General features: G+C 55.5%; 57 protein-coding genes and 4 pseudogenes (2 of these 61 only partly in view). 43 read left to right on the forward strand and 18 right to left on the reverse strand.

Annotated elements, in window-relative coordinates:
- The 4 genes from RMR21_RS23215 to RMR21_RS23230 all read left to right on the forward strand — a co-directional run.
- On the forward strand, window positions 1-876 hold the 3' portion of the coding sequence (locus RMR21_RS23215) for an ATP-binding protein (protein ID WP_498672256.1). 489 nt of this gene lie to the left of the window's left edge; only the last 876 of its 1,365 coding nucleotides appear in the window; its start codon lies off the left edge, out of view; the stop codon is at window positions 874-876.
- 119 nt (window positions 877-995) lie between these two features.
- On the forward strand, window positions 996-1,658 hold the full coding sequence (locus tag RMR21_RS23220; protein ID WP_498671930.1) for a DUF3313 domain-containing protein: 663 nt from the start codon (window positions 996-998) through the stop codon (window positions 1,656-1,658).
- Window positions 1,659-1,818: 160 nt separating this feature from the next.
- Window positions 1,819-2,187: a hypothetical protein gene (locus tag RMR21_RS23225; protein WP_498671932.1), complete on the forward strand. Its 369-nt coding sequence runs from the start codon at window positions 1,819-1,821 to the stop codon at window positions 2,185-2,187.
- A gap of 112 nt (window positions 2,188-2,299) precedes the next feature.
- Complete coding sequence (locus RMR21_RS23230; RefSeq protein ID WP_498671934.1) at window positions 2,300-3,019, forward strand: hypothetical protein; 720 nt, start codon at window positions 2,300-2,302, stop codon at window positions 3,017-3,019.
- A 136-nt stretch (window positions 3,020-3,155) separates the two neighbouring features.
- On the opposite strand, the gene RMR21_RS23235 is transcribed toward RMR21_RS23230, so the two are convergent.
- Window positions 3,156-3,344, reverse strand: coding sequence for a hypothetical protein (locus tag RMR21_RS23235; RefSeq protein ID WP_498671936.1), 189 nt, complete (start codon window positions 3,342-3,344; stop codon window positions 3,156-3,158).
- A gap of 417 nt (window positions 3,345-3,761) precedes the next feature.
- Between RMR21_RS23235 and RMR21_RS23240 the strand changes: the two are divergent.
- Window positions 3,762-4,601 (forward strand): annotated as a pseudogene (locus RMR21_RS23240) (iron chelate uptake ABC transporter family permease subunit); the annotation flags it as partial.
- A gap of 129 nt (window positions 4,602-4,730) precedes the next feature.
- Here the strand turns inward: RMR21_RS23240 and RMR21_RS23245 are convergent.
- From RMR21_RS23245 to RMR21_RS23275, 7 genes are all read right to left on the reverse strand, one after another.
- Window positions 4,731-5,102, reverse strand: coding sequence for a PAS domain-containing protein (locus RMR21_RS23245; protein ID WP_498671937.1), 372 nt, complete (start codon window positions 5,100-5,102; stop codon window positions 4,731-4,733).
- A 366-nt stretch (window positions 5,103-5,468) separates the two neighbouring features.
- On the reverse strand, window positions 5,469-6,086 hold the full coding sequence (locus RMR21_RS23250) for an outer membrane protein (RefSeq protein ID WP_498671939.1): 618 nt from the start codon (window positions 6,084-6,086) through the stop codon (window positions 5,469-5,471).
- A 99-nt stretch (window positions 6,087-6,185) separates the two neighbouring features.
- A complete protein-coding gene (locus RMR21_RS23255) occupies window positions 6,186-6,416 on the reverse strand; it encodes a hypothetical protein (protein WP_498671941.1) in 231 nt (76 codons plus the stop codon).
- A 433-nt stretch (window positions 6,417-6,849) separates the two neighbouring features.
- Window positions 6,850-7,089 (reverse strand): flagellar hook protein, encoded by a 240-nt coding sequence (locus RMR21_RS23260; RefSeq protein WP_416409714.1) that lies wholly within the window; start codon window positions 7,087-7,089, stop codon window positions 6,850-6,852.
- 65 nt (window positions 7,090-7,154) lie between these two features.
- On the reverse strand, window positions 7,155-8,393 hold the full coding sequence (locus RMR21_RS23265; RefSeq protein ID WP_498671944.1) for an HlyD family secretion protein: 1,239 nt from the start codon (window positions 8,391-8,393) through the stop codon (window positions 7,155-7,157).
- Window positions 8,390-10,522, reverse strand: a complete 2,133-nt coding sequence (locus RMR21_RS23270) for a peptidase domain-containing ABC transporter (protein ID WP_498671947.1) — start codon at window positions 10,520-10,522, stop codon at window positions 8,390-8,392. Before RMR21_RS23270 ends, RMR21_RS23265 begins: the two co-directional genes overlap by 4 nt.
- Before the next feature lie 1,144 nt (window positions 10,523-11,666).
- The gene (locus RMR21_RS23275; RefSeq protein WP_498672266.1) at window positions 11,667-12,422 is read right to left on the reverse strand and encodes a FadR/GntR family transcriptional regulator; all 756 of its coding nucleotides are present in this window, start codon (window positions 12,420-12,422) and stop codon (window positions 11,667-11,669) included.
- A gap of 415 nt (window positions 12,423-12,837) precedes the next feature.
- On the opposite strand from RMR21_RS23275, the gene RMR21_RS23280 reads away from it, so the two are divergent.
- The 7 genes from RMR21_RS23280 to RMR21_RS23310 all read left to right on the forward strand — a co-directional run bounded on the left by RMR21_RS23280 (window position 12,838) and on the right by RMR21_RS23310 (window position 21,062).
- Window positions 12,838-13,821 (forward strand): substrate-binding domain-containing protein, encoded by a 984-nt coding sequence (locus tag RMR21_RS23280; RefSeq protein WP_498671949.1) that lies wholly within the window; start codon window positions 12,838-12,840, stop codon window positions 13,819-13,821.
- A 126-nt stretch (window positions 13,822-13,947) separates the two neighbouring features.
- Window positions 13,948-15,474: a sugar ABC transporter ATP-binding protein gene (locus RMR21_RS23285; RefSeq protein ID WP_498671951.1), complete on the forward strand. Its 1,527-nt coding sequence runs from the start codon at window positions 13,948-13,950 to the stop codon at window positions 15,472-15,474.
- Between the two features lie 14 nt (window positions 15,475-15,488).
- Window positions 15,489-16,487 carry an ABC transporter permease gene (locus tag RMR21_RS23290; RefSeq protein ID WP_498671953.1) on the forward strand — a complete coding sequence of 333 codons (999 nt, stop codon included), beginning with the start codon at window positions 15,489-15,491 and terminating at the stop codon, window positions 16,485-16,487.
- A 3-nt stretch (window positions 16,488-16,490) separates the two neighbouring features.
- Complete coding sequence (locus RMR21_RS23295) at window positions 16,491-17,393, forward strand: aldose 1-epimerase (protein WP_498671955.1); 903 nt, start codon at window positions 16,491-16,493, stop codon at window positions 17,391-17,393.
- 33 nt (window positions 17,394-17,426) lie between these two features.
- Window positions 17,427-19,055, forward strand: coding sequence for a GMC family oxidoreductase (locus RMR21_RS23300; protein ID WP_498671957.1), 1,629 nt, complete (start codon window positions 17,427-17,429; stop codon window positions 19,053-19,055).
- Window positions 19,056-19,123: 68 nt separating this feature from the next.
- Complete coding sequence (gene dgoD, locus RMR21_RS23305; protein ID WP_498671959.1) at window positions 19,124-20,272, forward strand: galactonate dehydratase; 1,149 nt, start codon at window positions 19,124-19,126, stop codon at window positions 20,270-20,272.
- Window positions 20,273-20,288: 16 nt separating this feature from the next.
- Complete coding sequence (locus RMR21_RS23310; protein ID WP_498671961.1) at window positions 20,289-21,062, forward strand: SDR family oxidoreductase; 774 nt, start codon at window positions 20,289-20,291, stop codon at window positions 21,060-21,062.
- 97 nt (window positions 21,063-21,159) lie between these two features.
- Here the strand turns inward: RMR21_RS23310 and RMR21_RS23315 are convergent, their stop codons facing one another.
- From RMR21_RS23315 to RMR21_RS23330, 4 genes are read right to left on the reverse strand one after another with little or no spacing between them, the layout of a single operon-like run.
- Window positions 21,160-21,630: a heme-degrading domain-containing protein gene (locus RMR21_RS23315; protein WP_498671963.1), complete on the reverse strand. Its 471-nt coding sequence runs from the start codon at window positions 21,628-21,630 to the stop codon at window positions 21,160-21,162.
- An 11-nt stretch (window positions 21,631-21,641) separates the two neighbouring features.
- Entirely contained in the window at window positions 21,642-22,637 is a 996-nt protein-coding gene (locus tag RMR21_RS23320; RefSeq protein ID WP_498671966.1) for a Gfo/Idh/MocA family protein, read from the reverse strand.
- Window positions 22,638-22,654: 17 nt separating this feature from the next.
- Window positions 22,655-23,851 (reverse strand): mandelate racemase/muconate lactonizing enzyme family protein, encoded by a 1,197-nt coding sequence (locus RMR21_RS23325; RefSeq protein ID WP_498671968.1) that lies wholly within the window; start codon window positions 23,849-23,851, stop codon window positions 22,655-22,657.
- A gap of 25 nt (window positions 23,852-23,876) precedes the next feature.
- A complete protein-coding gene (locus RMR21_RS23330) occupies window positions 23,877-24,671 on the reverse strand; it encodes an IclR family transcriptional regulator (RefSeq protein ID WP_498671970.1) in 795 nt (264 codons plus the stop codon).
- A 329-nt stretch (window positions 24,672-25,000) separates the two neighbouring features.
- On the opposite strand from RMR21_RS23330, the gene RMR21_RS23335 reads away from it, so the two are divergent.
- From RMR21_RS23335 to RMR21_RS23380, 10 genes are all read left to right on the forward strand, one after another.
- Complete coding sequence (locus RMR21_RS23335; RefSeq protein WP_498671972.1) at window positions 25,001-26,104, forward strand: mannonate dehydratase; 1,104 nt, start codon at window positions 25,001-25,003, stop codon at window positions 26,102-26,104.
- Window positions 26,105-26,194: 90 nt separating this feature from the next.
- Complete coding sequence (locus RMR21_RS23340; protein WP_498671974.1) at window positions 26,195-27,412, forward strand: ABC transporter substrate-binding protein; 1,218 nt, start codon at window positions 26,195-26,197, stop codon at window positions 27,410-27,412.
- Between the two features lie 65 nt (window positions 27,413-27,477).
- The gene (locus RMR21_RS23345) at window positions 27,478-28,338 is read left to right on the forward strand and encodes a carbohydrate ABC transporter permease (protein WP_498671976.1); all 861 of its coding nucleotides are present in this window, start codon (window positions 27,478-27,480) and stop codon (window positions 28,336-28,338) included.
- Window positions 28,335-29,186 (forward strand): carbohydrate ABC transporter permease, encoded by an 852-nt coding sequence (locus RMR21_RS23350; protein ID WP_498671978.1) that lies wholly within the window; start codon window positions 28,335-28,337, stop codon window positions 29,184-29,186. The genes RMR21_RS23345 and RMR21_RS23350 overlap by 4 nt, the downstream gene beginning before the upstream one ends.
- Before the next feature lie 3 nt (window positions 29,187-29,189).
- The gene (locus tag RMR21_RS23355) at window positions 29,190-30,002 is read left to right on the forward strand and encodes an aldo/keto reductase (RefSeq protein ID WP_498671980.1); all 813 of its coding nucleotides are present in this window, start codon (window positions 29,190-29,192) and stop codon (window positions 30,000-30,002) included.
- Window positions 30,003-30,077: 75 nt separating this feature from the next.
- Window positions 30,078-31,136, forward strand: a complete 1,059-nt coding sequence (locus RMR21_RS23360) for an ABC transporter ATP-binding protein (RefSeq protein ID WP_498671981.1) — start codon at window positions 30,078-30,080, stop codon at window positions 31,134-31,136.
- Window positions 31,129-31,623, forward strand: a complete 495-nt coding sequence (locus tag RMR21_RS23365) for a VOC family protein (RefSeq protein ID WP_498671983.1) — start codon at window positions 31,129-31,131, stop codon at window positions 31,621-31,623. The genes RMR21_RS23360 and RMR21_RS23365 overlap by 8 nt, the downstream gene beginning before the upstream one ends.
- A complete protein-coding gene (locus tag RMR21_RS23370; protein WP_498671985.1) occupies window positions 31,620-32,375 on the forward strand; it encodes a sugar phosphate isomerase/epimerase family protein in 756 nt (251 codons plus the stop codon). The genes RMR21_RS23365 and RMR21_RS23370 overlap by 4 nt, the downstream gene beginning before the upstream one ends.
- A 35-nt stretch (window positions 32,376-32,410) precedes the next feature.
- Entirely contained in the window at window positions 32,411-32,836 is a 426-nt protein-coding gene (locus RMR21_RS23375) for a VOC family protein (RefSeq protein ID WP_498671987.1), read from the forward strand.
- A 177-nt stretch (window positions 32,837-33,013) separates the two neighbouring features.
- The gene (locus tag RMR21_RS23380) at window positions 33,014-34,000 is read left to right on the forward strand and encodes a Gfo/Idh/MocA family protein (RefSeq protein ID WP_498671991.1); all 987 of its coding nucleotides are present in this window, start codon (window positions 33,014-33,016) and stop codon (window positions 33,998-34,000) included.
- Between the two features lie 176 nt (window positions 34,001-34,176).
- Here the strand turns inward: RMR21_RS23380 and RMR21_RS23385 are convergent, their stop codons facing one another.
- Window positions 34,177-34,944 (reverse strand): LacI family DNA-binding transcriptional regulator, encoded by a 768-nt coding sequence (locus RMR21_RS23385; RefSeq protein WP_498671992.1) that lies wholly within the window; start codon window positions 34,942-34,944, stop codon window positions 34,177-34,179.
- A 143-nt stretch (window positions 34,945-35,087) separates the two neighbouring features.
- Entirely contained in the window at window positions 35,088-36,122 is a 1,035-nt protein-coding gene (locus RMR21_RS23390) for a LacI family DNA-binding transcriptional regulator (RefSeq protein WP_498671994.1), read from the reverse strand.
- A gap of 180 nt (window positions 36,123-36,302) precedes the next feature.
- Here RMR21_RS23390 and RMR21_RS23395 point away from each other — a divergent pair, with 180 nt between their 5' ends.
- From RMR21_RS23395 to RMR21_RS23430, 8 genes are all read left to right on the forward strand, one after another.
- Window positions 36,303-37,523 carry an ABC transporter substrate-binding protein gene (locus RMR21_RS23395; RefSeq protein ID WP_498671996.1) on the forward strand — a complete coding sequence of 407 codons (1,221 nt, stop codon included), beginning with the start codon at window positions 36,303-36,305 and terminating at the stop codon, window positions 37,521-37,523.
- A 54-nt stretch (window positions 37,524-37,577) separates the two neighbouring features.
- On the forward strand, window positions 37,578-38,456 hold the full coding sequence (locus RMR21_RS23400) for a carbohydrate ABC transporter permease (RefSeq protein ID WP_498671998.1): 879 nt from the start codon (window positions 37,578-37,580) through the stop codon (window positions 38,454-38,456).
- Window positions 38,453-39,328, forward strand: a complete 876-nt coding sequence (locus tag RMR21_RS23405) for a carbohydrate ABC transporter permease (RefSeq protein WP_498672000.1) — start codon at window positions 38,453-38,455, stop codon at window positions 39,326-39,328. Before RMR21_RS23400 ends, RMR21_RS23405 begins: the two co-directional genes overlap by 4 nt.
- Window positions 39,329-39,331: 3 nt before the next feature.
- Window positions 39,332-40,417 carry an ABC transporter ATP-binding protein gene (locus RMR21_RS23410; RefSeq protein ID WP_498672002.1) on the forward strand — a complete coding sequence of 362 codons (1,086 nt, stop codon included), beginning with the start codon at window positions 39,332-39,334 and terminating at the stop codon, window positions 40,415-40,417.
- A 22-nt stretch (window positions 40,418-40,439) separates the two neighbouring features.
- The gene (locus RMR21_RS23415; RefSeq protein WP_498672004.1) at window positions 40,440-41,300 is read left to right on the forward strand and encodes a 3-keto-disaccharide hydrolase; all 861 of its coding nucleotides are present in this window, start codon (window positions 40,440-40,442) and stop codon (window positions 41,298-41,300) included.
- A 1-nt stretch (window position 41,301) separates the two neighbouring features.
- A complete protein-coding gene (locus RMR21_RS23420) occupies window positions 41,302-42,291 on the forward strand; it encodes a Gfo/Idh/MocA family protein (protein ID WP_498672006.1) in 990 nt (329 codons plus the stop codon).
- 80 nt (window positions 42,292-42,371) lie between these two features.
- Entirely contained in the window at window positions 42,372-43,166 is a 795-nt protein-coding gene (locus tag RMR21_RS23425; protein ID WP_498672268.1) for a TolB family protein, read from the forward strand.
- A 15-nt stretch (window positions 43,167-43,181) separates the two neighbouring features.
- Window positions 43,182-43,649 carry a heme-degrading domain-containing protein gene (locus RMR21_RS23430; protein WP_498672008.1) on the forward strand — a complete coding sequence of 156 codons (468 nt, stop codon included), beginning with the start codon at window positions 43,182-43,184 and terminating at the stop codon, window positions 43,647-43,649.
- 250 nt (window positions 43,650-43,899) lie between these two features.
- Here RMR21_RS23430 and RMR21_RS23435 read toward each other — a convergent pair whose 3' ends face one another.
- Window positions 43,900-44,277 (reverse strand): winged helix-turn-helix transcriptional regulator, encoded by a 378-nt coding sequence (locus tag RMR21_RS23435; RefSeq protein ID WP_498672010.1) that lies wholly within the window; start codon window positions 44,275-44,277, stop codon window positions 43,900-43,902.
- A 76-nt stretch (window positions 44,278-44,353) separates the two neighbouring features.
- Here RMR21_RS23435 and RMR21_RS23440 point away from each other — a divergent pair, with 76 nt between their 5' ends.
- Genes RMR21_RS23440 through RMR21_RS23450 form a run of 3 tightly spaced genes read left to right on the forward strand, consistent with a single transcriptional unit; the run spans window position 44,354 to window position 46,368 of the window.
- A complete protein-coding gene (locus RMR21_RS23440) occupies window positions 44,354-44,986 on the forward strand; it encodes an NADPH-dependent FMN reductase (RefSeq protein WP_498672011.1) in 633 nt (210 codons plus the stop codon).
- A complete protein-coding gene (locus RMR21_RS23445) occupies window positions 44,983-45,717 on the forward strand; it encodes an SDR family NAD(P)-dependent oxidoreductase (RefSeq protein WP_498672012.1) in 735 nt (244 codons plus the stop codon). The genes RMR21_RS23440 and RMR21_RS23445 overlap by 4 nt, the downstream gene beginning before the upstream one ends.
- Before the next feature lie 21 nt (window positions 45,718-45,738).
- On the forward strand, window positions 45,739-46,368 hold the full coding sequence (locus RMR21_RS23450) for a VOC family protein (protein WP_498672014.1): 630 nt from the start codon (window positions 45,739-45,741) through the stop codon (window positions 46,366-46,368).
- A gap of 144 nt (window positions 46,369-46,512) precedes the next feature.
- Here RMR21_RS23450 and RMR21_RS23455 read toward each other — a convergent pair.
- Together RMR21_RS23455 and RMR21_RS23460 are read right to left on the reverse strand one after the other, a co-directional pair.
- Window positions 46,513-46,773, reverse strand: a pseudogene (locus RMR21_RS23455) (transposase); the annotation flags it as partial.
- A gap of 6 nt (window positions 46,774-46,779) precedes the next feature.
- Window positions 46,780-47,274: pseudogene (locus RMR21_RS23460) on the reverse strand (IS701 family transposase); the annotation flags it as partial.
- 119 nt (window positions 47,275-47,393) lie between these two features.
- Here RMR21_RS23460 and RMR21_RS23465 point away from each other — a divergent pair.
- Window positions 47,394-47,604 (forward strand): annotated as a pseudogene (locus tag RMR21_RS23465) (3-oxoacyl-ACP reductase); the annotation flags it as partial.
- 318 nt (window positions 47,605-47,922) lie between these two features.
- On the forward strand, window positions 47,923-48,216 hold the full coding sequence (locus RMR21_RS23470) for a winged helix-turn-helix transcriptional regulator (protein WP_498672270.1): 294 nt from the start codon (window positions 47,923-47,925) through the stop codon (window positions 48,214-48,216).
- Window positions 48,217-48,296: 80 nt separating this feature from the next.
- Here the strand turns inward: RMR21_RS23470 and RMR21_RS23475 are convergent, their stop codons facing one another.
- Window positions 48,297-49,349 (reverse strand): NAD(P)-dependent alcohol dehydrogenase, encoded by a 1,053-nt coding sequence (locus RMR21_RS23475; protein WP_498672015.1) that lies wholly within the window; start codon window positions 49,347-49,349, stop codon window positions 48,297-48,299.
- A 181-nt stretch (window positions 49,350-49,530) separates the two neighbouring features.
- On the opposite strand from RMR21_RS23475, the gene RMR21_RS23480 reads away from it, so the two are divergent.
- The 8 genes from RMR21_RS23480 to RMR21_RS23515 form a co-directional block, all read left to right on the forward strand.
- Window positions 49,531-50,124: a TetR/AcrR family transcriptional regulator gene (locus tag RMR21_RS23480; protein WP_498672017.1), complete on the forward strand. Its 594-nt coding sequence runs from the start codon at window positions 49,531-49,533 to the stop codon at window positions 50,122-50,124.
- A 55-nt stretch (window positions 50,125-50,179) separates the two neighbouring features.
- Window positions 50,180-51,097, forward strand: coding sequence for an NADP-dependent oxidoreductase (locus RMR21_RS23485; protein WP_498672018.1), 918 nt, complete (start codon window positions 50,180-50,182; stop codon window positions 51,095-51,097).
- A gap of 314 nt (window positions 51,098-51,411) precedes the next feature.
- Entirely contained in the window at window positions 51,412-52,041 is a 630-nt protein-coding gene (locus RMR21_RS23490; RefSeq protein WP_498672020.1) for a helix-turn-helix domain-containing protein, read from the forward strand.
- Between the two features lie 65 nt (window positions 52,042-52,106).
- Window positions 52,107-52,832, forward strand: a complete 726-nt coding sequence (locus tag RMR21_RS23495) for a helix-turn-helix transcriptional regulator (protein WP_498672021.1) — start codon at window positions 52,107-52,109, stop codon at window positions 52,830-52,832.
- A 171-nt stretch (window positions 52,833-53,003) separates the two neighbouring features.
- The gene (locus tag RMR21_RS23500) at window positions 53,004-54,071 is read left to right on the forward strand and encodes a class I SAM-dependent methyltransferase (protein ID WP_498672023.1); all 1,068 of its coding nucleotides are present in this window, start codon (window positions 53,004-53,006) and stop codon (window positions 54,069-54,071) included.
- A 13-nt stretch (window positions 54,072-54,084) separates the two neighbouring features.
- Window positions 54,085-55,485: a hypothetical protein gene (locus RMR21_RS23505; RefSeq protein ID WP_498672025.1), complete on the forward strand. Its 1,401-nt coding sequence runs from the start codon at window positions 54,085-54,087 to the stop codon at window positions 55,483-55,485.
- Between the two features lie 330 nt (window positions 55,486-55,815).
- On the forward strand, window positions 55,816-56,067 hold the full coding sequence (locus RMR21_RS23510; RefSeq protein WP_498672028.1) for an AbrB/MazE/SpoVT family DNA-binding domain-containing protein: 252 nt from the start codon (window positions 55,816-55,818) through the stop codon (window positions 56,065-56,067).
- On the forward strand, window positions 56,064-56,350 hold the 5' portion of the coding sequence (locus RMR21_RS23515) for a type II toxin-antitoxin system VapC family toxin (protein ID WP_498672031.1). The gene runs 112 nt beyond the window's last position; 287 of the gene's 399 nt are visible here — the first part of the coding sequence; its start codon is at window positions 56,064-56,066; the stop codon falls past the right edge of the window. Before RMR21_RS23510 ends, RMR21_RS23515 begins: the two co-directional genes overlap by 4 nt.

Consider the following 56,350-nt stretch of genomic DNA (forward strand, 5'->3'; position numbering starts at 1 on the left):
TTGAAGATTGTCATACCGCTCATATTGCTTGCTTATCTGGGTAGCTGGTTAATCACTGAACCACTCGTCCGGTTCGCGGCCGCTGCACGACGCGTCAGCATGGACGATCACTCCGAAGAGCCATTCAAAGCAGAAGGGGCATCCGAAATCCGGAGCCTGGCAGCGTCCCTCAACGTGATGCAAGGCCGTATTCAGACATTGCTGCGCGAACGGACCAGGGTCCTCCGGGCGATCAGCCATGACCTCCGGACGCCGCTCACAAGACTGCGCATGCGCATTGATCGATCAAGCGAACCTGCTCTCAGGGAATTAATGGTGGCTGACGTCACCATGCTGTCCTCGCTGATTGATGCCAGCCTCAGCTTTCTGGACAACAAATTCGAGCCAGCCCGCAAGGTGGATCTGTCGAGTTTGCTGCAAACGATTTCGGATGATTTTGCGGACACCGGCGTAAGCATTTGTTTTATCGGTCCGCGGCGACTGAAGTTCGTTTGCATGCCGCAGGGCCTGACGCGTGCAATTTCTAATCTCGTTGATAACGCCTCACGCTATGCCGAACATATCGAGATTCAACTGGAAGAACGCCGTGACGGCGTGATCATTAAAGTTTCAGATGATGGACCTGGCCTTCCGGATCACCTGAAGCAAAAGGTTCTCGAGCCTTTTTTCAAGGCTGATGAATCCCGGCAGACCGGTGCCAAAAGCGGAGGTTTCGGGCTGGGACTCTCAATCGCGCAAGGAATCGTCACGATAGGTCACAAGGGCCGGTTTACGTTGATGGACCGTGAGCCGAATGGGCTTGTCGTTGAAATGATCTTGCCGAAAGGGAATACGGTACACTTAAGCGCGTTGCCCTCCGATGTATCGATCGCCTGAAAGCGTTCGGAGCGCGCGAACATTTCCAAACATTACTGAAAACACAGCAACCTCCCTGTCAGCTATCGCTTCTCCAGCCACACTCGCCGCACGGCATTCACACCGGCTGGAGCAAACCATTGAAGAGCTTTTCCAAAGCCAGCATCAGCCTCGTCTTCGCCAGTTGCGCGCTTGGCAGTTGCACGACCGCAGACCCAACAGCCTATACCGGACTTGCCTCTGCGCAGCACCTCAAAGCTGACCCAAGTGACCGCAGCGGTCGTGTTCCCTATCGCTACAACAGTGGGACGAACTGGAAGCAGTATGACAAGGTTATCGTCGATCCCGTAACGGTCTATCGGGGCCCGGACAATCAGTTTGTCAAAGTCAGCGAGCAGGACAAAACGGCCCTGGCCAGCTATATGCAATCCCAGTTCACGCAGAAGCTGCGAACACGGTTTTCCGTCGTCAGTTCGCCCGCACCGGGAACGCTGCGCATCCATCTAACGCTGACTGGGGCAAAGACCACCACGCCCGTCCTCGGGCCGATCTCCCATCTCGATGTCGGGGGAGGGGTGTTCAATGCGGTGCAGGCTGCTCGCGACAAGGAAGGGTCAATGACCGGTTCGGTAGCCTACGCCGTCGAGATCTACGATGCGACGAACAACACGTTGTTGTCGGCCTATGTCTCCAAGCAGTACCCGAATGCGATGAATGTAGGTGCAAGTTTCGGGGCTCTCAAAGCGTCGCAGGTCGCGATCGACAAGGGTGCGGATGCGCTCCTGGCGCAATTGCGCCCGTGAGGATGAGCGCAACATAACGCAATAACAAACGATACACAGCAACAGACGCCAGATGCATGATGTCGCCTAGTCAATGGCTTTGGATTGTTGCTCCGCGCAACGATATGGCCAAACGGCTCAGCCCACAACGCCGGGCTGCGTTCAACGAAGGAGAAAGTTTATGAGACGTTATGTCATCGCTTTGAGTGCCGTCGCAGCTTTTGGTCCTATGACCGCACTGCCTGCCCATTCGCAGGTGGTCATCTATGATGACCAGTCAAACTCCTATCCCGTCGATGGGCGTACCGAATCCAACTTCCTGAATAAGTGGAACCGGCAACACGATGCGCAAGGCCGTTGGTCCGGGCAACAGTCGAGTTTTGGGCCTGATGACGTCATCACCTTGCTTGAGGATCGTGGCTATAGGGTTAGGAACGTTGAAGATGTTGGCCCGCGTTATCTGGTCAAGGCGACCCGGGGCGGCGACAACCTGCTCGTGAGCGTATCGCGGTCTGGCGATATCATGGGTGTCGTCCACGACCAATACTGAGACACGCAAGAGCTATGGTTCGTCCTGGTGGCTGGTCGAACCCCAGGTATCGGACATAGGCCAACCCAGCACGGATCTCAATCATCATTCAACGCCAAACGAGAGGCATTCCATGTCCAATCACCTTGAAGGCGATATCATTTCCCCGCAGGAGGCTCCCAACGGTGGGGTGATCCGCGTCGAGCGTGTATGGCAGCATCGCCACGATCTCGAGCTAAGTTCCCCTAAGCCGAGGTACGGTCCGTCGGCCCTGCTCGCGATCGTGGCGGGCGGACTTGTTCTTGCGACAGTTTGTGTGTTCGCTTATAGTAATTTCCCTTCGTCAAATGCTCAGGTCGCAACTGATGCGGTGGCATCCTATCCCGTCGGTCAAGAAAAAGTGGTCCCTTCGTCGACACTCCAAGACATCGTCGACACCACCCCTCCAACCGTGATGGTCAATGAAGCGGTAACCGAAGCTGGACCACCCGCCTTCACTGTCGTTCCGACGAAACGCCCTGTCTACGCAGCTGCAAGATCCAAGGAGACCGAGGCTATACCCAGTGTCGAGGCTATCGTACAAGCGGGCGGAGTTGCCCATTACGACCGATGCAGTCCTCGTTGCGAAAGCCAGGATCCACTGCTTGCCGACAAAATCTTCAATACAGCTCCCCCACGTCCCGACACAGTTGAGCGAAGGACAGCAGAACTGGAAGACGGTAATCGGACATCGGAGTTTGGCACCGCCGCACTGAATGGTGCCGGATATGTTTTGATTCAAACGGCAGCCTTGCCATTTACAACGCTTGAGCTGGGTCGAGATGCGGTGGTCAGCATGGCGGAGCGGGATTGATCCGCATTGCTCTCCACCGATCCCGCAAATCACGCTGCCTTAGCTTTTGAAGGCAAATACTCCAGAGGACCAGACAGTGTCTTTCGCGAAAACGAAAATGGGAACCGTTCTTTGTGTGCTCGCTCTGCCAGTCTTGTCAGGCTGCGTCGGTGACGATTATCCTTACGACCGTCGAGCAGGCTTTTCCAACAATCGGTATCTCGAGGCTGAGCAGCGCGATCGGGGTCGGGAAACATGGCAGCGGCAACAGGCCCGCCGCGAAGAAATCGATCGCCGAGACGAGGCGTCCTATCGGGAGGCCCGCGATCACCGACGCTTTTGTCAAAATGCGCCGTCCTCCGTCTTTTGCAGATAAGATTGAAGACATCGCGGTTCACCTGGCAGGTTATCAGCCTGTGAAGACGTCTCTACGCTCAACATACCGCTCCGGGTCAGCGCGGCGTCTCTGTTCAAGTAAACCATGCAGTTTTCGTGGATCGCGTAGCTATTTCGGTCGGCGATAAGTCATCGATGCAAAGGAGATGACCCATGTTCGATCCTGAATTGACGATAACGGACGTTCTCAAAGACGCGCTTATCCGCCAAATGATGCACGCTGATGGGGTCTCGTTAGATCATCTTAGGCGACTGCTTCATGAAGCGCGGGCTCGTCCCTCAGCGAAATCGGCAAGGATATCGTGATGCTGAGCACTAATCGTTCTTCAACTTGGCCAAAATCCCAGCTTCGAGCCGACAGGGCCTTTCTGGGGAATACGTCGATGATATTCTTGCGATCCGCGCGCCAAAAGTGTTCGCGGCGCTCGCGTCTGGCGCGATGCTTGGCGTGGCTGGATCGATCCTCAAGAGACTGACCGGGAATGAGATGGCGAGCCCTGAAGTTTTAGGGATCAGCGCGGGTGCGACCTTTGGGGTGGCCATCGCGCTGTTTGCCATTGCTCGGGGTTTTTTGGGCCAGTTCGTCTTTGCTGTTGGCGGTGCCGTCTCCGTTCTTACCGTTATTCTGTTAAGTTCGAGACAGTCCAATTTCGCTCCGGAACGCATTCTGCTGGCAGGCATTGCGCTCAGCGCGATGGTTAATGCGGTCGTCGGCATACTGAGTTCGACGGGAGACCCTAGAGCGGTCCTGCTGATGCGCTGGATGAGCGGCTCAACTTATTTGGTTTCACGCACGACCGCTGCGGCGGAAGTGGCCATGGGAGCAGTATTGATCGCAGCCGCTTTGGGTGCGCGCCGCTTGTTAAACATCCTCCCTCTTGGGCCAGCGATGTCAACTGCCGTTGGTATGCCTTTGGCAAAATCAAGATTGGCGCTATTTGCGCTCGCCGGACTTATGACCGCGGCCGCGACGCTGACCGTCGGTCCATTGTCCTTCGTGGGTCTAAAGGGGCCCCATCTTGCCAGGGAGGCGGGTGTCACGCGAGCCCTGCCGCAGATGATAGGTGCCGCCGTCATCAGCGGCGGGCTGATGGTCGCAGCGGATTTTATCGGTCGCACGATCGCCGCTCCTTACCAAATCCCTGCAGGCCTCGTCTCCGCTCTCGTCGGAGCTCCGTTCTTAATGTTTTTGTTGAGCAGGAGGTAATCTTACGACTAAACTCTGCGATTTCACGGGTGGTCGCGGGTTCGTAATTGTGCAAGGCGAAGCATGGGCAACACGTCGCTTAAAGAACCATTTCAACTGCCCTTAATAAGCGATGTCATTATGCAGGCTCTAAGGTGCAGCTTTATTTCGAAGCTCGGCAACAAGCGCCTCTTGCCGTGCCTGAAGGCTGCGCAGATCCTCGACGTCGGTCGACGTTCCCAGCCACTCGATAATGTTGCCATTCTCGTCGCGAACAGGAGTGGCGCGCGTGTGAAACCAGCGATACTCATCAGTGCTAGCTTCTCGAATGCGGTACTCAACTTCGAATCCACCCATCTCAGCAGCTTTCGACCAGTTCATGAGTGCAGTATCACGGTCCTCCGGATGCACCGGATCCAGCCAGCCCATACCATGGCTCTCAGATTCTGCCTGACCCGTATACACCGTCCACTGTGGGCCAGACCATGTCAGATTACCACCGTCGCCAGCGCGCCATACCAACTGCGGAATACCTCCTACAGAACTGTCGATCAATGACCGCTGTCTCAGTTTGGATATTGGAGGGGTGATTTGGTCCTAGACCCAATTCAGTCGTGCGGTGAAGCCAAGATCTCGGTTCGCATACGAATCTCGTACTGAGGGAATGTCGTAATAACGGGTTCGCCATGGGCGTCTGATGACTAGATTTGTGATAGCGGCTTTGGATTATGACAGGGTGCCGGGCGTCCACGAGACCACCGTCGTCAGCCCTGCCAAGCTTCGAAGGCAGTCGATTGTTGATCTTCCACAAGCTCTAATGCTTTGCGGGGACCAACAATCCGCCATTTTAACGGCCTCCGAGACTGGAGGAAATCGGAAGCCGGATTGTCAAAATTTGTAGCTCGCGCCTACCATGACCTTATGTTGGGTTGCTCCGATTTCGCCAATCGCCGACCCAAAGTCTTTGTTGCCAAAGTCAGAATACCGATACTCGCCACGCACAAGAATATTATCCGTGAAGGCATGCTCGACACCGCCGCCGGCTGTCCATCCAATCAGAATATCGTCTTTCTTGTCCGCGCCTGGAACATCGACCTTAACACCTGCCGCAGCGATACCGGCTGTAGCGAAGAATAAAGTGCGATCCCATGCATAACCAACACGACCGCGGCCCGAGGCGTCCCACTCGACGTTAGCGCCGCTGCTCTCTTCAAAATTATAGTTGAAGTCGTTCTCGATACCAAAAACGATATTTCCACGCTGAAAATTGTACCCAGCATGCGCGCCTGCTGAGCCACTGTCGAGATCCACGTCAGAGCCAAAGATTGACGCCTTATTCCAACTGTATCCGCCCTGCGCGCCGAGATAGAAGCCAGACCAATCATACGAGGAGGAAACCTGCTGCTCATTTGGAGCCGAAGGCTGCTCATACACAATATCTGCTGCAACAACCGGTGCTGCAGAAGACACTGCGAGCGCTGCAAGCGCAAAAATTTTAAATTTCATGTGATCGTTCCTGTGTTGAATGGCGGAACAGGCAACCCGCGACTGTCTAGCCCTGTTCGAGAACGATTATGGCCTAAGCGGTTGTTGCAGAGTGTCTTTTCACATTATGTTATGTTGCAATGTGGTCTTTACTTTCTTTGGTGCTAGACCAGTGGCGGATGCAGTCATGGAAGGTCCCCGGATGTCGCGGTGGTTGGTGTTCCCGTGGCGATCACGCGCTTCACCAAGCAAACTCAGCAATTGACAGGTGGATATTCCGTCTGCTTGCATAACTTGAAGGATCAGCGGGTCATTGAGAACGTCTTGAAGCGTCAACTCGGTTTGCGACATACTCGTCTCCTTTGTTTGGAGAGCTTATGCGCTCGCCACGTAACCTTGCGATGTCGAAAACAAGTCGACATAGAGGCAAGGTGTTCAATAAGATTGCAATTTCGGACGGGATGCGGACTCGATAGACAGTGACTTTGTGTGAGGAGCGTCTGACAGAGACCTAACAGCCGACGTCACCACTCCGACCTGCCGACAACGGTGCCACGTGAGCTGTCGGCATGACCGAACCTTGTATCAGGCACCGGCTTAGCGAGAAACTCATTCCCTTTAAGGAAGGCCTCGCTGTCCCACGCTTAGCATTGCCAAACCTTCCATCGCGAGAAATGTCGGTAGGAAAAGACTCTGAGTTCATGACGGGTAAGTTGCGAAGGTCCGGGAAGGGGGAGCCTGGCGGCTAGATCTTATCCGCCAGGCTCAGTTTGGTCAGCTAAATCTAGCTAGCAAACGAGTTCTCAAAGGTGAAAGAACCAGACTTATTGCTAAAAGAAAACGTTCCGGCCTTCTGTACGACTTCGGCCGGCAATTTTGCCGAGAAGCTTCCCGAGCGGCTACCGAACGAGTAGTTCCCGGTGACAGCGCCATCAGCACCAATGGTAACCGTGGAAGCGACGGTCGTGGCACCGCCGCTCACGAGATCGAGCATATCGCTGTTGATTTCAATCATCTTGCTCATGTTAGTCTCCTTTGGGTTGGTTAGTCGTGAAGGTCAGACCAGGAAGGTCGTTCCCTTTGCTGGATTCACCGACTGGCGATGGCTTTTAGCGGATCCGTGATCCAGTCGGTGAAGTGTCGGCGATCTGTAATGATATCGCCGATGAGTGTCATACCGGGCGTCAGTTGGCGATCCTCGCCGTAGGCGGAAACGCTGGTACGATCGAGGCTGACGGTGACCCGGTAGACGGGATCTGTGAATGAGATTGGAGCCAATAATTCGCCTTCGCGATAGGTCGAGCGCGAAACTTGGGCGACGTGGCCAACAATCACTCCAAAGCGTTGGTAGGGAAAGGCGTCAATCCTGAGCCTGACGTCCTGGCCGATCTGGACCAGACCGGCGGCTCGTGACGGCAAAAGCAGATTTGCCTCAAGAGAACTTCCCGCCGGAACAAGTGCTGCCAAGGGGGACTGAGCCACAGCTGTCTGACCAGGCTGCGCCTGCAGAGCAGCAACCCTACCGGCAACGGGTGCAACGACGACGTAAGCTCGATCAATCTGAAGCTGAGCCAGCGACTGCTGAAGTTCGCTGCGAAGCCCCTGCAACTGGGCGAGCTTATCGTTCTGCTCAGCGGGTAGACTTGTCAGTTGCGACTGCACATCATCCAGATCGCCCTGGCGCTGTGCATGTTGGCGCTCCAGTTCGTAAATTACACTTTTCTGCGATAAGATTTGCTGCTGCAGGCGCGACAATTCAAACTTTGTGCCGCTGCCCCCCACTTGGAGGCCGGCGTAGCGTTCAACATCTCGCGTTTGAAGATCCTTGAGTTCGCGTTCTGACAAGAGCCGGCGGGTTTGCGAGGCAAGCTCTTCGGCAAGACCGTGAAGTCTTGCAGCCAGTCGACGACGCTCTTCATCAAAGCGTGCTTCGGCCGCTTCAATTTGTATATCAAGGGACTGGATGCGGGACACAATCTGCAGGCGCAGTTCCTCGCCAACCTTCCCTTGAGAACCGGTTGTCTCCAGCGAAAGCTCTACCATCGGCTGGCCTTGCGTGACCAGGTCGCCTTCACGGACCAGGACCTTGGAAATGACGCCTCCTTTTGTGGCATATAATTGAGCCAGGCCACCGGTTGGCGTGACATATCCCTGGACCGTCTCCTTTCTTGCGTAGGTACCGGTCATCAGATACGAAGCCCCGACGACGACCACGACACCCAGCAACACCGTCATCACGCCATAACTCGCGGGCTGTGCAATCATCACCTCACCACGCAACCTGCGACGATGTTCAATTGCTTCGGGTCTAAACAGCGTGTCGCTCATGGCACCACCTGCAATGGCTGCGCCGGGATTTCGCGGTGCAATTCGCGAACCTCGCCTGCCTCGATGGCGAAGATACGTGACGCCCCTTCAATAGCGCCAGGGCGATGGGCGACCATAATCTGGGTTATACCGAGGCCCCTGAGAGACTGCATAACGCGACGTTCGGACAAAAGATCGAGATTGGCTGTTCCTTCGTCAAGGAACAGGATTTTGGGTCTTTTGTAGAGAGCTCTCGCCAGAAGCGCGCGCTGTTGCTGCCCACCCGACAATGTTGTGCCCAGGTCTCCAACCAGTGTCATATAGCCCATCGGCATACGTTCGATTTCTTGGTGGAGATCGACCTTACGAGCTACACATTCGACCTGCGCCATATCCATCTCTGGATCGAAGAAGGCGATATTATCCGCAATCGTGCCCGCAAAAAGCTGGTCATCTTGCATCACCACGCCAATTTGCGCGCGATAGGCTCGCATGCCGACAGCACTGAAGGTTAGACTATCAACCAAGACCTCCCCTTCACACGGCGGATAAAGCCCCATCAACACCTTTAGAAGTGTCGATTTTCCACCACCGGAAGGTCCGACAAAGACCACTGACTGACCCGCCCTGATGTCCAGCGAAACGTCCTTCAGCACCCAGGTTTCCCGCTCGGCGTAACGGAAGGAGAGATTGCGTAAGCTAAGACCGCCCATTACAGGGCGAAGTGTGGTCGAGCCGGCCTCGATACCAGGCTCCGGATCCTGGTGCACCGCGTCAGACAGTCGCTCGAGGTGCAGTCCCGTCATGCGAAACTTGAAGCACTGTTCTACGAATGACAGCGCAGCGTTGCTGAATTGGCCACGATAGGATAGAAAGGCCAGCAACATGCCGAGCGTCATCTCACCTCGGATGATCGCGCTCGCACCGATATAGAACACCAGAAGCAGTTCTCCGCCTGTGACAATCGACAGCCCGGCCGTGCCTTTTAGGCCGATTTTTTGAAGGCGCACATTATTGTTGAGACTGTCAACATAGGCATTCTGCCATACCCCGTGTCGTTCCAGTTCTCGGCCAAAGAGCTTGAAAGCCCGTGCGCCGCGGATGGTTTCCAGGAAAACACTGTCCACTCTCGCTTGATATTGAATCCCTTCGTTGGTGAGATTGCGCAACCAAGGAAATGTGATCAACCTTGTGCAAATGAAGACTGCTAGTGAGGCCAACACCACAAGCGCAAGATAGGGCGCATAGACGAGCATGACCGCGAGGGTGAGGATTGCCATCAGCCCGTCCAGAATACCTGAAACCAAGCCACCCGTTAAAAGATCCTCAACAGGTTGGAGGGAATTAAATCGAGATAAAATGTCGCCGAGGCGACGCTTCTCGAACCAAGGCACTGGCAAACGCAAAGCGTGACGAAGCAAATTACCACGCATCTGGAACGTCAAAAGGGTGCTGAAGTGCATCTGAACATAACCACGCAGCAATGTGGTTGCGCCTTGGATCAACAATAAGAGGCCGGCACCTATGACGATAATGTTCAGGAGGCTGAAATCGCCTTTCGCGATCGCTTCATCGACGATCAATTGATTGATCAGAGGTGACACAAGAGCAAAAAACTGAAGCGAAGCAGTAAGAAGGAGGATTTGAACAAGGCTTGGAATAAACCCAGCGCTCCTTGACCACAAATCCGTCAGGTGCACCCGTTCGACTTTTTGGCGTTTTTGAAATGAAGCTGCCGGTGTGAGTTCCAGCGCAACTCCAGTGAAATGTGCAGACGCTTCAGTTAGGGTAAGATGTCTGTATCCACTCGCTGGATCGTGTATTTTGATCCATTTCCTGTTGGCACGACTGAGAACGACGTAGTGCGACATATCCCAGTGAAGGATGCAAGGGGTCTTCAACTGGCCCAAGCCGTCCATTTCTACCTTCAATGCCCGACCGGTAAAGGCAAGGTCGTCAGCAATGGAAATCAGACTCTTGAGGGTGGTTCCTTTGGCCGATACCGCATGGCGTCTTCGCAGTTCGGACATTGTCACGAGATGGCCGTGATGCGAAGCGACCATAGCTAGGCATGCAAGCCCGCATTCCGCGGCTTCCGACTGTAAAATTGGTACAATTCGAGAACGATTGTTCATGACATCGAGAAGCAACGGACAATCCTCCTGCGTGTTTGATTGCAACAAGCGTATTGGAAGTTCAGCGCGTTTCACCGACTTACTGAGCAGCGGCTTTATTCAACGAGCTTTTGAAAACAGTTTTAACGTTGGCTTGTCCCAGGGTGCATTCAGCGCGACACACTATCCCAAGGCTTCCCAGCGATATCTTGTCCCGGTTTGCGAATTCAGGAAGCCCTGTCGGCAGTCTCCAAGCACTAGGCGTTATTGCCTTGCTTCCGTATCGTCCGCAGTCCTTTTTTTGGGAATGATGTCTGTCATTGAAATCTCCCCGCAACCGCCCTGGGGACGTGAAAGGCGGAGGCACTAGTTCAAACATCTTTCATCAAAACCACCCTTGGCTTAGGTTTTTAGCTTGTGATGGAACCTACTTTGGGCGCGCGTTGCTGTGTGTTTCAATTTGTTGCGAAATGTTGAGGCTTCAACAGTCGGATAATCGACTGGGTGAATACGACATAGAATACCGTTTAAAATTCACCGTATTTTTCGATGATGCTGGCGGCCAGGACACGTTCGCGGCTATCCCAAGGGCACTTCGTCAGGCTTTGACGCAGGCGAAAATTGATCAGCCCGATGTCCGATAATGTACGGGGCGTTCGTCAGTGTTGTACAAATCTCGGTTAAACATTTTGGAGGAATAAATGAGCGTCTGTTAGGACATGGAATTTATGACTCACTGCCATTGATCGACTGCAAGACACTTTAAGCGCCCTTCGGAGATCGGGCCATTCCTGTCCTGAGCCGGAAGACTCTGAAAGAGATAGCCAACGGCCTTCCTGTTACGGGTCCGGCGCGAGCCATGGTAGACGTGACGCGCAAAGGCTTATAGGCGGGATACCGGTTTTCTAGTTCGGTTGAAAATACCTGAGCTGTCTTGTTAGTGCCTTACGGTCCGCCACTTGCTTCCGTTTCACACCCAATTCCAATGCTCGCCAGATATCATCATGGCCATTGTTCGTGTTAATAGTCTTGCGAGCGTTCTGGACACGCAGAAAATAAAAATGGTGACTATGACTGTCGCGAATAGGGTTAACTCCCGTCTCGGATGTGCTGGCTGGACGTTATCTTCAGTCAGGGTCAACGTCTGTCTCCAATCCGCCCGCAGATTTGAAAAAGTCGCTTACCGCCCTTTTTTCGTATCATTCGCCAGACGGAGCGCTTCGGCAATCTCGCCGCGGGCTATGCCAATCAGCTGCTCCATCGCGTAACGGGCAGCATCAGGTTGACGCATGCGAATGGCCTCCAGCACATCCTGATGCTTCATGATAGCATGTTCGTGGGATTGGCTGGCGCGGTTGGTCAGCCGAAAGCTTGCAAGCAGTGCCGCTCGGATTGCAGTCGCAAACTGACGGTAGACCCAGTTGCCGCTGGCATTGATAATTGCAGTATGAAATTTAAGGTCAGCACGGCTCCAGGCTTCGTTGTCACGCGAATTGGCCGTGACCATTTCCTCGAACGCCTTGGATATCTGGAAAAGCTCGCGTGCCGTTGCATTGGCAGCGGCAAGCGCTGCTGCGGCCGGTTCAAGCAAAAACCGCGCATCGATCAGCGAGGTGTAAAAGCTATCGTCCGTGCCGAATTTCAATGTTGCGTCGAGCACGAGTGGATCGAGATAGTTCCAGTTCTCCCGAGGAAGGATCGTTGTGCCGGCCCGCGTGCGCGAGCGGATCATCCCGAGCGCTGAAAGGTACTGCATAGCTTCGCGTAGCGTCGACCGGCTAACGCCAAACCGATCCGTCAATTCGGCCTCGTTCGGAAGAACCGATCCCTCGGCCATTTCACCAGAAATAATCTTATCGATGAGTTGCTGGAGAAGCGCTTCGCCGACACTGCGCTTTCCGCCTTCAGCGATCGGAAGACCCTGCGCGGTCACCATTCCCGCCGTCCTGCCTACAGTCAATTTCTGTCCTCCAGCACCGTTGTCACGACACACTGATCCGCATTGATCGGTGATACAGCATGCTTCGTTTGACTTTTATCGCTTGCCATTTCCGCTCACGATCGCGACCATCGTATAATAAATAGGATTTATAGCAAGTGGAAACAGCTCAAATTGGGTCTTACAATTCTGGCTCTACGGCGATCTAAATAACTGAAATATAATGCTGTATTGTAATTCTATTTCCATGCGGTCTCGTTGTGAGAGATGGTCGCTCAAAATTTCCAATAAATAAATCTGATTTATATTGACAATGATATGATAAAATTTATTCTGCAGAAATTCCGCAGGAGGTGCGGGATCGCCGCAGCCTCGGTCAAGCATCAAAAATACATTCATTTGGGAGGGACCTATGAAACTCATGAAGGCAGCCGCTTTGACGGCAATGACGATGCTTGCGTTTGGGGGAGCAAATAGGCCCTCATTGGCGCAAGACAAGGATTTGAAAGTCGGCGCGATATATATGGATGCCCAAGGCTTCTACGCTGGTGTTCGCAAGGGCATCCAGACTGGGGCAAACGACGCCGGACGCAAGCTCGATATCATCGAAACAAATGCGCAGGGCGACGTTAGCAAAGAATCATCATTCATCGATTCACTGATCTCAGCTGGCGTCCAGGCCATCATCGTTTCGCCGGTCTCGGCCAACGGCTCATATCGCGCCATCCAGCGCGCGCATGACGCTGGTATCCCTGTTGTCTGTTACAACACCTGCCTTGGTGACAAGGATATGAAGGAGTTTGTCTCGGCCTATGCGATCGGCGATCCCTATGATTTCGGTCACAAGCTCGGTGATGCTGCCGCTGATTATTTCCTGGCGGAAAAGAAAGATGCACCCAAGATCGCGGTTCTCAATTGCGAATTCGTCGAAGTCTGTGTGACCCGTCGCAAGGGCTTTGAAGACGCCTTGAAAGCCAAGGTGCCAGGTGCAAAGATCGTAGCAAATCAGGAAGGTGCAACGCTCGACAAGGCCGTCTCCGTGGCTGCGACGATGCTGTCCTCCAACCCTGATCTCGATGCCTTCTTCGGCGAAGCCGGCGGTGCGACGCTGGGTGCCGCACGGGCGGTCAAAAGTCAGGGCCGTGTCGGTAAGACAGTCGTCTTCGGTGGCGACATGACCACCGAAATCGCCCAAGAACTGGTCGACTTCACCGTCATCAAGGCTGTTGTTGATATCTCGGGCCAAGGTCTCGGCAAGCTGGCACTTGCGCAGGCTATCAAGTCGATCGACGGGCAGGCACCGGCCGACATCAAGGTGCCTTACGACATCGATCTTTATAATACTTCGGTTTCCGGTCAAGCATGGCTCGAGGCGCATTCCGACGGTATCCCATGATCTCCAGGCTGCGCTGCCCTTGAAGAGCGCACCTGACCTAACCAGCCGGACGAGCCTGACAGGCTTCTCCGGCTGGACAGCGCCGTCATCAGGATGGCGATCAACTCCTGAACAGCAGGACCCACTATGATCTATTCCGCCGCTCATCCGAGCCATGACCGATCTATCGTCGCCTCGATCGAGGGCTGTACCAAACGCTATCCTGGGGTGCTGGCGCTTGACGACGCTACGTTCGATGTCGCCGCTGGCGAAGTCCGCGCGCTGCTCGGCAAAAATGGCGCGGGAAAATCAACCCTGATCCGCATGCTAACCGGTGCTGAAGTGCCGGACACTGGAACGGTACGTATCGACGGCGTGGAATTGAACCAGTCCGGCTCGGCCCGTGCGCAAGAGTCCTTTGCAAAGGGCGTGCGCGTCGTCTACCAAGAACTGTCACTTGTTCCGGGTATGACGCTGGCGGAAAATCTCTTTCTTGGTCGCTGGCCTCGCAAGGCCGGCATTCTGAGCTACGCCGAGATGGAAGAGCAGGCACAGGAGGCGATGGCACGCCTTGGCCTCGATCTACCGCCGTCCCGCCTCGTTGCAGGTCTCAGCCCCGCTGAGCGCCAGTTGTTGGAAATCGCCCGCGTGTTGCTTGGCAAGCCAAAGCTCGTCATTCTCGACGAGCCGACCAGTTCGCTTGCAGCAGCGGAAGCCGAAAAGGTAATGACCGCCGTCAAGCGCATCGCCAGCGAAGGCATTGCCGTCATCTATGTTAGCCATCGCATGAACGAGATCCGCCGGATTTCGCAATCCGCAACCGTAATGCGCGACGGTCGGATTATCGACACAGTTGATGTGGCAGGCGCAGATACACGTGAAATCGTTCGCCTGATGCTCGGCTCGGAGGCGGCGCAAGCCGCTGTGCTCGAGACGAAATCGCGCGAAAAAATCGTGTTGGAGGTGAAGGATCTGGCATTGGAGCCCAAGCTCTCCTCTGTCTCTTTTAAGCTGCGTGAGGGTGAGGTGCTTGGCATCGCCGGGCTCTTAGGTTCAGGTCGCACGGAGCTGCTGCAGTCAATCATGGGTGTTTGTACCTTCGATCGCGGAATGGTCTCAGTTGATGGCGCGCTGGTCGGCCGCCCGAAATACCACCGCATGCTCGATGCCGGCTTTGGTTACACCCCGGAAAGCCGCAAGGAGGAGGGCATCGTGCCGCTCCTTGGCGTCGACGAGAACACTGTGTCGACCAATTTCTCAACCGTCAGTTCCTACGGCATCTTGTCGGCAAGCCGTATGGCGCAGGCGACGCGTAGCGTCATCGAGCGGCTTCACGTCAAGACTGCCGAAACCGATACGCCCATCGGCACGCTCTCGGGCGGCAACCAGCAGAAGGTGGTCATCGGCCGTTGGGTCCATGCCGACAGCCGCATCCTCTTGCTCGACGAACCGACGCGCGGCGTCGATGTCGAGGCGAAGGCCCAGATCTATGCCATCATCCGCCAGCTTGCCACTGAGGGCCGCAGCATCATCTTCGTCTCCAGCGAGATCGAGGAACTGCCGCTCGTCTGCGATCGCGTCGTGGTCCTGCGCGAAGGTACGCTGAAAGAAGAATTTACATCCCCCCATATTGATCAGGACGCCGTCATGGCAGCCTGCATCGCCGGTCATTGACGGAGAATAGAACAATGTCCCACCAGACCGCCAAGACGCCCGCATTCGCACCGCGCCGGCGCGGTGGCTTCTCGCAGCACATGAACGAAATCAGTCTCTTTGTCGCGATCGCCGTGCTCTACATCGTCTTTACTGCCACTGCTGGCGGCTTCATGACGTTCAACAATCAGATTAACATCTTGCGAGATGCGGCAACGATCGGCATTGCCGCCTGGGCCGCCACGCTGATCATCATTTCCGGCGAAATCGATGTCAGCGTCGGCCCGATGGTGGCCTTCATTTCCGTAGCGCTGGCCTATCTGCTGCAATGGAGCGTTCCGACACCGATCGCTTTCGTCTTCGCAATCGCGATCGGTGCCGCTCTGGCGTCCATCGCTGGCATCTTGCGTGCATATTTCGACGTGCCGTCCTTCGTCGGCACGCTTGGTTTGTGGAGCGCATTGCGCGGTACAGCGCTGTTCGTCACCGATGCCCTGCCGGTTTCGATTGGCCGCAACAACATCGTCGATATGCTCGACCGTCCAGTGCTCGGAATTCCGCCCGCGGCAATCATCATGCTGGTTCTGTTTGCCGTCTTTGCCTTTGTCAGCCGCAAGACTGCCTTCGGACGCTCGGTCTTTGCGATCGGTGGCAACCCACATGCGGCGTTTCTGTCCGGAATTAACGTCTCCCGCATTCGCGTCGCTCTTTTTGCCATCGCCGGTGCCATGGCCGCGGTATCGGGTATTCTTCTTTTGTCGCGTCTTGGGTCTGGCAATGCGACAGCGGCAAGCGGCTTGGAATTTGATGTGATCGCCGCCGTTGTCGTCGGTGGCACCGCGCTTTCGGGCGGACGTGGTTCCATGCTCGGGACGTTGCTCGGTGTGCTCGTCATTACCCTCATAGGGAATGGCTTGGTGCTGCTCGGTATCAACCCGTTCTTCCAGCAGGTGGTACGCGGCCTCATCATCGTCGTTGCGGTCCTTGCCAATATCCAGGCAATCAAACGCGGCGCGGCTCGCACCAAGGGGTAAGGCGTGACGGTGGTTGATCTCATCAATGGTAATCTTTCTGCCCGCATATCCACCAAGGGTGGGATCGTGCTCGGCTTCTGGTGGCAGAGGGACGACGTGCGGGTACCGCTTCTGCGCGAGGCTCCCAGGGACGATGCAGAAGCTCTGGAGTCCGGGTGTTATCCACTGGTCCCCTTCGGCAACCGGGTGAAAGACAATAGCTTCCGTTTCCACGGCAAGGACTACTGGCTTCAACCAAACACCGATTGGGACAAACACTATCTCCATGGCGAAGGTTGGCAGGCAGTCTGGAGCGTCGAGCAGCAGGATGACGCGACGGTCGAACTTGCCTTCCAGCATCTCAAAAGTGATACCACGCCCTATGAGTATTCGGCACGGCAGCGTTTTTCGTTGCGAGATGGTGCTCTCGAACTGACACTATCAGTCACAAACCGTGGAAGGGAGGCACTTCCCTTCGGCCTAGGCTGGCATCCCTACTTCCCGATGACACCCAAAACGACGTTGCTGGCACCAGCGCGCAAATACTGGACCGAAGTCGACGATTGGTTGCCTGGTGAAGCTATCGATATACCCACGGATGTCGATTTCGGCGTTCCGCGCAGTTTGCCCCATCGCTGGGTGAATAATGGGTTCGAGGATTGGTGTGGCGAGGCACAAATCGCTTGGCCGGAGCGCCAGGCGCAGCTCTTGCTTACGGCTGGCCCGCTCTTCCGCCACGCTTTCGTGTTCGTTTCTGACACGAGTTTTGATCCGGATTTTAAGCGGGATTATTTCTGTTTTGAACCGATGTCGCATCTAGCGGACGGCCACCACATGAAGGCTCTCGGGGATCTGGTGGTGCTCGAGGCTGAAGAAACGCTCACTGGCAGCATCCGGATGAAGCCATCGGTCTGGACCGACCACTAGTAATTACCGAAAAAAGCGGTTGGAGAGCAGGACATGTCCCAAGGGATCACATACGACTACATCATTGTTGGCGGCGGCAGTTCGGCCTGCGTTGTTGCAGCGCGCCTTGTGCGGGATGGCAAGGCTCGTGTTCTGATGCTTGAGCGCGGCCCTCGCAAGGCCAATCCCATCATGCATTTTCCAGCGGGCTACATGAAGTTTCTTGCCAAAGACAGCTATCTGTCCATGCACCAGACCAAGCCCCAGGAGCAACTCAATGGCCGGGGTCCAATCGTGCCGCAGGGAAAGGTGCTCGGCGGCGGTAGCACGGTTAACGCCATGGTCTACATGCGCGGGCAGGCAGCCGACTATGATCGATGGAACGAAGCGGTCACAGAGCCGGGAACGAACAATGATGGCGCCTGGTCCTACCGGGATATCTTGCCATATTTTAAGGCGCAGGAGGACAACGATCATCTTGGTGGCGAATTCCATGGAGTTGGCGGACCGCTAAAGATTTCGGATCTCGGCCATACTAGCCCGATGACGCGTACCTACATCAAAACCCTGCAGGGCATGGGCATTCCCTATAATCCGGATTTCAATGGCGCTGAACAGTTCGGTGTCGGCTTCATGCAGCATACGATCGACTGGCAGACCCGCCGTCGCTGCAGCGCAGTCGATGCGTTTCTCGCGCCGATCATGAACGATCCGCTGTTGACGATCGAAACTGGGGCGACCGTCACGCGCCTTGTTCTGGAAAATGGTAAGGCCGTCGGTGTCGACTACATGCAGAACGGCTCGAAAAAGACTGCCACAGCCGGCGTCGAGATCATTCTGGCGGCGGGTGCCTATCAAACGCCGAAAATCCTCATGCTTGCCGGCATCGGTCCGGAAGATGAGCTTTCCCGCTACGGAATCCAGACGGCGGTTTCCCTGTCCGGCGTCGGCCAGAACCTGCAGGATCACTATGAGTGCCCGGTGGTCGCCACGACCAAGGGCTCGTTCGGCTATTATGGGGCTGATCGTGGCTGGCCGATGATCAAGGCCGGGCTGCAATATCTGCTGTTCAACTCAGGTCCTGCGACGACAACAGGGGTTGAGACATGCGCCTTCTACGACCCCGATGGCAATAATTCCGAACCCACGATCCAGATGTTCTGCGTGCCGACCGTCTATCTCGACCGGGATGTGATGGGCACCGACCCCGGAGATGGCGTTACCATCAATTCGCTGCTGTTACGTCCTAAGGCTCGCGGTCGTGTTACGCTTGCTTCGACTGACCCCTTTGCCAACCCTATCGTCGATACCCAGATCTTCACGCATCCAGACGACCTGCGTCTGACCATTGCCAGTTTCAAGTTTGCCCGCACCGTGCTGGCAGCATCGCCAATGCGCGATCTGATCGAGAAGGAAATCTTCCCCGGCATCAACGTGACCAGTGACGAGGCGATTGCCGATCATTGCCGTCGCACGGTCAAGACCGGGTATCATCCCGTCGGTACGTGCCGGATGGGGCATGACGGCGATCCGGACGCTGTCCTGACGCCCGATTTAAAAGTTCGCGGCGTCGATCGTCTTCGCGTGATCGATGCTTCGATCATGCCGAAGATTGTCAGCGGCAACACCAATGCCGCTGTTCTCGGTGCTGCCGCCAAGGCCGCCGATCTCATCCTCGCGTAGGCCGTCGAAATGTTCGGCCTCCGCCTCGGCTTAATCCAGTTTGCGTTCCGCAAGAAGGCATGATCCTGATGAAAATTACAAAGCTCACCACTTACATCGTTCCACCGCGTTGGCTGTTCCTGAAGGTCGAGACGGATGAAGGTATAGTCGGCTGGGGCGAACCTGTGGTCGAGGGAAGGGCGCTGACGGTGCAGGCTGCCGTTCACGAGCTGGAAGACTACCTGATTGGCAAGGATCCCTTCCTGATCGAGGATCACTGGAACGTCATGTATCGCGGCGGCTTTTATCGCGGCGGTGCCATTCATATGAGTGCTATTTCCGGCATCGACCAGGCGTTGTGGGATATCAAGGGGAAAGCGCTCGGACAGCCAATCCACTCTTTGCTCGGCGGTCAGGTCCGTGACAAGATTAAGGTCTATTCCTGGATCGGCGGCGATCGTCCGGCCGACGTTGCCAACAATGCCCGCGACGTAGTTGCGCGCGGGTTCAAAGCCATCAAGCTCAACGGCTGCGAGGAGATGCAGATTGTCGATAGCTGGGAGAAGGTCGACAAGGCGGTCCAGACCATCGCGACCATTCGCGAGGCGGTCGGCCATCATATCGGCATCGGCGTCGATTTCCACGGCCGCGTCCACAAGCCAATGGCCAAGGTTCTTGCCAAGGAGCTTGATCCCTACAAGCTAATGTTCATCGAGGAGCCTGTACTGTCGGAAAACAAGGAGGCACTCCGCGACATCGTCAATCACACCTCCACCCCGATCGCACTTGGGGAGCGTCTCTATTCGCGCTGGGATTTCAAGCAGGTCATGTCCGACGGCTTTGTCGATATCATCCAACCGGACCTGTCACATGCTGGCGGCATCACCGAATGCCGCAAGATCGCGGCCATGGCGGAGGCCTATGACGTGGCGCTTGCGCCGCATTGCCCACTTGGACCCATCGCCCTTGCCGCATGTCTGCAGATAGACGCAGTGAGCTATAACGCATTCATACAGGAACAAAGCCTCGGAATTCACTACAACAAGAGCAACGATATTCTTGACTACATCTCCAACAAGCACGTTTTCCAGTATGCTGATGGTTTCGTCAGCATACCACAGGGCCCTGGTCTTGGGATCGAGGTAGACGAGGACTACGTCATAGAGCGCGCCAAGGAAGGCCACCGCTGGCGCAATCCGATTTGGCGTCATGAAGACGGCAGCTTTGCAGAGTGGTGAGACAGGAGATCAGACCATGACGAACCGTCTCAAAGGCAAGCGGATCATGATCACCGGTGCGGCCCAGGGCATCGGTCTTGCAATTGCCAAGGCATGTGCGGCGGAAGGCGCTTCTCTGTTTCTCGTTGATCTGGATGCCAGCTTGCTGGAGAGAGAAGCCACGGCGCTTAAGCAAGGAGCCGCTGTCTGCTCCGCAATTGCCAACATAACCGATGCCGAAGCAATTTCAGCAGCATTGCAACGCGCTACAGCCGAAATTGGTCAAATCAACGCGTTGATCAACAATGCTGGCGTCAACGTCTTCCACGAACCTCTCGAAACCAGCGACGCCGAATGGCAGCGCTGCTTTGACATAAATTTAAAAGGCGCGTGGAACTGCACCAAGGCAGTGCTACCTGGTATCATCGAGACCGGCGGTGGTTCAGTCCTGAACATTGCATCTACTCACGCGTTCACCATTATTCCCCACACCTTTCCTTACCCGCTGGCGAAACATGCTCTGCTTGGCATGACGCGGTCGCTGGGGCTGGAGTACGCGGCCCAGGGTGTGCGTGTGAATGCCTTGTCACCAGGCTATGTCGCAACCCAGAAGGTCATCGAGTACTGGAACAGCTTTCCCGATCCGGAGGCCGCAAAAGCCGAGACAATGAAGCTTCATCCCGGCGGCCGCATTGCCTCACCCGAGGAGATTGCGCTTGCCGCCGTGTTCATGATCTCTGACGAATGCCCCTTCATGAACGCGACGTGCCTAACGATTGACGGGGGATTAAGCGTTCGGCAGCATGGCTGACAGACGTCATCTGAAAATCAATGCGACGACACGCTCCGTCCATTGAAATACAAGGTCCAGACGCTCTGCTCTACATTGCCTGCCGGATCGTTCAAATTTAAGCCGGAATGATCTGGCGAAGAATGTCAATGACCAGGTTGTGATCTTCTACATTTGGCAACCCGCTAACGGCGACCGTGCCAATCAGGGTCCCACCTTTCAGGATCAGCGGAACGCCGCCGCCGCTCGCAACATAGTCGGCGGTCGGAAGCCGAAACTTCGCATTAAAATCATAACCGCCTTCTTCGGCCTCAAGCCTGATTTGCAACGAACTGCGGTGAAACCTGTGGGCGACCGCACACTTGCGGCGCGTCCAGTCAAAATTATCTATCGTTGCAGCACCCACGAGTGTCGAAAAAACAACATCAGTTCCATGTCTGACCTGTATGGCCACCGGCAGAGAATTGCTTTGCGCCCGTGACCGAATACGGCTGCCAAGTTCCCATGCGAAGTCGTAGTCAAACCGGTCTAACCTGATTGCATTCTGCTCAGCGGAGAGTTCGGCGATACTCGGTGTCGTAGGTGTCATGCAAATGTCCTTCAGGCTGACGTTTTTGGTATAAGAGGCTTGCCGCCTGACAAGCCAGCAACGCGGTAGATTTCTTCCAGCGCCTTCATGTTGTTGATCGCGTCGATTTCCCCGGTAAGCGGTGCCATACCTGTCTCAACGGCCTCCAGAAATGCATTGAGCTGATAATCATAGGTCGTTCCTCCTGCCAGGGTAAACTCCTGTAGGATGCCGTCGATTGTCTCACGGATTGAATGTCCTTTGTGCGGTAGGACAGGATTGTCAATTTGAACGCTGCCCCTCTCTCCGACAACTTTGATGCGTGCCTCGAACGGCGGACGGGCGATGTCTGCAATCAGTTCTGCATCAATTGACCCAAAGCGCAGCCTTGCCACCATACTTTCGTCCACCCCCAGGCTGGTCAGTTGCGCTCTCGCCGTAAGTACTTCAGGCTCGGTACCAAAAAAATTTCGCAACCAGTGCAGAGGATAGCAACCCAAGTCCATCATGCACCCCCCTCCTTGTGTGGGGTCGTGCCTGATGGATTTTTCGTCAAAGGGAATATCGACGTAGAACTCAGCTCGCACGCTGAGGATCGTTCCGAGTTTATTGCTTTTTTTGAGCTCCAGAAGATGCAGAAAGACTGGATGGTAGCGGTCATGAAACGCCTCCATCAAAATTTTGCCCGTTCTCTTGGCAACAGAGAACATTGATACGGCTTCTTGTGAGGTCATGGCGATGGGCTTTTCGCACAAGACGTGTTTTCCAGCTTCAAGTGCTGCAATCGACCACTTTGCATGCCCTGCGGGCGGAAGTGCGTTGTACACAAGGTCAATGTCAGGGTCGGCGAGCATATCATCGTAACTGCGGTAAACCGTCTCGATCTGGTGAAGTTCGCCATAGTGTTTGCCCGCGTCCAAGCGCCGCGAAGCGACACCATGTATGACAACGTCTGTCCGGCGGCGGGCAGGCTGGATGATCGAGCGCGGGGCGATCCCTGCAGCCCCTAGAATTCCGATACGTAACATGGGTGTATCCTTGCTGATCAATTGAAAAAATCGAGATCGTCGTCTGCCAGGTAAGGCATGGCTGCCTTGGGAATAATGTCGACACCCATTCCCGGCCGTTCCAAGACCTCGACAAAGCCGTCGCGTACAATCGTCTGCGGTAGGCCTTCGACGATGTCGTACCACCAGGCGGGGTCGCCGGTCGTGTATTCGAAAGCGAGAAAATTGTTCGGCAAAGTGGCCGATACCTGAATGAGGGCAGCGAGGCCAAGAAGGCCGTTGGCTGTGCCGTGCGGTGCCATCATGATCCCATGGAGATCGGCGTATTCGGCAATCCATTTCAGCTCTGCAATACCGCCAACGTCTGCCGGATCAGGGCCGATGACGCTCACGGCCTGGGATTCAATCAGCTCCTTGAAGTTCTGGCGCAGATAGATTTGTTCGCCAGTGTGTATTGGTGTGGAGGTAGCGCGTGTCAGCTCCCTGTAGACACCTGCATTGACCCAAGGGGTGTAGTCTCCAGACAGGAGATCCTCGACCCAGAGCAAATGATACGGCTCCAATTTGCGTGCAAGCCTGATTGCATCAGGCAGCATCCAGCCTGGACCGGCATCAAGGGCCAGGCCGACCTTATCACCAGTGACCTCTTTCATCGCTGCAACGCAGTCGACAAAATGGTTGAGGCCCTTTTCGGTGATCGGCCCGCGGTCTAGCGCCCCGTGAAAAGGGCTGGAATTTGGCTCACCGTAGTAGAAGCCAGGAATCTCGCGCTTCATAGCGGAGTGGAAGCCGATCGGCTGCTTGATCATAGTGAACCCTTCAGGCAGCGCCATCATCCGGCGTATGTCAGCAGCCAAAGATTCAGGCGAATGATCGGGTAGAGGGAAGCGGATGGAGCCATTATAGACGCGAACCTTGTCCCGCACCTTTCCGCCCAGCAACTTGTAGACGGGTAATCCGGCAGCTTTGCCAGCCAGATCCCAGAGCGCCATTTCTATAACCGACACCGCCGTACCCCAGGGCTTGAATCCGCCCCGTTGGCGAATTTTTAGCATGACGCGCTCGACGTTTGTCGGGTCCTCCCCGATCAGGGCATCGCGGAACGACAGGATGTGAGGTTTGATACTGCTCTTCCAGGTCTCTGCCTGCCCGTAACCGTTGATGCCTTCGTCGGTCACAATGCGGACGATCGGGCTTTTGCCGATCACAGCGCATTTTAAATCGATGATTTTCATTTTTCCTCCCAAAGAAAAGCACTTCTCACATTTTGTTCGAGCGCGGCATGCTTTCGGTCATGGTGCGGGCCGCCTCGATGACCGCCAAACGGATTTCTGTCATGCGGTCGGCTGACGTGCCGGCGAGGAACGGGACGCTGACCGCAGCAACCACCGTTCCGTGGGCGTCGAATACCGGCGCGGCAAATGCCTGAATACTCGGAGCATTTTCCCCTCGATCCTGCGCCCATCCCTGTTTGCGAATACGCGTCAACTCCGCTTCCAGTCGCTTTGGATCAGTGATCGTTTTGCTACTGAAAGCAGCAAGCGGCCGTCCAAGCCATAAGTGGAGTTGCTCCTGCGGAAGATAAGCCAACAGGACCTTGCTGGCGGCACCGGCATGCGCCGGCATTCTTTGTCCCGGCGCGACCGAAAGGGCGTATTCCTTTCTGCCCTGTACCGCCGCAAGAACAAGTATGCCGCTATCATCGATGATTGACAGCTTGACACCTTCACCCAGACTGTTTGCAAGCCTGTCCAGATGTGGCTGGGCAAGTGATATGAGGTCGAGGTCGGTGCTGCCCGGCCCAACATGAGCTGCGAGACTTAATAATCTGCGACCAAGAAAATAGGCTCCTTCCGCATCGCGTCGCACCATATCGTGTAATTGCAAGGTGTTCAGAACACGATAGATTGTCGTCCGCGGAACCACGAGAGACGTTACGAGATCGCTGATGCTGGAACCCGGTTTGCGCTCGAGATGGACCAATATCTCCATCATCTTGTCGATTACTGGGACGCGGTGCTTTTGAGCCGCATCGTCATTGATATCCAGATCCATATGTCTCTCCCGTATTCATGCGGTGACGTAGCATATAAAACTGAACTCATGAAGTTCAAATAAGAATACTAAGAAAGATTTCTTTTTGGATTCAGCCGTCTTGTTTTCCCTGCAATCGCGCTGAGATAGCACTCTGGCGATAATTATCTATGTCCTATCCTATTGAAAATAAATGTTAATAATAGATAATGTTTGCATCCGTGTTCGGTTCATTAGGTGCGCCACGTTACCATTGACAAAAGCATCCATCCATATCTATGATCAAAATAGAACTGGCGCTGTTCATATTTGAACGGTTAAACTGAGGAGTGGCCGGTCCTGGAGGATTCATGCGCGTCGGACTTAGCCTGTTTGGAAAAACCCTGAACGAAGATGGAGCGCGGTATGCCGCCCAGCTTGGCGTTCATGACGTGGTCCTGCATCTGACCGACTACAGTCGTAACGGTGACAACTCGCGTTACATGGCGGGCGGTGTTGGGCCCATCAATGGAGAGTGTATCCAGGCTCCATTGTGGTCTTACGATGATATGAGACGCTTCGTATCCATGTTGCGCCGCCATGATATCCAGCCAGCGGCGATCGAGAATGTGTCGCCAAATTTCTGGTCTGACATCTTGCTCGATGGGCCGGAAAAAAATCGCCAGATGGAAGACATGAAGCGTCTCGTAAAGGATGCGGGCCGGGCTGGAATTCCTGTTCTTGGCTATAATTTTTCGATCGCAGGCGTCTGGGGCTGGCAGCGCAAAGCAGTCGCGCGCGGGGGCGCGGTGACCGCAGTCTTCAACATGGCGGAAATTCCAGCTGATGATCCTTTGCCCGACGGCATGGTTGGTAACATGCGCTATCGCGCCGCCCTCTCCAATGCCACGATCGCGGAGGTGAGTGAGGAAGAGCTATGGCAGCGGGTGCGATGGTTTTTGGAGCATCTTGTCCCCGTAGCAGAAGAAGCCGGTGTCCGTCTCGCTGCCCACCCCGACGACCCACCTGTTGACCGGCTCCGTCGGACACCCCGTTTGGTCAATCAGCCGGACAAATATGATCGTTTGCTCGACATCGTGCCGAGCAGGGCGAACGCCTTGGAGTTTTGTCTGGGATCGATCCAGGAAATGGAAACAGGCAACATTTACCACGCAACAAGACACTACGCTCGCAGGGACGCCATTGGCTACGTTCATTTTCGCAACGTGCGCGGCAAAGTCCCCCATTACGAAGAAACATTCGTAGACGACGGCGACATCGATATGGCCGAGATTGTCCGTATCTTACGTGACGAAAACTATGACGGCGTGCTGGTCCCTGATCATGTGCCGGATCTCGACTGCCCGGCACCATGGCACGCCGGGAATGCTTACACGGTCGGTTACATGAAAGCGCTTGTTGCCAATGCCAAGGCGCTCGGCCCGTCATGGTCATTGGATCAGGCGGTGACATGAGACGGAGCTCATGTCACCGATTCAGCAGGTTTTCCGGATTGTCCGGAGCAGCGCGGCTCGATAAGCCGCGATCAAGGGAGGAGCATCAACATGAAGAAACAGGTAGCATTGCTTGCAGCTATAGCAGCCAACCTCATTCTTGGCACTGCCGTGGTATCAGCGGGCGAAGTAACATGGTGGACGCCGAACTTCAATGAGGCGAGGGCGAGGGAACTGGTGAAGTCCTTCGAGAGCGAGCATGCGGATATCAAGGTGAAGCTTGAGATCACAACCGCTGACGGCCTGGCCCAGCGCATTCTGACAACGATGCAGTCGGGAGCTGCGCCGGATTTGATCGACGTGCAGCATGGCTGGGTCAATGGCTACGCCCGAAACGCACTTGTCACCAAGCTGGATGACGTCATTCAGGACCGGGAGGACTATGTGCCCGGCGCACTTGCCTATGGCATGTTCGACAATGCTCTCTGGGCCATTCCATACCGTATCGAGAGCCATGCCGTCATCTACAACAAGGACCATTTCCGCGAAGCTGGACTTGACCCAGACAAGCCTATCGATACCTGGGCAGAGTTGGCAACCGCCGCGAAAGCCCTGACGAAAGAAGGTCGGTCCGGATTTGCGATCACCGGCGGCGGTGAGGTCGGCAATACGATCTTCCGCTCCTTGCCCTTCATCTGGATGAACGGTGGTTCGATCATCTCTGACGACCAGACCAAGGCGACAGTCAACGAGCCGAAGGCTGTCGAGGCCATCAAGTTCTACACAGACATGTATACCGATCTGAAGGTGTCACCGGCCTCCACTCTCGAGAATGACGGCACTGCCAATCGTCGTCTGTTTATCGCCGGCACGGTATCGATGTATCAGTCCGGTCAATTCGATGTCGTAGCGATCCGCAAGGAAAATCCTAAAATCGATGTCGGTGTCATGCCTATACCGCATCCGGAAGGTGCCGAAACGGCGTCTATCCTGGGTGGGTGGAGTCTGGTTGTTCCGGCACAGGCTCGCAATCCGGACGAAGGCAAGGTGCTGCTCCAGTTTCTCGCACGCGCAGAAAATCAGGCCATTCTGACGGACACATTCCCAGCAAGAACATCGGGAATGACCGCCGAACGGTTCAAGAACCCTGATCTGGATGCCTTCAAGGCGATGTTGCCGCACGGGCGAGCCCTTCCGGCAAACAAGAACTGGGTGCAGATCACGCAGGCCTATTTCGATGGAATCCAGCGCATCCTGCTGGGGGACGAGGACGTCCAGACGTCGATGGATTATGCGGCCGAAGATATCCAGGCGCTTCTGGATCAGTAACCACCTCGACCGAAACTGTGGCCATCGGGTCTCTTCCCGGTGGTCCAGCTTACAGGAGTTACCTTATGGTCCGCAACTCGACGGGTCTACTTTTTGTCCTGCCCGCACTTATCGTCCTGGCGATGCTGATCGCATATCCTGTGGCCTATACCGGTCTGCTCAGCGTTACTGATCAGCAGGGCTCCTTCGTTGGTGCGAACAACTTCGTTACCGTGCTTGCATCCAGGGCTACGCCACAGGCGTTCTGGAATACGATCTATTTCGTTGGCGGATCTATTATATTCCAGGTTATCCTCGGGACTGCTGCCGCCGTCCTGCTCAACGAACAATTTGCAGGGCGTGCCATCGTTCGATCGATTACCGTCATTCCCTGGGTGGTGCCGGGCATTGTCGCAGCCACCACATGGGCATGGATGTTCCATACCGAGTTCGGCATCATCAACTACATGATGACCGCACCCGGACTGATCGACAAGCCGATCGGCTGGCTCACCAATCGCGATACGGTCATGCCTGTCCTGATTGCGATCAATGTCTGGAAGATGTTTCCCTTTGTGACGGTCATGGTTCTGGCAGGCCTCCAATCGATCCCCAACGATCTTTATGAGGCAGCCCGCATTGATGGGGCCAGTTTCTGGGAGGAGGTCTGGCATATCATGTTGCCGCAGGTTCGACCGATTATCACAGCGGTGACGTTGCTTCTGGTGATCTGGGGATTGAACTCGATTACGATCATTTACGCGATCACGCGGGGCGGTCCTGCAAACCGCACCCTGATCACACCGATCCAGATATTCCGGATGGCGTTTGAATCCGTGCAGTTCAATCAGGCTGCAGCGCTGTCGCTGTTGTTCTTTGCCGTCGCGATCGTTGTGGTCTTTATCTACGTCAAATTCGTACAGACGCCTTCGGGAGAAGCACGATGAGCGCTACGACCCCCAAACTCAAACGGCCCGGCATGCCTGTGGTCATAATCGCAATTGGCGCAATCCTGCTTGTCGCCGTCAGCCTGTTTCCGTTCATCTGGATGGCGATCTCATCGGTCAAAACGCTGGGTGAACTCTATACCGTGCCACCTAGCTGGTTCCCTCACGCGCCGACGCTGGCCAACTACTACACCGTCCTGTTCGAATCCAATATCCCGCGGTATTTTCTGAACAGCGTGATTATCTCTGTGGGATCGACCGGACTTGCCCTGATCCTGGCAATCTTTGCGTCCTACGGCTTTGCCCGTTTCGACTTCAAGGGAAAATCTGTCCTGCAGTCCTTTGTTCTGGTGGGGCAATTATTGCCGACTGCGGCGATCATCGTACCCCTGTTCATCACCCTTCGTGTGCTTGGACTGGTGAATACGTTCTGGGGCCTCATCCTCGTCTACATGATCATCACACTTCCACTGTCGGTGTGGATGCTCACCAGCTACTTCAAGGCCATTCCGGTCGAGCTCGAAGAAGCCGCGATCATCGATGGTGCTTCGAGGATCGGTGTACTTTTCAGAATTACACTGCCTCTCTCCACCCCCGGTATCGTCGCTGTGCTCGTTTACGCTTTCGTTACGACCTGGAACGAATTCATCTTCGCTTTGTGCTTCGCGACGGATTCGTCCGTAAAGACGCTCCCAATCGGTCTGGCCGAGTTCTCGACGGAATTCAGTACCGACTGGGGGGCGGTGATGGCGGCATCTCTGGTGATGACACTGCCCATCGCGCTGCTGTTCCTGAGCATGCAGAAACTCTTTGTCGGCGGTCTGACAGCAGGCGCGACGAAAGGATAAATCATGACCAACAACACCATTCCATCCCTCGGTCTGGGAACCTACGGCCGGACTGGCACAGAAGGCGTCGATGCCATGCTGGCCGCCCTCGAGATCGGCTACCGCCACCTCGATACGGCGCAGAGCTACGGCACGGAAGTAACCGTCGGCGAGGCCGTCGCCAGATCCGGACTGAAGAGGCAGGATTTGTTCATTACGACCAAGGTGGCGGATACGCAGCTCGCGAAGGCCGATTTTCTGCAGAGCGTCGAAAAAAGCCTTGAAACGCTGCGCCTGGACCAGGTCGATCTTCTGCTGATCCACTGGCCAGTAAAAAAGGATCTTGTACCTTTCGAAGACTACATGCTTGCGCTTGCTGAGGCGAAGGAGAGGGGTTTCGCCCGGCTGATCGGTGTCTCGAATTTTCCCATTGCACTTCTCGGCCGCAGTCGCGACCTCATTGGCGAAAATGCGCTCGCAACCAATCAGGTGGAGATCCACCCCTATCTGCAAAGCCCGAAGATCGTTAGCTATGCGCGCTCTGTCGGCCTGCAACTTACGGCTTACATGCCGCTTGCAAAGGGGCGCGTGCTTGATGATCCGGCTATCCTCAACATAGCGGAAAGACACGGCGTTACGACATCGGCCGTTGTCTTGGCCTTCCTGATAGCAGAGGGCCATATCGTCATACCTTCGTCCGCCAGTCCACAGCGGCTGAAGGATAACCGCGCAGCGCTCGATGTCAGGCTGGATGAAACGGATATCGCACAGCTTCGTCGTCTGGATCGTGGCGAGCGGATGATAAATCCCGAAAAGTCGCCCGTATGGGACGACTAACGGCATTTCAAAAGTAACGACATCGGGTATGCAGCAGGCGCCCATCGACTTGTCCGCTGCCAGGGAGAACTACCAATGGGTTCAGTAACAATCCGCAACGTGCGCAAGTCCTACGGCGCGCTCGAGATCCTGCACGGTGTGTCCGTCGACATCGCCGATGGAGAGTTCGTGATTCTGGTTGGCCCATCGGGCTGCGGTAAATCAACGCTTCTGAGGATGTTGGCCGGTCTCGAAGAGATTACATCCGGGGAGGTGCTGATCGACGGAGATATCGTCAATGCCAAACCGCCTAAAGAGCGTGATATTGCGATGGTGTTCCAGAGCTACGCGCTTTATCCGCACATGACGGTGGAGGCAAATATGGGCTTTTCGCTGAAACTGTCACGGGCGCCGAAGGCTGAGATCAAGGAGCGTGTCGCAAACGCTGCACGCATCCTTGGCCTTGAGCCCTATCTGCAACGGTATCCCAAGCACCTGTCTGGCGGGCAGCGACAACGGGTGGCCATGGGGCGGGCGATCGTTCGCAATCCGAAGGTTTTCCTGTTCGACGAGCCACTGAGCAACCTCGATGCAAAATTACGCGTGCAAATGCGCTCGGAAATCAAGCAGAACCATCAGAGGCTGCGCACCACCACCGTTTATGTCACGCACGACCAGATCGAGGCCATGACCATGGCCGACAGGATCGTGGTGATGAACGGTGGGCATATTGAGCAGATCGGGTCACCGCTTGAGCTCTACGATCGTCCTGCCAATGTTTTCGTTGCCGGTTTCATCGGGTCTCCTGCGATGAATTTTGTGAACGGGAAATTGGACACCAGCGGATTTGTTGCAGCGGATGGCACGACAATCCCTTTGAGCAACATGCCGGACGAGGCAAAAGGGCGAGATGTCACGATTGGAATACGGCCCGAGGACTTTCGTCTGGACCAACAGGGAAGTCGTGCCGAAATCGTAACCGTCGAACCGACCGGATCTGAAACCCAGGTCGCTCTTCGGTTTGCAGGCCACGAGGTCGTAGGCGCCTTTCGCGAGCGCATTGACGCAAGGCCAGGTGAATTTCTGTCTCTGACGCCAGATCATCGGAAAATTCATATATTCGATGGTGTGACGGGAGTGCGGCTGAATGATTGATGGATCGGATTTGCGCCCATCGATCTTGGACGAAGACGCTATCATGCAGATCTGTTTCGTCACCCGTGATGCCGTTCGATCGGCCCGCTGGTTTTCCGAGCTCACTGGCAAGCCCATGCCGCAGATGACTTATTCTGCCGATGCGGAAAAGGCAAAGGCGGAGTATCGAGGCAAGCCTGCATCGGTCAGTTGCAAGATCATGATGTTCAATTTTGGCAACATTGATCTGGAGTTCCTTGAACCGGGTCCCGAACCAAGCGCGTGGCGTGAAGTGCTTGAGCAAAAAGGGCCTGGTTGTCATCACATCGCATTCAAGACGCGCAATCTCATGGCACGCGAACAATTTTTGGCGCAACAGGGCCATCCGCTCTTGCAGCGCGGCGAGTTTCAAAGTGGCACCGGGCGCTACGCCTATTTCGACACGATGGGCGAACTCGGCGCGCTTGTGGAACTTCTCGAGTTCGATCGTGACAGGACAGGACAATGACCTACCAGATATCCTACCAGCTCTATTCCTCCCGCAATTTTCCGCCGCTGCCTGCGCAGTTTCCGGCTTTGAAAGCGATGGGCTACGATGCGGTTGAGCCTTGGTTGCCGGCCTATGAAGCCGACCCTAAGCTGTTCCGGCGCCAGCTCGATGATGCAGGCCTTCGATGCCTTGGTTTCCATATGCCGCTGACAGGACTGGTGAACGAACCCGAACGGTTTTTTGATATCGCCGAAGTGCTTGGCACAAACCTGTTGATCCCACCTTACGTCAAGCCTGAAGAGCGCGGCACCACCGTTGACGACTGGAAGTCACTTGGTGCGGCCCTTGCCGAGGGGGCTCACCGCGCGTCGAAACGTGGTCTGCGCGTGGCATGGCACAATCATGATTTCGAGTTTGCAGCACTTGAGGATGGCACGAGGCCGATTGATCATATTCTGGGTGCGGATCCAGCGGTCCTGTTTGAAATCGACTGCGGCTGGATTGCCCGAGCGGGTGGAGATCCAGCGTCCGAGTTGAAGAAATTCGCGTCGCAAATCGTGGCTGTGCAGGTCAAGGATGTCGCACCGCACGGAACAGAAACGGATGATGGCTGGGCCGCGACCGGCGACGGCATCATCGAATGGCCTGCGTTGCTTGGCCACATTCGAAAAACAAACGCCGACCATATTGTCGTCGAGCACGATAATCCTTCCGACTGGAAACGTTTCGCCCAGCGATCAATCGACTACATCCGGCGTGAATTTGCGTAACGGAATAACCCTTTGGATAATGATGGAGTTTTTGAATGCTTACAGTGTCGGGGATTGCCCATGTCGCGATCATGGTCGCGGATATTGATCGAACTTTGGACTTCTACATCAACAAACTGGGTTTCGAGCGTATCATGCACCTTGATCGCGATGACAAGCTTTGGCTGGTGTACCTGCGCGTTACGGACACGCAGTTCATCGAAATCTTCCACGAGGGCAAGGGGCCAGGTGCACCGGGCGCGGACATGATTGGTTATAATCATCTCTGCCTCTCTGTGCCGGATATCGAGACAAGTGTCGCGGAACTCGAGCGAGCGGGAGTCGCACTCTCTCGCCCTAAAAAGCTCGGGCTCGATGGCAACTGGCAATGTTGGATCGAAGATCCCGACGGCCACCGTATAGAAATCATGCAGATGATGCCGGACGGTATGCAGGCGGTAGCAATCGCGTCGAGAGGATAATACAAGTCTCTGTGGCAATGCGACGTCGATCGTTCCGGACTAAAGCGACGTTCGGCTCCGCGACTATTGCGTCAGGCTCCGCCCAAGCCCGGCTTGATCTGGCATGCTGACCAATCGCCTAGCATGTTCGCCAGTGCTATCGCTTTTGCAAGACCGAGATATTAAGGGGAGAGACCGATGGCCGAGACGATAAAATGGGGAATTCTTGCAACAGGCTGGATTGCCAACGTGTTCACCAAGGATTTGATCCAGACTGGCCATTGCGTGGCAGCCGTTGGATCGCGCTCCCAGGAAAGTGCCGATCGCTTTGCGAAGACTTTCGGTATCGCTACTGCACATGGCAGCTACGAGTCCCTGGTGTCCGACCCCGATGTCGATATCATTTACATTGCGACCCCTCATCCACATCATGTTTCTGCTGCCAAGCTCGCACTCAATGCGGGCAAGCACATCCTCGTAGAGAAGCCTTTCACCCTCAACGCCAAAGAAGCAGGTGAGGTCGTCGACCTGGCACAGGCGAAAGGCCTTGTTGTCCTTGAAGCGATGTGGACGCGCTTTCTCCCGCACATGCACCGCATTCGCAAGGTCATCGCGGATGGTACAATTGGAGAAATTCGTTCGATTACGGCCGACCACAGGCAGAAACTACCGGACGATCCAAAGCACCGTCTGAATGCGATTGACCTTGGCGGCGGAGCCTTGCTCGACCTTGGAATCTATCCAATCTCTTTCGCCTGGGACATATTGGGTAAACCCGCATCTATCGACGCATCAGCTGTGTTCCGGGACACCGGGGTGGATGCGCAGGTTGCAACACTCTTTCGCTATCAGTCAGGTGCAATCGTCACCACCCTGTCGTCCAGTGACAGTGCGGGACCGAATCGCGCAAGCGTGGTCGGAACACAGGGGCGGATTGAGATCGACCGGGTATGGTATTCACCAACGACCTTCCGGGTATATGACAGTGAAAACAATCTGCTCGAGACTTTCGACGGTTCAGTCGAGGCTCGAGGCATGCAGTTTCAGGCAGTTGAGGCAGAGCGTCTTATAAAAAGTGGATTAATATCTGGCGATATCATGCCACCGTCGGAATCTGTGGAGATAATGGCTACCATGGACGAAATTCGCAGCGTCATCGGATTGCGATATCCCGGCGAGCATTGACATGAAGACTAGAGGGTTGGATACCTACTTCTGCTGACCGCTCCCAATAGCGAATTGATACGAAGGGAACGCCCCTGTCCGAGTGATGCAGGAGGACGCTGCCATCAACCCGCATGCTCCAGAGCATCGAGCGCTTCGTTTCAGCGGGTTTTCCGCTGCCGTGTTCATCACGCATCTCACCTGAGTATGTCCGTGCTGCTACGCACAACGATTTCGGGCTCTATCTCTTCCTGCAAACGAGCGTGAGGAACGTCCGGGCTTTCGATCAGGCTTAGCAGCCTTTTAACGGCAAGAGTGGCAAGGCGAGGAGGATCATAACCAACCGTTGTCAAAGGGATGGCGGCATAAGCCGCAAACTCGATATTGTCGAAACCGATTACCGATATATCGTGCGGCACGGACAAGCCCAATTTTCGGCACCATTCCATAACACCAAATGCGAAAGCGTCGTTTGAGGCAAAAACAGCGGTGGGCGGCAAGCTGGTGGACATCAGCTTATCCATTGATCGACTGCCCAGATCAGGTGAGTAACCTGTAACCGTGGCGATTAAATCCTGATCACTCGAAATGCCAGCCTCACCCAACGCTTCGAGATAACCCGCCAGTTTCTCGTCATTGCCCATTGAATGCCCGCTGTCTATCAGCGCTATTTTAGTGTGTCCCAATGCGATCAGATGGCGGGTGGCATCGCGTCCACCGCGTCGCTCATTGAGCCTCACAGCATGCAGGCTCGCGCTAGGCGGAGAGGCAAGCAGCACTGCCGGAAGGCGAAACTTGCCAAGCCGCTCGATGTGATCGAGCCTTCTATGGTCTGTCGGATAGATCAATATGCCATCCACACGCCGTCCCTGAAACGCGTCCAGTGCGCGGATCTCGTTCTCCACCCTGTTGTCGGAGGTGGCAAACAGGGTGGAATAGCCATGATCGACGGCCTTGATCGTCACCAGCGGATCATCAACCCCGCAGCGATGGCGCCATATGGGACCGGGACTGATATGCAAACAGGCAGGGTCGAAAGCTTTCTGCCGCTCGTAGCAAGAAATGGCATCTAGGAGATACCAAGCTCGTCACGCGATGCCAAGTCGTTTCAGATCGCTACCCAACTCCTCTGCCCCGGTCGGGCAGAGCTTTCACGGATCACCAGTTCGCCTGGAAGGAGCGTCAAGGTCGGCGCAGGAAGGTGTGAGCCGCCCTCCATCAATTTGACCAACTTTTCAGAAGCTACTTTGGCCAGATCCCCTCCGTCGTTGCAGACCGATGTCAGGGTCGTGTGGGAATATGCGCCAAATTCGATGTTATCATACCCAACGACCGATAGATCTTCGGGCACTCTTTTACCTTTCAGCTTCGCCCAGCGCATGGCACCGAGGGCAAACATGTCCGAACTCGCGAATACGGCCGTCATGGCAGGATTGCGGCCAGCGAGAATGTCCATTGCCTGAAACCCGGCCTCCATGCTGAAGCCAGCGGGCTCCAGCAACTGAATGTCCTCCAAGTGCAGGCCATGGACACGGTGGGCATGCCGAAACCCTTCCATTTTCAGGGGCTTGTTTTGCAGCGGAACCAAAGCGCCTATGGTTGTATGACCTAAGGCAATCAAATGCGTCGTAGCATCGTAAGATGCCTGATATTCGTCGACGCCCACGGCATCGAGGCCGGAATCACGTGCTCCAACAAGCATGACGACAGGGAAATTGCGGGATCGGAGACGACGCAAATGTTCTAGATTTGTATGATCGACAGGGTAGATCAGTAAACCGTCGATCATGTGCCTGCGGAACATTTCGATAGCTGCCATCTCCTGCTCAGGTGTTGAGGAGGAAGCAAACAGGACACTGTATCCGTGCTGCGCCATCTCGCGCTGCAACGCTGTCGCAACGGCCGTGGGCTGCGGATTGGTCAGGTATTCAACAAGCATACCGACCGTGTGACTGCGGCTCGTAACCAGGGTCTTTGCCGTTGCGTTAGGCACGTAGTCCAGTTCCTCGGCCGCCTTAACAATCTTGTCTCGTGCCGCTTGGGAGATGCGAGTGCTGCCACGCAGGGCCAGAGAAACAGTGTTCACCCCATAGCCGGTCTTACTCGCGATATCAGCCAAAGTCGGTTTGCGTGGTGCTGCCATTCGATTCTCCTCAGTCTTTACGTAACCCACAAAAAGGGGCTTGCAAAGGACATGTAGTAACGCTACTACATATTTATGGCGTAACCATAACATGCCCCTTGAGGAGGGGGTCGCCAGAAAGACGGTGCGTCGCCTGAATAAGGCACCGCTTCGATCTTCGAACCTTGGAGGAGGAAAACAATGGATTACGTAAAAAACGCCGTTCTGGGCGGACTTTCAGCATTGCTTTTATCGACGTCCGCGTTCAGCGAGGACTTGAAAGTAGAGGTCTACACCAACTGGGTTTCAGGTGGAGAGTCCGCTGCATTGAACGCCATTGCTAAGGCCTTCGAGGCCAAGGGCGGTAAATGGATCGATTTTGCGGTGCCGGGCGATACCGTCGCGCCTGCAATTTCGCGCATCGTGGCAGGCGACCCGATGGGAGCCGCCAAGATGCAGTCGGCCGATCTCAACGAATTGCAGAAGGCCGGGCTTCTGGCCGATATCGATGACGTCGCTGCCAAAAACAAATGGAAGGATCGCCTTCCTGACTTCATGTGGAACTCGATCACGCGCGATGGCCATGTCTATGGTGCGCCAATCAATGCGCAATCGGAAGTCTGGCTTTGGTACAACAAGGCGGTATTCGACAAAGTCGGCATCAAGGAGCCGCAATCCTATGATGATCTTTTCGCTGCGCTCGACAAGATCAAGGCGGCGGGCATCATACCGTTTGCCATCGGTGGTCAGGACTGGCAGCTGAACATTCTCTTCCTCAAGGTCCTCGCAGGCGTTGCTCCGGACGTGTATCTCCAAATGCAGGGCCCGGATTACGAGGCAGCCATTAAATCCGAGGGTTTCAAAAACGCTGCTGCCATATTCGGCAAGCTCCGGGCCTATGATGATGCGGGCAGTCCTGGTCGTCAGTGGAACGTAGCCGTGAATATGGTCGCGTCGGGTCAGGCCGCGATGATGGTGATGGGCGACTGGGCCAAGGGAGAGTTCACTGCTGCCGGGCAGACTGCAGGCAAGGAGTATGGCTGCATGCTGGGGCCGCAGAATGATGCCATCATCCTGACCGGCGACATGTTCATCTTCCCCAAGATCGATTCTCAGCGTCCCGGACAACTGCTTCTGGCCGAAACGATGCTTGAGCCTGAAATTCAGGTACCATTCAATATTGCCAAGGGATCAATGCCTTCAGTGCTGGACACCGATGTCAGCCAGATGGACGAATGCACGCAAAAGGCGATGAAGGTGTTGCAGGACCCCGCCAAGCGTTTACCTGGCCTGTCTTACGTCATGACACCGGATCGCAGGGCTGCGGTCATGGATGCCGTGGCGAAATACTGGAGCAATGAATCCTCCACCCCGGATGTTCTCGTCGACTCGACGCTGAAGGCCTTCAACTCCACGGAATAGGCCAGGACGAAGTCACTTTAGAAGGTTTCGGCAGCGTTTTTCGAAGGACATCCTATGACTAAACTCAGGTTTCGCACCCTGCCGGCCATGATTGCCATGACGCCTACGATTTTCTTTGTCGTGGTGGTGATCGGTTTCGGCCTCTTATGGACGCTCTGGACCTCGTTCACATCGTCCAAACTCTTGCCAAACAATGATTTCATCGGGCTTGCGCAGTATGCGCGGCTTTTTGCCTCGGATAACTGGCAGGTGGCCTGTGTGAATGTCGCGATTTTTGGCGGACTATTTATCGGGGGCTGCCTTGCTCTGGGCTATGGTCTCGCCGTGGCTCTGGATCAGAGCATTCGCTTTGAGGACACGTTCCGCACGATATTCCTTATGTCGGCCTCGCTTTCGTTTGTCGTCACCGGCATCGTGTGGCAATGGCTTTTCGATCCGACGTTCGGCATTCAGGCCGCAGTCCGTGACTGGGGCTGGACGGACTTCCGCTTTGACTGGTTGACGCGCGAAAGCACAGCGATCTATGCCCTGGTCGGCGCTGGCGTCTGGCAGGCCACGGGGCTGGGCATGGTCATCATGCTTGCCGGACTGCGCGGCATCGATCAGGACATCTGGAACGCCACCCGCGTAGATGGTGTACCCGCATGGCGCGTCTACATTCACGTCATTCCCGCCATGATCCGGCCGATGGTTGCCACGGCAGCCGTTCTCCTCTCGCTGACCGCCATCAAAATCTACGATCTGGTGGTGGTGATGACGGGTGGCGGGCCGGGAATATCTACCGAAGTGCCGGCCAAATACGTCATGGACATGCTGTTCCAGCGCAACAATCTCGGCCAGGCCACCGCTGCGGCCACCATCATGCTGCTGGCGATCTGCGTTCTCGTGGGTCTGCCATGGCTACTCCTGCGCCGAAAGGAGGTTGCGAAATGATCCCCGACGGTCCAAAACCACACCGCCTCTCTCTTTCCCGCATCGCCGTCTATGTCTTTCTCGGCCTCTCGGCGCTGTTCTTCCTGCTTCCGGTCTATGTGATGGTCGTAACCTCGCTGAAGCCGATGGCGGAAATTCGCGATGGCAATCTTTTCGCTTTGCCGCACGCCCCCAGTCTGGCCGCCTGGGCCAAGGCGTGGGGCACGGCCTGCACCGGTCGCGTTTGCGAGGGGATAAGTCCCGGCATGCTGAACTCGTTCAAGATCGCCATTCCCGGAACCCTGTTTCCGGTCATTCTGGGCGCTCTCAACGGCTATGCCTTGTCTTTCTGGCGCTTCCGCGGAGCAAACTGGGTATTTACAGCGCTTCTGGTCTCGACCTTCATTCCGATCCAGGTCTTCATTTTCCCGCTGGTGCGAATGATGACGGCGACGGGACTGTTCGGTTCTCTACCGGGAATTATCCTGATCCACACCGGTTTCACCCTGCCGCTGACGACGCTTCTGTTTCGCAACTTCTATGCTGCGGTTCCTGAGGAAATGTTCAGTGCAGCCCGCGTCGATGGCGGTGGCTTCTGGTCGATCTTCACCTTCGTTCTCGTGCCGATTTCCACCCCGATCGTTATCGTCGCCGTCATCCTGCAATTCACCGGCGCCTGGAATGACTATCTGTTCGGCCTGATCTTTGCCGGCCGGGAGAACCAGCCGATGACCGTGCTTTTGACCTCCATCGTCACCAGCCAGTACGGCGAAAAGGAATACAACGTGAATATGGCCGCGACATTGCTGTCTGCCGCAGTCCCGCTGGCGGTCTATTTCATTTCGGGCCGCTGGTTCGTGCGTGGCATCTCAGACGGCGCGCTGAAAGGGTAAATCATGAAAAATAAGGCAAAAGGCGTCTCCGTTCGCAATGTGCAAGTGGCTTATGGGGCCTTGCAGGTCATCCGTGAGATGAACCTTGAAATCGAACCGGGCGAATTTATCGTCCTTTTGGGTGCATCGGGCTGCGGCAAGTCCACGCTTCTTTCCGTCATTGCGGGTCTGCGGGACGTAACGGCGGGGCAAATCTGGATCGGTGACCAGAATGTCACCTGGGCCGAGCCAAAGGACCGCGATATCGGCATGGTCTTTCAGAGTTATGCGCTTTATCCGCAGATGACGGTGCGTGGTAATCTTTCTTTCGGATTGAGGATGGCGGGTGCGGAAAAGGCGGTGATCGAAAAGCGCGTCACGGAGGCGGCGGAAATCCTGCAGCTCAGCAAGCTTCTGGAGCGCCAGCCGAAACAGCTTTCGGGCGGGCAAAGGCAGCGCGTCGCCATTGGCCGCGCCCTTGTGCGGCAGGCTGGCGTGTTTCTGTTCGACGAACCGCTGTCCAATCTCGATGCCAAGCTGCGAACAGAGCTGCGAGCAGAGTTAAAACGGTTGCACCGGGAGCTTGGTACGACGATGATCTTCGTCACCCATGACCAAATCGAGGCGCTGACGCTTGCGGACCGCATCGCGGTCATAGAGGGCGGGGTGATCCGGCAGATCGGCACACCAAAGGAGATTTACCGCACGCCTGCCAATCGCTTCGTGGCGGGTTTCATCGGTGCGCCGGGGATGAACTTTTTCGATGGCCAATTGGTGCTTGCGCCGGAGCCCCGTTTCATCGGTAACGGTTTCGACTTGCCCCTGAAGGGCTATGCATTCACCGACGCCCGCGCTGGTCGAGTTACTCTGGGCCTGCGCCCGGAACATGTGGGCATCCGGCCGTCTGGTGCGCATGCGCAGTTCAACACCCCTTTGACCTCGGTGGAACCCATGGGAGCAGAGACTTTGCTGTGGGGTCGATTGGGCAACGAACCTCTTTCGATCCGGGTGGATAGCCTGACTGGGCTGGATGAAGCTTCATCCCTGACCTTCGATATCGATCCGACTCTGGTTTCCTTTTTCGACGCCGATAGCGGCCAGCGCCTCTAACCTCAACACGCAGAAAGAAACGATGATGACCAATTCTGATGACACTGGCTTTGTGCCGCTTTTCGATGGCAAGACGCTTGAAGGCTGGTTTGCTACTCCTCGCACCTACGGCGAAATGTGGCCGAGTGGCCCGACGGTGAGTGAGGCGCAACCCAAACTGTTTCCCGCCGATTATAATGAACAGGCCGCCGCGCATCCCGCCGTCTGGAGTGTTGAGGACGGTGCAATCGTCGGCCGGCAGGACGCTCCTGGCAGCGGCTGGGGAGGGTATCTGGTCACAGAGGGACAATATGGCGACTTCGATCTGAGGTTTGAAGCCAAGCCCGATTGGCCCGCCGATACTGGCATCATGCTGCGCAAGAAAGCGCAGACGTTCCATGGGTTTCAGGTACTTCTCGATCACCGCAAGTCGGGGTCCATCGGTGGATTTTACGGCAACGGCATCTCCGGCTTTCACGCCGTGCCCTTTGCACTGGATGTGGTCACCGGTGCGGACGGCAAACCCAGTGGTCTGCGGCAGGATGATCCTTCAATCTCCATCGAGCCGTTCCGTCAGAGTAAGCGCGACCTTTTGAGTGAAGCCTGTACGGCTGAAGAGTTTCTCGAAGTCTGGAAGTTCGAGGACTGGAACGACTTTCGTGTCGTGATCACCGGTGCCAAGCCGAAGGCGACCTGCTGGATCAACGGGCTGAAGGTCGCCTCCATCGACCTCGCAACCATCAATTACCCCAATTACGACGCCGATGCCGTGGCCGAGTTCCTCGGGCCAAAGGGCCACATCGCTTTCGAGGTTCACGACAATGATTGGGGCGGCTTGGGGCAGGGCCGGTGGGGACGGGAGGCGGCCTGCCGCTGGCGCAACATCCGCATCAAGGAGCTGTAAGATGGCAGATATTCGTTGGGGCATCCTCGGCACGGGGTGGATCGCCGGGCTGTTTGCGGAGGATTTGTCCAAGAGTTCCGGTGCTGTTTGCGTCGCCGTGGCTTCGCGTGACGCTGCCCGCGCCGAGGCCTTCGCGGCCAACCACCTCATTGCTCGCGCCCATGGTGATTATGCGGCTTTGGCCGCGGACCCAGATGTCGATGTGATCTATATCGCCTCGCCGCACAGTCACCATCACAAACATACTCGGATGATGCTGGAAGCGGGCAAGAACGTGCTGGTCGAAAAGCCGTTCACTATGAACGCGGCGCAGGCTGCCGACCTGTTGGCGCTGGCCCGTAAGAAGGGGCTGTTCATCATGGATGCGATGTGGACGCTCTGCAATCCGCTTTACCACGAGCTGCAATCGCGCGTGACGGCTGGCAGCATCGGCACGCCGCGCGCTTTTTCAGCCCATATCGGTCCGATGGGAACGGGAGCAAACAGTCGCGTCGCCGATCCCGATCTTGGCGGAAGCTTCACACTGGAATGTATGGTTTATCCTTTGAACATCCTTGCAGGGCTTGCACCGAATTTGGCGAAGAACCCCATGGTCAGCGCTACGGGCCTTCTGACGGCACGAGGGGTGGACAGTGCATCTTCCATTACGCTGAAAACGTCAGATGGATATGCCAGCATGGCAGGTGGTTTCGTGCCTGACACCGAAGGCATGGCTGGCTCCGGCTTTCACCTGATTGGAGACAAGGGCTGGCTGGCGGTCACCGACAATCTCTTCAACCCCGGAAAAGCACTCTTCAGCACGGCGGCTGGGGTGGAAGAATTGATCGAGCCCGGTCACGAAGCCAGGTATGGATGGGAAATCGAAGAGGTGGGACGCTGCTTGAGGGAAGGCCGGTTGGAAAGCACCCGTGTCCCGCATGACTTGACCTTGGGCGCGATCGAGCTTCTGGATAAAGCACTGGTCCAGATCCATGGAAGGGTTCTCTCGTGATCGTCGAACCGCGCTTTCTTCGCCCGGGTCAAACGTGTCAGGTCTGGACCTATGATACAACCACAGATGAAACTCGATTGGTGTTCGAGACCGCCGATGTTCTGCTCGAGGCGCCCAACTGGGTCGGTGATGCACTGATCTTGAACGGTGACGGCATCTTGTGGCGGCTACCGCTCTCAGAACCTGCCCTGCGAGGAATTTATATCTCAGGCATTACACCTCTGAACAACGATCACGTGCCCGACCCGGACGGTCACCACATTTTCATCTCGACGGAAGACGACTGGCAAATCTGGCGCGCGCCTCTGACCGGCGGCGCGGCGCAGCGTATAAGCCGCGACGACAATCTCATGCATTTTCTGCATGGCGTCTCTCCTGACGGGAAGCGTCTGGCCTTTGTCGGTCTGAAGGCCGACATTACAGAGACCAGCTTCCGTCTGATTTCGGCGGAGATTTGCACCATCGCGAGTGACGGCAGCGACTTTTGCCAACTCACCTATGGCGCCGTAGCCGACGGGCCGGAATACAGCCCGGATGGCCGGTGGATCTACTATAATACGGAGAGTTTTTCCGGCCATGCCCAGGTTGCGCGCATGCGACCCGATGGTAGCGGCAATGAACGGATGAGCTACGCCGATACCGTCGACTGGTTCCCGCATCTATCGCCAGACGGAGCACAGGCGGTTTACCTATCCTATCCGTCCGGCACCGAAGGGCATCCCGCAGACCTCTGGGTCGAACTCAAGCTGGTGACCGGGAACTGGAGCGAGGCTCGAACCATCGCGCATCTATTCGGCGGTCAAGGGACGATCAACGTCAACTCCTGGTCACCCGACAGCCGCTCTTTCGCCTATGTCACATATCCCGTTTCCTGAACCATCGGATTGAAGATGACTTACACACTCCAGACCCTGTCCGAAGAGTTGCAGGTACTCCAGCTACCCTTTTTCGACTACGAGGTCGCCTGGCGGCTGGGCAGCTTGATGCAGGCGCAAGCGGCAGCCAGCGCCTTGCCCGCAGCCATCACGGTGGCCCACGGCGCAGATCTAGTCTTTTCAGTTCTCATGCCAGGCGCGACCTTGGATAATTCCGACTGGGCCGCGCGAAAACGCGCCGTGGCACACAGGTTCCACCGTAGTTCACTTGAAATGCGTTTGGAGGCAGAGGCGGGGACCTTTGAATTCAACAGGCGCTATCGACTTCCGGAAACGGACTATGTGGCCTCTGGCGGCGGCGTGCCGCTCATCCTGCGTGGCGGCACATTGATCGGAACCATCGGGGTCAGCGGCTTGCCGGATGTGGAAGATCATCGTCTAGCCGTGAACGCCCTACTGAAGCATCTAGCCGCACACTCATAAGAGGCGCTTTTTTTTGGCGGACAGCTCCTCAGGAGCAATCCGTTTCAGCCGCCCTTTGCACTCCGAATTACAATTCGATTGCATCGAATGCAAATTGTTTGGGGGGTGGTTTTAGTTTGTACATGGGACTATCCTAGGGTCTCCGACCCTCATTTCCATGGTACGATAAGCGCGGGCGGGCTTTCGTTGCCGCATCCACCGTCACATAGAGCTGGGATCTATGAGGCTTAGCGATACTCCGGGTGCGACGTCATTCGTTCCCGGCCCTGGATTCCTGATAGGATGAACGTGCCGCATCGATGCGCGCGGAGTTTTCCACAGCCCAGTCAGCCAGCACTTGGACCGGTGTTACAAAATCTTGGCCAAGGCTTGTAAGGGCGTATTCCACCTGTGGAGGATTGGTCGGCATCACGGTTCGCAAGATAAACCCATTTTCTTCAAGATCCCGCAGCGTCGATGCCAGCACTTTCTGGCTAATCTCACCAACAGTTCGTCGCAACGTGTTAAAGCGCATCGGCTGCTGACTTAGCGCTCCTACTATCAAAACGGTCCATTTTCCGCTGATTCTAGCCAGCATACGACTGATGTGCTCGCAGGGATTGGTTTCCAAATGGTCATCTAGTTTCATAAAAGTGCCTCCTTGTCCGCAATGAAAACCTTACGTAATCAGGTTTCACTAAGAAAGCTGATTACACGAGGTTATCATGTTTGCTAAGCCAAAAATCGCGGTCATTATTGGCTCCACCCGCCCCAGCAGGTACGCAGATGTCCCTGCACAATGGATACTGAAACAGGTTCATGCTCGTGGTGACATGGAGGCCGAGATTATCGACCTGCGTGATCACCCGATGCCATTCTTCGACGAGTATGCCTCCAACCTCTGGATGCCTAGTCAAAGCGCTGAAGCGGTTCGCTGGCAGCACACCATCGGCCGGTTTGATGGCTACATCTTCGTCGTGGCGGAGTATAACCACTCGATCACCGGCGTGCTCAAGAACGCACTAGATCAAGCCTATAACGAGTGGATCCGGAAACCTTTCACGGCGATCGGTTATGGCGGAACCGGTGCCTCGCGCGCCATAGAGCATTTGCGAGGGATCGGTGCTGAATTGCAGATGGTGTCTACGCATGCCGCCGTCCATATAGGTGGTAGTGACTTCATGACTGTTCATCCTGCCTATGGCAACAAGCCGATCGAAGAGATTGAGGCAGGGATCCTGCCATCCGCAAAGACAGCTCTTGATGCGCTGCTCTGGTGGGCAAGGGCAACGATGGCCGCCAAGGCCGCTGACCGTTCATCGTCCCCCGTTCAAGTTATTGCAGGAGACATCCGATGAGAATGCTCGACGGCAAAACAGCAGTGATTACAGGTGGCGGGAGCGGCCTTGGTTTCGCAACTGCAAAGCGCTTCATCGAAGAAGGAGCATTCGTATTTATCTTCGGGCAGAGGCAAGCAACATTGGATGCCGCAGTGACGGAACTAGGCCCCAGCGCCCGCGCAGTGCAGGGCTCGGTGGCGGATCTGGCCGACCTTGACCGTCTGTTCGATACAGTGAAAGCAGAACGTGGAACAGTCGACATACTGGTCGCCAACGCGGGAATAAGCGAGTTTGTCCCACTGTCCGAAATCACGGCCGATCACTTGGATCGGATCCTCGACGTTAATGTCAGGGGTACGCTTTTTACCGTCCAGAAGGGATTGCGGTTGATGGCGGCGGGAGGCTCTATTATCCTCACTGGCTCCAGCGCAGGCTCCACCGGCGCTGGAGGTATGAGCGTCTACGGAGCGACAAAGGCTGCAGTGCGCAGTTTCGCCCGGAACTGGGCAGAGGATCTGCGCGGCACGGGTATCCGGGTCAATGTCCTTTCGCCCGGCCCCATGCGAACCGAGGCGGTGCTGAACTCGCTCAGCGAAACACACCTGGACGCGATCGCCGGTCAGGTGCCGCTGGGCCGTGCAGGCGATCCTGAGGACGCTGCTGCCGTTGCAGCATTCCTTGCCTCCTCCGACAGCGCGTTTATGACCGGGAGTGAAGTTTTCGTAGACGGTGGTATCGCACAGGTTTGACGAGTAGCAAAGGACAGAAAGATGGGACTTAACACTGAAACAATCATCCATCCTCGCCTCCATCATCTTGGCCTGACAACGCGGGAGGCAAAGCCGATGATAGACTGGTACCGACAGGTACTTGGCATGATCGTCGTTCATACAACACCTTCGGCAACGGTCGGCCACGAGGACCTTCCACCGATTAAGACGACCTGGCTAAGTAACGATGGGGCGAACCACCGCCTCGCAATCGTGGAGTTGCCTGGTGTGGAAGCCGATCCGAACCGCGCTATCCACGCGCGCGTCCAGCATTTTGCGTTTGAGTACCCGAGGCTTGAGGATCTGTTAGGAACGTATGAGCGGCTGAAGGCCCTTGGAATTCTCCCAGTTCTATGCACGGACGCTGGTCTGCAAACGGCGTTTTACTACTCCGATCCCGACGGAAACAGCGTTGAGCTCAACGTAGACAATTTTGGCAACCCCTCAACCTCTAGTGAATATATCCGAACCTCGCCTGAGTTCGCGGCCAATCCACTTGGCGTGTTCGTTGACCCGGAAAAGATGATCGCAGCGTACCAGCTCGAAGAGTCTTCATGGGAGTTACATGTTCGTGCACGTGCAGGGGAATTCGCCCCAGGTTCTCCTTATGATCCGCGTGTCATGATGTAGGTGTTTAGCGGCAATCTCCATGAGATTCGTATTGCCTCATCGAAGAATGCTCCCGACCGGATAGCATATTGCCTCACCAGAATGCTCCCTATGCCCTGCTGAGCTCTGGTAGTTGTTCATCTTCGCCAGGCTCGATTCCGAATATCATCTATGCGCGCGATCTCGACGCCAGCCTTTCACCCGTCGTTGCACCGTCCGGATTAGTCCATCAGGATACTCACCGGGATAACTGCTTTGAAGTTGCTCCAGTAGCTCCCGGCCGGTTCTCTATGGCTCAGCTTCAAACCAACTGTAAAGATCATTCGTGACGTTAACCAGCGGGTCAGGCCGCCGTCGCTCGCGCTTTAGTTTTGGCTTTGCTTTCGCGGTCGGACGAACTTTGCCCTCTGTCCACGCGATACGCAGGCTTTGCCTTGCAGCATCGTTGGTCCGACTCTTTGGGAAGTACAAGGCTCGATCGATAAAGGCATGACCACGACCGGAAACATAGGCGGTGAACACACCAATTTGGCAGTTCGTAACCTTGCCCGCTGACCCTGTATATTGACGTGAAACACCGCAAGATGTTTTGCCCTACTTGAGAAAGCCGGTCTCATCAATGACCAGGACCGCATCATCTGTGGCAAGGTGCTCCACAACCTACTCGCGCACAATGTCGCGAAGTCCGTCTGCATCCCAGCGTCCACGACCCAAGATGGCTTGCTGTCGCCACGGACCAGGATCGCCAGCCGCCTCAGCGCGCATCCAACCTGTCTTACGGCGCTCATCACCTAACAAGCCGCCCAGGAAAAGGTTCGCCGATGCTGCAACGCGCTCCTGCGTAAACAATCCGCGCATACGCGCCTTAACTTCACGCAGCGACGATGCCCAAAGTTCCAACTTTTTTTCAATCGATGCAACCATCATCCAGGACCTCTGAATTATGGAGGCCTATAGATTCAGAACTTGTAAAAATACGCAACTGTAATGCTAAGGCTTCCATTTGCCACCAGCACCGAAAAGGCGCGTCGGATCTCCTCAAGTGCGGTGCAAACAAAATTACTGTCAAGAACGTGTGCCTGTTGCTGACAAATGGCGCGCTGCAGCAAGGACATTCCCCCGCCAGCCAATGCGCCGGGCCGGTTCGGTTCTCCAGAGGACGACATTACGCCTGTTGTGGTTTTTCTTGCCCACATGGAATCCCAGTTCATTACTGGCTCCCAGCCTGACCCCCGTGGGCTTCCATCACCGACATAGGACGCTGAAGTCGGCGCGGGAGCGCCACTTTGCGCTCCCTAGCTTGTCTTTCAAAACAAAATCTCAAAAGGTGCATAGTGAAGCTGACGCTATTCAGCGCAACGGGCAAGACCTGAAAATACCTGATCAACGAGGAGCTAAAGTGATTGCGAACTGACTGTTTTTATTGGTGCGCCACGATCATCAATGTTCCTAATCGAAAAGGCCTTGGATCTCTTAAATCAGAAGGTAAATCATGCTAGCGATACGACCGAAGATCATGAACATTGCCGTTCAGTGGGCTACATCCTTGACAGGTTTGGTGACAAATGGACCATCATGGCCGTCGGCGCGTTGTCTGCAGGGCCCTTGCGTTTCAACGAGCTTATGCGCAAGATAGGAGGGGTCTCGCACAGGATGTTGACCTTGACGCTCCGGGGACTTGAGCGCGAGGGTCTGGTCACGCGGACCGCATTTGCTACCATTCGACCAAAAGTGCAGTACGAGCTCACGGATCTTGGCAGGTCTTTAATTGTACCTCTGACGTCACTGGCCGATTGGGCAAATGAGCACCGTTCAGTCATGGAGTCGACCCGCCCCGGATATGACCTGGAGCATAAAGGTTCCAGTTGATCTTGGCTGCAGAAGCGCGAACGTCTACGGCGTTGCGCTCGTGAGCAACACCGTAGAAATACTGGCTCTATCAAAAGGCGCTAGGCTGACGGCTGGAGCGTCGACATATCGATAACAAAGCGATATCGGACATCCGCCCGTTCCAAGCGTTCGAAGGCTTCATTGATTTCGTCCATACGGATGAATTCAACGTCCGGCAGGACGTTTGCTTTGGCACAGAAGTCGAGAAGTTCTTGCGTTTCGGCAATGCCTCCGATCGGCGATCCCGCAATTCTTCGCCGTCCACTTAACAGAGGCAGCGAGTTCATCTCCGCCATCGGACCCAATTGGCCGACAAGCACGAGAGTTCCGTCCATGTCGAGCAGAGGAAGATAAGGGTCGAGCGCATGTTTGACAGGGACAGTATCAATGATCAGGTCAAAACTCGATTGCGCAGCTGCCATTGCTGCGTCATCGGATGAAACGAGAAGGCGTTCCGCTCCAAGCTCTATGGCGCTTGCTTCCTTATCGTTTGATCTGCTGAGTACTGTTACATGCGCACCCATTGCTGAGGCGAGCTTTACCGCCATATGGCCCAGCCCACCTAGCCCGATCACGCCGACGCGACTGCCTGGTCCGATATTCCATGTCCGAAGCGGGGAGTAGGTGGTGATACCGGCGCACAGGAGAGGTGCTGCCTTGGCAGGATCAAGTCCGGCCGGGATACTAAGAAGAAACTCTTCCCTGACGACAAGTGTTTTGGCGTAGCCGCCCCTCGTCATTTCTCCCGTGATGCGATCCGGGGATCCGTAGGTCGACGTCAGCCCCTCCCTGCACATCTGCTCTTCGCCTTTTTGGCACTGGTCGCAACGTTGGCAACTGTCAACTATGCAACCGACGGCGACCAGATCACCAATCTTGTATTTTTTGACGTCAGTGCCGACCTTTGTAACCCGTCCGACGATCTCGTGGCCCGGGACAACAGGATACGTTGTCCATCCCCAGTCGTTGCGCGACTGATGGAGATCGGTATGGCATACGCCGCAGTACAACACCTCCATCGTGACATCATTATCGCGAAGCTCGCGGCATTCAAAAGAAAAGGGTTTCAGAGGTAGGTTGGGCGCGGTGGCCGCATATGCCGATATCTTCATAGTATGTCATCCTTGATTGTGTCTCGAGATATTGCCTTCCGATATCCGTCTGGCTTGCGTCGAACGGTATCCGAGTTGTGGTTCTTGACACCTATTGCCAATCTTTCATTCCAGCGATAAAGAGGAGTCATCCTCCGTTTATGTGATACGGAGAATTACTCCGTTTTTCAAGAGGCTTATTTTGACCGCAAACGATATCGGCACACGCAAGCCGCGCGCAGACGCCGAGCGTAACAGGTTACGTCTGATGGCGATCGCAAAAGTGGCTTTCGCCGACAAGGGAACGTCGGCGAGCCTTGATGACATAGCCCGCGCTGCAGGCGTCGGGATCGCCACGTTATATCGACACTTCCCATCACGCGAAGCGCTGATCGGACAGCTTTACGAAAATGAGGGTGAACAGCTTGCCAACGCGGCCACGCGTCTGTCTCAGGCCGAGCCACCGCTGGAAGCCATCCGGCAATGGCTGATGATGTTCATCGATTATCTTTCAACGAAGCAGATCATGGCAGAAGTCCTCAGCCTACTTGGCCCCGGTGCGGATCGGATCTGCGCAGTGTCGGGCGACAAGTTAATCGAAGCGATGGGCCGGCTTCTCACCAATGCCAAGCTGAAAGGGGACGTGTGCCGAGACGTGGAACCACTTGACCTGTTGATGGCGATCGGTGGCGCCTCAAACCTTAACCACGCGCCGAATTGGGAGAAAGGTGCTGTCAGGCTTGTCGACATCATCATTGCGGGTTTGACACAGCGGTCAGATGCAGCCGCTCTTTAAAAATTCAACATCGAATGGCCGAAACGGCCAAAGTCTCAAGAAGGAAATAACGCCTATGAAGAGCATCCGATTCCATGACTATGGTGGTGTTGAAGAAATCCGCGTTGATCACGTCGAGCCTCTCCATGCGGGTTCTGGAGAAGTGCTGATCGATGTTGCGGGGGCTGGAGTTAACCCGGTCGATTACAAAGTACGCAGCGGAATCGCCAGGGAGGTGCTAACCCTCAGCCTCCCTTACACGTTAGGATGTGACTTTTCTGGAACTATAAGGGCTGTGGGCGAAGGTGTTAGTGAAACCCGCATCGGCGAGCGTGTGATGGGAATGGTCAGCGTTGTGCGAGGGGGCGCTTATGCAGAGCAGATTGTCGTGAGAGCGGAGGAAGCCGCGCCTGTTCCCGATGGGCTCGACCTGGTAAAAGCGGCAATGCTTCCGATGGGCGTCATGACGGGATACGACCTGATCGAGATTGGATTGAATGTCAGATCCGGCGAAAGGGTGATCGTAACGGGCGCTGCGGGAAGTGTCGGACGCGCGGCCGTCTATGCCGCCGCGTCAAGAGGAGCCGAAGTTGTTGCAGTCGTTCGCGCTCAGCCACCAGTCCCGATTTCTGGTGCAGCAGCCACCATCGTCTTGCCAAATGAAAACGCGATTACGCAAGCAGGTCCATTTGACTGCGTTGCAGACACCGTTGGTGGCGAGCTTGCCGAATCTTTTATTGCCCATCTTCGGTCTGGCGGCAGGTTCTGCACAGTCGTGGCGCCGGTGCCGGGTGCACCAGACAACAGCACAATATCGATCGGTTATGTGATCGTCAGCGCCGATTCCGCAAAAATATCTCGGTTTGCCAATGCACTGGCTTCGGGGGAAGCAAATTTGCCAGAGCCGCAATTACTTTCACTCGACCGGGCTGCAGAAGCCCATGGGTTGTTGGAATCTGGTGGGCTTCGTTCGAAGCTTATCCTCATTCCTTAAACGTTGATCGTTACGGAGGGTTCTCTCATCGATGCGTGAAAGTCGCTCTTGGTTTGGTAACGAGAAATAGGATGCATTTTAAGCGCTCATGGTTGGGCAGGCAGAGGACCTCGGCCCAACCATGAGCCGTCTTTCGAAGTCGGCCTTAAGCAATCGAAGCCTGATTGTTTCTCGTGTCCTTCTCGCGCGAAAATGCGTCGGCAACATCTAACTGAGTTTGTTTGTTTTGAGCGGCAGACTTCAAATCACTCGGATCAGAAGTTCCATAATAAAGGTTATGCGATTTTGTTATAATATAACGTCGGATTGATGTGATGCTGTCTCCTATTCATAAAGCCTGCCTGCTTTGGATGTCGCATGGCAAAAATGTGACTGACATCAGTCGGCTTGCCGGTCGACCGGTGGCAGAAATTGAGTTACATTTATCGGACGCGTGTGCTTCTCTCGGCGCAGTTTCACTTTCCGATGCCATTGAGAAGGCAAAGCTGTCGCCCGAAGTTCCCAAGGACCAAGGCAGGGTTAGTCCAAAGACGCCCAGTCCGATCGACGCCGAGGTCGGTGCGCGTATCCGCTCACAGCGTCGAGCACTCGGGCTCTCTCAAGGAAAACTCGCTGAAGCCCTTGGCATAACATTCCAGCAAGTGCAAAAATACGAGAAGGGCACGAATCGAGTTGGTGCGAGCCGCCTTCAAAATCTCGCAAACGTACTTCGTGTTCCGGTTGGGTATTTTTTTTATGGATATGCAAGGCAAACGGCGGGGTCAGAGACCCGCACGCTCCTTGACGCGCACCGCGACCTCGCCGCATTTCTTGAATCGGTTGAAGGTAGAGAGCTGAATGCCGCGTTTTCAAAGATAGAGTCTTCAGTTGTCCGCAAGCGTGTTGTCGTTTTGGTCAAAACAATCGCATCCTCCTTTCCGGGGGAGACCTCTGAAACGAAATAGCGTCGCCCTTCCCGCTCAGGCATTGATGAGGCAGCCAGCGGCGGTATAACGTTGAGAACTGTGCCATGATCGATACCGCACGTCTTTCAGCTTCGCTGACCCTGCTGCAGTCTGTTGACCATGCCGTTCAGGTGGAAAACGTTTTGCGGCAGATCTGTAGGCTATTTAGCCTCAAGCACATGACATTCCTGGTCGTTAGTGCAGGAACCGCATCGACGCGATACCCCTACTGCTGCACCACATACCCTGAACTTTGGGCGGCAACCTATGTTGAAGGGAATTTCTTCAACATAGACCCGGTTATTAATATATTGAGATGGAGTAGGCTGCCAGTTGATTGGTCGGCGCTGGACTCGGGAAGCTCCCGCGAATTTTTTCAATATGCTCGTCTAAACGACGTAGGCTCTCATGGAATGACTATACCTCTACGGGGTCCTCAAGGGGAACGCTGTTTGTTTTCAGTCTCGTCGGATCGTTCTCGCGCCGATTGGTCCTTGCTAAAAACCAATAGCACGCATGAGCTCTTCATCATTTCCCATTTGCTCCATGAAAAAGTGCTTTCGACACTCGATCTTGCAAGTAAGCGGACTTGGCGGGCGCTCTCGCCGCGAGAAAGGCAATGTCTCGAGCATATTGCCGCCGGGCTCATTCCGAAACAGATCGCTGCAAAACTCTCTATTTCCGAAAGTGCGGTGCGGCTCTATCTGCGCTCTGCGCGCCGAAAGCTTGATTCAAAGACAAGTCATCAGGCTGTGGCGAGGGCGAGCTCCTGCGAGATGATCGATCTCTAGCCATGGCCAGAGTGCAAATTCCTGGAGCCTTCGGGTCAATCTGACGAATTCGATAGATTGCTACATAGTCCATTGGGTCCGATCATAGCGTGGGACAAAGTAGACGTCGCGATGCCGTGTTCCGGGCAATCCAAAAGAGTGTCTTGCCACGCGAACGGAAAGGAACGTTTCATGGTTGCCATGCATGTTATCGAGCAGTGGAAAAATGCACCGCGGCTGACTTCACTTGCAGAATTTTTCGAGCGGACAGCAAGCGGATTGGGAGGTGCTCCTGATCGTGCTGTGCCAACCGTCGACCTGGGTCTCCTGGATTTCGATCTCGAATGTTCCGTATTTTCCGACACGCATCGGAGCTTATGGGGCCCGTTTGACAAACACTATTTCGCAAGCATCCCCTATCGGTTGGAAGAGGAATGTCGGATCGGATCGTCACTTCTAGCGTCCGGCCTACGAAACTGGGCCAAGACGCGAGCGCCGACTAACATCTATACCCTTGGCACCGGCACGGGCTGCCTTGCCAGGACGCTTGCAACGCTCGGGGGTGGGCGGATCAAGACCCTTTGCTGCAGCCCCACCGATGCCAATCGAGCAGCGTTCTACGCAAATCGCGGCAGCCAGCATGCGCATTTTTTTCACGGGCCTTTTTTCGATCTGGACGGCGACCATTACGCAGCCGATCCGCATCTGGAGCAATTCCGCGAGGGTTTCGACATCTTGTTAGAAGATACGACCTTCCAGATGTACGATCGTGACCGGGTCAGCCAGCTTGATTTCATCACACCGCGCGTGCGGCCCGGTGGTCTTCTTATTCAGATACAGAAGCTTGCTCACGGCGATGCCGAAATCTACCAGGGTCGCGAACGGCAGAAGGATGATTTGTTTAAATCCCGCTACTTCTCGCCGACGAAAATCTCGGACAAAAGAGATGAAGTCCTCGATACGATGGACAACCTTCAGGTCGACCTGGAGACGACCGCCGCCGCGCTCGGCACCTTCTTTCGCTATTCGGTCGTGATATGGAACAGTGGAAATTTCTACTCGATCATTTCGTCCAATTCACGCCAGGCAATCCTTGAATTCATGTCCCTCATGATTGAGCCTGCAATTCCCCCGGCCTATTGTCATCATGCACTGCCTCTTGTGTTAAACGAATCCGAATCGCAGCCGCTTGCAACCGCCCTGAAATGGCGGTCTCCTCATCCGATGACGGAGGCCCTGCCCCGACGTTTCGCCTCATAAAGGTGAGGGCTTCATGTCTGCGACATCTTCTCGCCACTCCAGTCCCAATGACATTCGCCGCGCGTTGACAATCCTGATGCCGTCGATCGATCCATATTGGGACATGCCGCTGAAGAACTACGCCGCCGCGGCTTACGATCTTTCCAGGCAAACGACTTCAAGTGTTGCTCGAGACCACGCGATACGACTCGTGCAAGCCATGGTCGAGCGTGTTGCGCGAAAGGCCGGCTTCGACCCGGATGATGCCAGAAGCGCCGGCCTTGAATTGACCACCTCCCCTGTCCTGCAGGCGGGTCCACACTGTTTTTTGCTTTTTGAGCCAGACGCTTTTTATACCCACCTCTTCAGCCTGATGGGATTACAGTCGAGTGGTCGACGCTGGCATATCACCTATGCAGGTTCGACCATGTCTTTCAAGGAGTCCGCCAAAAAAGGGCCAGGATGGCTCCGGATGGAGGGTGAAGCACTCAACCTGTTCGGATTGCCTAGAAGCCGAATGGATGGGCGCAGCATCTGTTGCTTCGATGGCCCGTACCAATTTGCGCTTTCGAATTCCGCGGGTACCAAAGTGCCGAATGGCGCGTCCAAGCGTTTATTGGCTGAATTGCCCCCTGCCCTGTTTCCTTCGGCAGCCGAAGCGATCAAGGCCGCTAATTACGCGCTCTGGAGCTCATATCTCGGCAATTCAGAGAACCTGCTTCAAATCGATGACTTCGACGTTGCAGACCTCATCGCCGATCATCTGGACGATCCAACCTCGTGGCTGTCCGAGTTTTTTAATGCGGAAGCAAACAAGCCACTTTTGCCGGACGCGATTGATCGGCTCAACGCTGGACCTTGGCGCGGGTGGGTGCGCAGGACAACTGACTATTTCTGGTACGTCGGGCCCGAACGGGTGCTGCCAGTGGTGCTCGATGGCGGACATCTTAGGGGTGCGGCATCTTCGGACGTCATGGTGAAATTCGCTCCTGATAGCATCGCCAGCGCAATACGAGACCGTAAGCTCCTCCCTACCCTCTTCCTGGCGTTCCTTGTCCTATCGATTCTCCCCGGCATCAGAGCGCTTGGTGGGTGTCGGCAGCCGGTTTACTTGCCAGTTCTGAGATACCTTGCCGCGCTATGTGTCGAACGAACTGGCGATGGTGATTTTCTCGACGATCTACGGCAGGATGATCACCCAGGGATGTGGGGACATCGGGTGTTGCGGCCCAGCGCCGGCGATCCATTCCGTGACATCAATGGCTCTGGAGGTATTTCAACGCTCCTCGAAACCTATGGTGCGGTGCCACTATTCGAAGCAACCGGTGATCTGACGAGTTTTACTGGAGATAATCTCTGGGCAGAGATGAGCAAGCATCTTGCTTCTGGAAAGATCAAGTTCTCGTCGGCTGAGTGGAAATGGTCGGGCGTGTAGTCGGAGGCGGCGATGCGTCCCCCCGGTTGCGGGCGCACAGGAGGCCTTAGAACGCGACTAAGTTCGCCGCACAAGTCCGACGGATCATGCGAAAACTCTTTTGACGAATGATTTCCTGCACGGTCCAGTGCTGGATCTCTGCGGCAAGTCGCACATCCCGAGAAGGCGCGACTTGACGCCTCTTCGCCCCAGTCCGGCTTGGTAGCGCTGCCGCATTTCTGACGATCAGGAGCAAATCTGAGAAACAAGCCGAGCACCGCAGATCATGAAACTTGTTTGTAATGAAAAATTCAATTACTATATTGATCTGGTCAGCGAAAGGAAAATCCTATGACGTCCCTAGCTGTAACAATGAAAGGGCAGGTCACGCTGAAGCGAGATCTCCTGCAGCATCTCGGTATCAAGCCGGGTGAGCGGATCGACTTCGACAAGCTACCGGGTGGTGAGCTTCGGGTGAAGGCCGCAAAACCTGTCGGCACCATTGATAGCTTCATTGGCAGGCACGCGTCCAAAGTCAAGAAGCCGATGTCGATTGAGGAAATGAACGAGTTTGCCGCCTCTGGGTGGGCGGGCGAGGAATGAAAATTTCGGTCGATACCAACGTGTTGGCTCGCGCTGTCTTGCAGGACGATGAAGAACAAGGCCGCACCGCAAGTCAACTCTTGAGAGAGGCTTCGCTGATCGCCGTTTCGTTGCCCTGCCTGTGCGAGTTGGTTTGGATATTGCGTCGGGGCGCGAAACTGTCGAAGGAAGACGTAGCGGTCACGATCCGCGATTTGCTGGATGCAGGAAATGTCGTGATGAACAGACCCGCTGTTGAAGCGGGGCTTGCGATCCTCGAAGCGGGCGGCGATTTTGCGGACGG

Source organism: Agrobacterium sp. rho-8.1, assembly GCF_033957725.1.
In the GTDB taxonomy this organism is placed as follows: Bacteria; Pseudomonadota; Alphaproteobacteria; order Rhizobiales; family Rhizobiaceae; genus Agrobacterium.

Coding starts and splice junctions, on each gene's coding strand:
- RMR21_RS23405 (WP_498672000.1), top strand. CDS start 38,453: ATGATCCCCGACGGTCCAAAACCACACCGCCTCTCTCTTTCCCGCATC.
- RMR21_RS23230 (WP_498671934.1), top strand. CDS start 2,300: ATGTCCAATCACCTTGAAGGCGATATCATTTCCCCGCAGGAGGCTCCC.
- RMR21_RS23435 (WP_498672010.1), bottom strand. CDS start 44,277: ATGAAACTAGATGACCATTTGGAAACCAATCCCTGCGAGCACATCAGT.
- RMR21_RS23355 (WP_498671980.1), top strand. CDS start 29,190: ATGACCAACAACACCATTCCATCCCTCGGTCTGGGAACCTACGGCCGG.
- RMR21_RS23495 (WP_498672021.1), top strand. CDS start 52,107: ATGATCGATACCGCACGTCTTTCAGCTTCGCTGACCCTGCTGCAGTCT.
- RMR21_RS23310 (WP_498671961.1), top strand. CDS start 20,289: ATGACGAACCGTCTCAAAGGCAAGCGGATCATGATCACCGGTGCGGCC.
- RMR21_RS23370 (WP_498671985.1), top strand. CDS start 31,620: ATGACCTACCAGATATCCTACCAGCTCTATTCCTCCCGCAATTTTCCG.
- RMR21_RS23260 (WP_416409714.1), bottom strand. CDS start 7,089: ATGAGCAAGATGATTGAAATCAACAGCGATATGCTCGATCTCGTGAGC.
- RMR21_RS23360 (WP_498671981.1), top strand. CDS start 30,078: ATGGGTTCAGTAACAATCCGCAACGTGCGCAAGTCCTACGGCGCGCTC.
- RMR21_RS23475 (WP_498672015.1), bottom strand. CDS start 49,349: ATGAAGATATCGGCATATGCGGCCACCGCGCCCAACCTACCTCTGAAA.
- RMR21_RS23400 (WP_498671998.1), top strand. CDS start 37,578: ATGACTAAACTCAGGTTTCGCACCCTGCCGGCCATGATTGCCATGACG.
- RMR21_RS23415 (WP_498672004.1), top strand. CDS start 40,440: ATGATGACCAATTCTGATGACACTGGCTTTGTGCCGCTTTTCGATGGC.
- RMR21_RS23250 (WP_498671939.1), bottom strand. CDS start 6,086: ATGAAATTTAAAATTTTTGCGCTTGCAGCGCTCGCAGTGTCTTCTGCA.
- RMR21_RS23390 (WP_498671994.1), bottom strand. CDS start 36,122: ATGGCAGCACCACGCAAACCGACTTTGGCTGATATCGCGAGTAAGACC.
- RMR21_RS23320 (WP_498671966.1), bottom strand. CDS start 22,637: ATGTTACGTATCGGAATTCTAGGGGCTGCAGGGATCGCCCCGCGCTCG.
- RMR21_RS23450 (WP_498672014.1), top strand. CDS start 45,739: ATGGGACTTAACACTGAAACAATCATCCATCCTCGCCTCCATCATCTT.
- RMR21_RS23315 (WP_498671963.1), bottom strand. CDS start 21,630: ATGACACCTACGACACCGAGTATCGCCGAACTCTCCGCTGAGCAGAAT.
- RMR21_RS23395 (WP_498671996.1), top strand. CDS start 36,303: ATGGATTACGTAAAAAACGCCGTTCTGGGCGGACTTTCAGCATTGCTT.
- RMR21_RS23445 (WP_498672012.1), top strand. CDS start 44,983: ATGAGAATGCTCGACGGCAAAACAGCAGTGATTACAGGTGGCGGGAGC.
- RMR21_RS23375 (WP_498671987.1), top strand. CDS start 32,411: ATGCTTACAGTGTCGGGGATTGCCCATGTCGCGATCATGGTCGCGGAT.
- RMR21_RS23345 (WP_498671976.1), top strand. CDS start 27,478: ATGGTCCGCAACTCGACGGGTCTACTTTTTGTCCTGCCCGCACTTATC.
- RMR21_RS23280 (WP_498671949.1), top strand. CDS start 12,838: ATGAAACTCATGAAGGCAGCCGCTTTGACGGCAATGACGATGCTTGCG.
- RMR21_RS23300 (WP_498671957.1), top strand. CDS start 17,427: ATGTCCCAAGGGATCACATACGACTACATCATTGTTGGCGGCGGCAGT.
- RMR21_RS23485 (WP_498672018.1), top strand. CDS start 50,180: ATGAAGAGCATCCGATTCCATGACTATGGTGGTGTTGAAGAAATCCGC.
- RMR21_RS23255 (WP_498671941.1), bottom strand. CDS start 6,416: ATGTCGCAAACCGAGTTGACGCTTCAAGACGTTCTCAATGACCCGCTG.
- dgoD (WP_498671959.1), top strand. CDS start 19,124: ATGAAAATTACAAAGCTCACCACTTACATCGTTCCACCGCGTTGGCTG.
- RMR21_RS23335 (WP_498671972.1), top strand. CDS start 25,001: ATGCGCGTCGGACTTAGCCTGTTTGGAAAAACCCTGAACGAAGATGGA.
- RMR21_RS23505 (WP_498672025.1), top strand. CDS start 54,085: ATGTCTGCGACATCTTCTCGCCACTCCAGTCCCAATGACATTCGCCGC.
- RMR21_RS23285 (WP_498671951.1), top strand. CDS start 13,948: ATGATCTATTCCGCCGCTCATCCGAGCCATGACCGATCTATCGTCGCC.
- RMR21_RS23440 (WP_498672011.1), top strand. CDS start 44,354: ATGTTTGCTAAGCCAAAAATCGCGGTCATTATTGGCTCCACCCGCCCC.
- RMR21_RS23430 (WP_498672008.1), top strand. CDS start 43,182: ATGACTTACACACTCCAGACCCTGTCCGAAGAGTTGCAGGTACTCCAG.
- RMR21_RS23325 (WP_498671968.1), bottom strand. CDS start 23,851: ATGAAAATCATCGATTTAAAATGCGCTGTGATCGGCAAAAGCCCGATC.
- RMR21_RS23290 (WP_498671953.1), top strand. CDS start 15,489: ATGTCCCACCAGACCGCCAAGACGCCCGCATTCGCACCGCGCCGGCGC.
- RMR21_RS23340 (WP_498671974.1), top strand. CDS start 26,195: ATGAAGAAACAGGTAGCATTGCTTGCAGCTATAGCAGCCAACCTCATT.
- RMR21_RS23420 (WP_498672006.1), top strand. CDS start 41,302: ATGGCAGATATTCGTTGGGGCATCCTCGGCACGGGGTGGATCGCCGGG.
- RMR21_RS23410 (WP_498672002.1), top strand. CDS start 39,332: ATGAAAAATAAGGCAAAAGGCGTCTCCGTTCGCAATGTGCAAGTGGCT.
- RMR21_RS23265 (WP_498671944.1), bottom strand. CDS start 8,393: ATGAGCGACACGCTGTTTAGACCCGAAGCAATTGAACATCGTCGCAGG.
- RMR21_RS23380 (WP_498671991.1), top strand. CDS start 33,014: ATGGCCGAGACGATAAAATGGGGAATTCTTGCAACAGGCTGGATTGCC.
- RMR21_RS23490 (WP_498672020.1), top strand. CDS start 51,412: ATGCTGTCTCCTATTCATAAAGCCTGCCTGCTTTGGATGTCGCATGGC.
- RMR21_RS23225 (WP_498671932.1), top strand. CDS start 1,819: ATGAGACGTTATGTCATCGCTTTGAGTGCCGTCGCAGCTTTTGGTCCT.
- RMR21_RS23470 (WP_498672270.1), top strand. CDS start 47,923: ATGGCCGTCGGCGCGTTGTCTGCAGGGCCCTTGCGTTTCAACGAGCTT.
- RMR21_RS23510 (WP_498672028.1), top strand. CDS start 55,816: ATGACGTCCCTAGCTGTAACAATGAAAGGGCAGGTCACGCTGAAGCGA.
- RMR21_RS23275 (WP_498672266.1), bottom strand. CDS start 12,422: ATGGTGACCGCGCAGGGTCTTCCGATCGCTGAAGGCGGAAAGCGCAGT.
- RMR21_RS23350 (WP_498671978.1), top strand. CDS start 28,335: ATGAGCGCTACGACCCCCAAACTCAAACGGCCCGGCATGCCTGTGGTC.
- RMR21_RS23500 (WP_498672023.1), top strand. CDS start 53,004: ATGGTTGCCATGCATGTTATCGAGCAGTGGAAAAATGCACCGCGGCTG.
- RMR21_RS23365 (WP_498671983.1), top strand. CDS start 31,129: ATGATTGATGGATCGGATTTGCGCCCATCGATCTTGGACGAAGACGCT.
- RMR21_RS23330 (WP_498671970.1), bottom strand. CDS start 24,671: ATGGATCTGGATATCAATGACGATGCGGCTCAAAAGCACCGCGTCCCA.